The 55,929-nt window shown below is 72.2% G+C and carries 53 protein-coding genes (1 of these 53 running past the window's edge); 22 read left to right on the plus strand and 31 right to left on the minus strand.

What is annotated here, in order from left to right; genetic code table 11:
• Positions 1-80: 80 nt before the first annotated feature.
• The 4 genes from ACZ6I3_RS08670 to ACZ6I3_RS08685 form a co-directional block, all read right to left on the minus strand.
• A complete protein-coding gene (locus ACZ6I3_RS08670; RefSeq protein ID WP_469412908.1) occupies positions 81-1,589 on the minus strand; it encodes an aminobutyraldehyde dehydrogenase in 1,509 nt (502 codons plus the stop codon).
• Positions 1,590-1,591: 2 nt separating this feature from the next.
• Positions 1,592-2,494 (minus strand): 4-hydroxy-tetrahydrodipicolinate synthase, encoded by a 903-nt coding sequence (dapA, locus tag ACZ6I3_RS08675; RefSeq protein WP_469412910.1) that lies wholly within the window; start codon positions 2,492-2,494, stop codon positions 1,592-1,594.
• 12 nt (positions 2,495-2,506) lie between these two features.
• The gene (locus ACZ6I3_RS08680; RefSeq protein ID WP_469412912.1) at positions 2,507-3,886 is read right to left on the minus strand and encodes an NAD(P)/FAD-dependent oxidoreductase; all 1,380 of its coding nucleotides are present in this window, start codon (positions 3,884-3,886) and stop codon (positions 2,507-2,509) included.
• 83 nt (positions 3,887-3,969) lie between these two features.
• Entirely contained in the window at positions 3,970-5,340 is a 1,371-nt protein-coding gene (locus tag ACZ6I3_RS08685) for an MFS transporter (protein ID WP_469412914.1), read from the minus strand.
• Positions 5,341-5,614: 274 nt separating this feature from the next.
• On the opposite strand from ACZ6I3_RS08685, the gene ACZ6I3_RS08690 reads away from it, so the two are divergent.
• The gene (locus ACZ6I3_RS08690) at positions 5,615-7,399 is read left to right on the plus strand and encodes a helix-turn-helix domain-containing protein (RefSeq protein ID WP_469412916.1); all 1,785 of its coding nucleotides are present in this window, start codon (positions 5,615-5,617) and stop codon (positions 7,397-7,399) included.
• A gap of 52 nt (positions 7,400-7,451) precedes the next feature.
• On the opposite strand, the gene ACZ6I3_RS08695 is transcribed toward ACZ6I3_RS08690, so the two are convergent.
• Positions 7,452-8,147, minus strand: coding sequence for a GntR family transcriptional regulator (locus ACZ6I3_RS08695; protein WP_469412917.1), 696 nt, complete (start codon positions 8,145-8,147; stop codon positions 7,452-7,454).
• Between the two features lie 95 nt (positions 8,148-8,242).
• Between ACZ6I3_RS08695 and ACZ6I3_RS08700 the strand changes: the two genes are divergently transcribed.
• From ACZ6I3_RS08700 to ACZ6I3_RS08720, 5 genes are read left to right on the plus strand one after another with little or no spacing between them, the layout of a single operon-like run.
• The gene (locus tag ACZ6I3_RS08700; protein WP_469412919.1) at positions 8,243-9,547 is read left to right on the plus strand and encodes a serine hydroxymethyltransferase; all 1,305 of its coding nucleotides are present in this window, start codon (positions 8,243-8,245) and stop codon (positions 9,545-9,547) included.
• Entirely contained in the window at positions 9,544-10,764 is a 1,221-nt protein-coding gene (locus ACZ6I3_RS08705; protein WP_469412921.1) for a sarcosine oxidase subunit beta family protein, read from the plus strand. Before ACZ6I3_RS08700 ends, ACZ6I3_RS08705 begins: the two co-directional genes overlap by 4 nt.
• Positions 10,765-10,777: 13 nt before the next feature.
• Positions 10,778-11,059, plus strand: coding sequence for a sarcosine oxidase subunit delta (locus tag ACZ6I3_RS08710; protein ID WP_469412923.1), 282 nt, complete (start codon positions 10,778-10,780; stop codon positions 11,057-11,059).
• Complete coding sequence (locus tag ACZ6I3_RS08715; RefSeq protein ID WP_469412924.1) at positions 11,056-13,878, plus strand: sarcosine oxidase subunit alpha family protein; 2,823 nt, start codon at positions 11,056-11,058, stop codon at positions 13,876-13,878. Before ACZ6I3_RS08710 ends, ACZ6I3_RS08715 begins: the two co-directional genes overlap by 4 nt.
• Entirely contained in the window at positions 13,871-14,494 is a 624-nt protein-coding gene (locus ACZ6I3_RS08720; RefSeq protein WP_469412925.1) for a sarcosine oxidase subunit gamma, read from the plus strand. Before ACZ6I3_RS08715 ends, ACZ6I3_RS08720 begins: the two co-directional genes overlap by 8 nt.
• 177 nt (positions 14,495-14,671) lie before the next feature.
• Here the strand turns inward: ACZ6I3_RS08720 and ACZ6I3_RS08725 are convergent, their stop codons facing one another.
• Positions 14,672-15,298 carry a LysE family translocator gene (locus ACZ6I3_RS08725; RefSeq protein WP_469412927.1) on the minus strand — a complete coding sequence of 209 codons (627 nt, stop codon included), beginning with the start codon at positions 15,296-15,298 and terminating at the stop codon, positions 14,672-14,674.
• A 111-nt stretch (positions 15,299-15,409) separates the two neighbouring features.
• Here ACZ6I3_RS08725 and ACZ6I3_RS08730 point away from each other — a divergent pair, with 111 nt between their 5' ends.
• Positions 15,410-15,862 (plus strand): Lrp/AsnC family transcriptional regulator, encoded by a 453-nt coding sequence (locus ACZ6I3_RS08730; protein ID WP_184599130.1) that lies wholly within the window; start codon positions 15,410-15,412, stop codon positions 15,860-15,862.
• Positions 15,863-15,874: 12 nt separating this feature from the next.
• On the opposite strand, the gene ACZ6I3_RS08735 is transcribed toward ACZ6I3_RS08730, so the two are convergent.
• The 5 genes from ACZ6I3_RS08735 to ACZ6I3_RS08755 are packed head-to-tail and all read right to left on the minus strand — an operon-like array spanning position 15,875 to position 20,669.
• A complete protein-coding gene (locus ACZ6I3_RS08735) occupies positions 15,875-16,828 on the minus strand; it encodes a phosphotransferase (RefSeq protein WP_469412928.1) in 954 nt (317 codons plus the stop codon).
• Positions 16,829-16,880: 52 nt separating this feature from the next.
• Entirely contained in the window at positions 16,881-18,215 is a 1,335-nt protein-coding gene (locus ACZ6I3_RS08740; RefSeq protein WP_469412930.1) for a Gfo/Idh/MocA family protein, read from the minus strand.
• A gap of 44 nt (positions 18,216-18,259) precedes the next feature.
• Positions 18,260-18,811: a DUF624 domain-containing protein gene (locus ACZ6I3_RS08745; protein WP_469412932.1), complete on the minus strand. Its 552-nt coding sequence runs from the start codon at positions 18,809-18,811 to the stop codon at positions 18,260-18,262.
• A 14-nt stretch (positions 18,812-18,825) separates the two neighbouring features.
• Positions 18,826-19,707 (minus strand): carbohydrate ABC transporter permease, encoded by an 882-nt coding sequence (locus ACZ6I3_RS08750; RefSeq protein ID WP_469412934.1) that lies wholly within the window; start codon positions 19,705-19,707, stop codon positions 18,826-18,828.
• Positions 19,704-20,669, minus strand: coding sequence for a carbohydrate ABC transporter permease (locus ACZ6I3_RS08755; protein WP_469412935.1), 966 nt, complete (start codon positions 20,667-20,669; stop codon positions 19,704-19,706). Before ACZ6I3_RS08755 ends, ACZ6I3_RS08750 begins: the two co-directional genes overlap by 4 nt.
• 228 nt (positions 20,670-20,897) lie before the next feature.
• Here ACZ6I3_RS08755 and ACZ6I3_RS08760 point away from each other — a divergent pair, with 228 nt between their 5' ends.
• A complete protein-coding gene (locus tag ACZ6I3_RS08760) occupies positions 20,898-22,229 on the plus strand; it encodes an ABC transporter substrate-binding protein (protein ID WP_469412937.1) in 1,332 nt (443 codons plus the stop codon).
• Between the two features lie 18 nt (positions 22,230-22,247).
• Here ACZ6I3_RS08760 and ACZ6I3_RS08765 read toward each other — a convergent pair whose 3' ends face one another.
• The gene (locus tag ACZ6I3_RS08765) at positions 22,248-23,246 is read right to left on the minus strand and encodes a LacI family DNA-binding transcriptional regulator (RefSeq protein WP_469412939.1); all 999 of its coding nucleotides are present in this window, start codon (positions 23,244-23,246) and stop codon (positions 22,248-22,250) included.
• 228 nt (positions 23,247-23,474) lie between these two features.
• Here ACZ6I3_RS08765 and ACZ6I3_RS08770 point away from each other — a divergent pair, with 228 nt between their 5' ends.
• The 3 genes from ACZ6I3_RS08770 (at position 23,475) to ACZ6I3_RS08780 (ending at position 26,142) form a co-directional block, all read left to right on the plus strand.
• The gene (locus ACZ6I3_RS08770; RefSeq protein ID WP_391107904.1) at positions 23,475-24,311 is read left to right on the plus strand and encodes an alpha/beta fold hydrolase; all 837 of its coding nucleotides are present in this window, start codon (positions 23,475-23,477) and stop codon (positions 24,309-24,311) included.
• 127 nt (positions 24,312-24,438) lie between these two features.
• Complete coding sequence (locus ACZ6I3_RS08775) at positions 24,439-25,407, plus strand: AraC-like ligand-binding domain-containing protein (RefSeq protein WP_469412941.1); 969 nt, start codon at positions 24,439-24,441, stop codon at positions 25,405-25,407.
• A gap of 66 nt (positions 25,408-25,473) precedes the next feature.
• Positions 25,474-26,142: a DUF5701 family protein gene (locus tag ACZ6I3_RS08780; protein ID WP_469412943.1), complete on the plus strand. Its 669-nt coding sequence runs from the start codon at positions 25,474-25,476 to the stop codon at positions 26,140-26,142.
• 25 nt (positions 26,143-26,167) lie between these two features.
• Here ACZ6I3_RS08780 and ACZ6I3_RS08785 read toward each other — a convergent pair whose 3' ends face one another.
• From ACZ6I3_RS08785 to ACZ6I3_RS08830, 10 genes are all read right to left on the minus strand, one after another.
• On the minus strand, positions 26,168-28,510 hold the full coding sequence (locus ACZ6I3_RS08785; RefSeq protein WP_469412944.1) for a helix-turn-helix domain-containing protein: 2,343 nt from the start codon (positions 28,508-28,510) through the stop codon (positions 26,168-26,170).
• A gap of 40 nt (positions 28,511-28,550) precedes the next feature.
• Positions 28,551-29,213 carry a hydrolase gene (locus ACZ6I3_RS08790; protein WP_469412946.1) on the minus strand — a complete coding sequence of 221 codons (663 nt, stop codon included), beginning with the start codon at positions 29,211-29,213 and terminating at the stop codon, positions 28,551-28,553.
• 149 nt (positions 29,214-29,362) lie between these two features.
• Complete coding sequence (locus ACZ6I3_RS08795) at positions 29,363-29,893, minus strand: toxin-antitoxin system HicB family antitoxin (RefSeq protein ID WP_469412947.1); 531 nt, start codon at positions 29,891-29,893, stop codon at positions 29,363-29,365.
• 77 nt (positions 29,894-29,970) lie between these two features.
• A complete protein-coding gene (locus ACZ6I3_RS08800) occupies positions 29,971-31,173 on the minus strand; it encodes an acyl-CoA dehydrogenase family protein (protein WP_469412949.1) in 1,203 nt (400 codons plus the stop codon).
• A 1-nt stretch (position 31,174) separates the two neighbouring features.
• Positions 31,175-32,119, minus strand: a complete 945-nt coding sequence (locus ACZ6I3_RS08805) for a 3-hydroxyacyl-CoA dehydrogenase NAD-binding domain-containing protein (protein WP_469412950.1) — start codon at positions 32,117-32,119, stop codon at positions 31,175-31,177.
• Entirely contained in the window at positions 32,116-32,862 is a 747-nt protein-coding gene (locus tag ACZ6I3_RS08810) for an acetoacetate decarboxylase (protein ID WP_469412953.1), read from the minus strand. The genes ACZ6I3_RS08805 and ACZ6I3_RS08810 overlap by 4 nt, the downstream gene beginning before the upstream one ends.
• Before the next feature lie 6 nt (positions 32,863-32,868).
• Positions 32,869-33,645, minus strand: a complete 777-nt coding sequence (locus ACZ6I3_RS08815) for a crotonase/enoyl-CoA hydratase family protein (RefSeq protein WP_469412955.1) — start codon at positions 33,643-33,645, stop codon at positions 32,869-32,871.
• A gap of 19 nt (positions 33,646-33,664) precedes the next feature.
• A complete protein-coding gene (locus ACZ6I3_RS08820) occupies positions 33,665-34,834 on the minus strand; it encodes a CaiB/BaiF CoA transferase family protein (protein WP_469412957.1) in 1,170 nt (389 codons plus the stop codon).
• Between the two features lie 143 nt (positions 34,835-34,977).
• Positions 34,978-35,889: a LysR family transcriptional regulator gene (locus tag ACZ6I3_RS08825; RefSeq protein ID WP_469412959.1), complete on the minus strand. Its 912-nt coding sequence runs from the start codon at positions 35,887-35,889 to the stop codon at positions 34,978-34,980.
• 40 nt (positions 35,890-35,929) lie between these two features.
• On the minus strand, positions 35,930-36,607 hold the full coding sequence (locus tag ACZ6I3_RS08830; protein ID WP_469412961.1) for a CGNR zinc finger domain-containing protein: 678 nt from the start codon (positions 36,605-36,607) through the stop codon (positions 35,930-35,932).
• Positions 36,608-36,687: 80 nt separating this feature from the next.
• Between ACZ6I3_RS08830 and ACZ6I3_RS08835 the strand changes: the two genes are divergently transcribed.
• The 5 genes from ACZ6I3_RS08835 to ACZ6I3_RS08855 all read left to right on the plus strand — a co-directional run bounded on the left by ACZ6I3_RS08835 (position 36,688) and on the right by ACZ6I3_RS08855 (position 40,730).
• Positions 36,688-37,479, plus strand: coding sequence for an MBL fold metallo-hydrolase (locus ACZ6I3_RS08835; RefSeq protein ID WP_469412963.1), 792 nt, complete (start codon positions 36,688-36,690; stop codon positions 37,477-37,479).
• A 110-nt stretch (positions 37,480-37,589) separates the two neighbouring features.
• Positions 37,590-38,231: a DNA alkylation repair protein gene (locus tag ACZ6I3_RS08840; RefSeq protein ID WP_469413126.1), complete on the plus strand. Its 642-nt coding sequence runs from the start codon at positions 37,590-37,592 to the stop codon at positions 38,229-38,231.
• A gap of 405 nt (positions 38,232-38,636) precedes the next feature.
• Complete coding sequence (locus ACZ6I3_RS08845; protein WP_189724268.1) at positions 38,637-38,867, plus strand: hypothetical protein; 231 nt, start codon at positions 38,637-38,639, stop codon at positions 38,865-38,867.
• Complete coding sequence (locus ACZ6I3_RS08850; RefSeq protein WP_469412965.1) at positions 38,864-39,757, plus strand: XRE family transcriptional regulator; 894 nt, start codon at positions 38,864-38,866, stop codon at positions 39,755-39,757. The genes ACZ6I3_RS08845 and ACZ6I3_RS08850 overlap by 4 nt, the downstream gene beginning before the upstream one ends.
• Positions 39,758-39,767: 10 nt before the next feature.
• Positions 39,768-40,730 (plus strand): DUF6207 family protein, encoded by a 963-nt coding sequence (locus tag ACZ6I3_RS08855; RefSeq protein ID WP_469412966.1) that lies wholly within the window; start codon positions 39,768-39,770, stop codon positions 40,728-40,730.
• Here the strand turns inward: ACZ6I3_RS08855 and ACZ6I3_RS08860 are convergent.
• Complete coding sequence (locus tag ACZ6I3_RS08860; protein WP_469412968.1) at positions 40,714-41,400, minus strand: DUF4397 domain-containing protein; 687 nt, start codon at positions 41,398-41,400, stop codon at positions 40,714-40,716. The two genes, ACZ6I3_RS08855 and ACZ6I3_RS08860, sit on opposite strands and share 17 nt — an antisense overlap.
• Before the next feature lie 116 nt (positions 41,401-41,516).
• Positions 41,517-42,098, minus strand: a complete 582-nt coding sequence (locus ACZ6I3_RS08865; protein WP_469412969.1) for an RNA polymerase sigma factor — start codon at positions 42,096-42,098, stop codon at positions 41,517-41,519.
• Positions 42,099-42,211: 113 nt separating this feature from the next.
• On the opposite strand from ACZ6I3_RS08865, the gene ACZ6I3_RS08870 reads away from it, so the two are divergent.
• Positions 42,212-43,201 carry a MerR family transcriptional regulator gene (locus ACZ6I3_RS08870; RefSeq protein ID WP_469412971.1) on the plus strand — a complete coding sequence of 330 codons (990 nt, stop codon included), beginning with the start codon at positions 42,212-42,214 and terminating at the stop codon, positions 43,199-43,201.
• On the opposite strand, the gene ACZ6I3_RS08875 is transcribed toward ACZ6I3_RS08870, so the two are convergent.
• From ACZ6I3_RS08875 to ACZ6I3_RS08890, 4 genes are all read right to left on the minus strand, one after another.
• On the minus strand, positions 43,190-44,689 hold the full coding sequence (locus ACZ6I3_RS08875) for a cryptochrome/photolyase family protein (RefSeq protein WP_469412973.1): 1,500 nt from the start codon (positions 44,687-44,689) through the stop codon (positions 43,190-43,192). The genes ACZ6I3_RS08870 and ACZ6I3_RS08875 overlap by 12 nt on opposite strands.
• A gap of 15 nt (positions 44,690-44,704) precedes the next feature.
• Positions 44,705-46,078 (minus strand): cryptochrome/photolyase family protein, encoded by a 1,374-nt coding sequence (locus ACZ6I3_RS08880; protein WP_469412974.1) that lies wholly within the window; start codon positions 46,076-46,078, stop codon positions 44,705-44,707.
• Between the two features lie 48 nt (positions 46,079-46,126).
• Positions 46,127-47,698 (minus strand): SDR family oxidoreductase, encoded by a 1,572-nt coding sequence (locus ACZ6I3_RS08885; protein WP_469412975.1) that lies wholly within the window; start codon positions 47,696-47,698, stop codon positions 46,127-46,129.
• A gap of 168 nt (positions 47,699-47,866) precedes the next feature.
• Positions 47,867-48,760, minus strand: a complete 894-nt coding sequence (locus ACZ6I3_RS08890) for an SDR family oxidoreductase (protein ID WP_469412977.1) — start codon at positions 48,758-48,760, stop codon at positions 47,867-47,869.
• A 144-nt stretch (positions 48,761-48,904) separates the two neighbouring features.
• Here ACZ6I3_RS08890 and ACZ6I3_RS08895 point away from each other — a divergent pair, with 144 nt between their 5' ends.
• Entirely contained in the window at positions 48,905-49,531 is a 627-nt protein-coding gene (locus ACZ6I3_RS08895; RefSeq protein ID WP_469412978.1) for a glyoxalase, read from the plus strand.
• A 104-nt stretch (positions 49,532-49,635) separates the two neighbouring features.
• Entirely contained in the window at positions 49,636-50,637 is a 1,002-nt protein-coding gene (locus ACZ6I3_RS08900) for an NAD-dependent epimerase/dehydratase family protein (RefSeq protein WP_469412980.1), read from the plus strand.
• A 47-nt stretch (positions 50,638-50,684) separates the two neighbouring features.
• Here ACZ6I3_RS08900 and ACZ6I3_RS08905 read toward each other — a convergent pair whose 3' ends face one another.
• Both ACZ6I3_RS08905 and ACZ6I3_RS08910 read right to left on the minus strand, forming a co-directional pair.
• Positions 50,685-51,797: a sensor histidine kinase gene (locus tag ACZ6I3_RS08905; RefSeq protein ID WP_469412982.1), complete on the minus strand. Its 1,113-nt coding sequence runs from the start codon at positions 51,795-51,797 to the stop codon at positions 50,685-50,687.
• Positions 51,794-52,525, minus strand: a complete 732-nt coding sequence (locus tag ACZ6I3_RS08910; RefSeq protein ID WP_469412984.1) for a response regulator transcription factor — start codon at positions 52,523-52,525, stop codon at positions 51,794-51,796. Before ACZ6I3_RS08910 ends, ACZ6I3_RS08905 begins: the two co-directional genes overlap by 4 nt.
• Positions 52,526-52,647: 122 nt before the next feature.
• Here ACZ6I3_RS08910 and ACZ6I3_RS08915 point away from each other — a divergent pair, with 122 nt between their 5' ends.
• Genes ACZ6I3_RS08915 through ACZ6I3_RS08925 form a run of 3 tightly spaced genes read left to right on the plus strand, consistent with a single transcriptional unit; the run spans position 52,648 to position 54,724 of the window.
• Positions 52,648-53,352, plus strand: coding sequence for a glycosyltransferase family 2 protein (locus ACZ6I3_RS08915; protein WP_469412985.1), 705 nt, complete (start codon positions 52,648-52,650; stop codon positions 53,350-53,352).
• On the plus strand, positions 53,349-53,963 hold the full coding sequence (locus tag ACZ6I3_RS08920; protein WP_469412987.1) for a TIGR04282 family arsenosugar biosynthesis glycosyltransferase: 615 nt from the start codon (positions 53,349-53,351) through the stop codon (positions 53,961-53,963). Before ACZ6I3_RS08915 ends, ACZ6I3_RS08920 begins: the two co-directional genes overlap by 4 nt.
• On the plus strand, positions 53,960-54,724 hold the full coding sequence (locus ACZ6I3_RS08925) for a class I SAM-dependent methyltransferase (RefSeq protein ID WP_469412989.1): 765 nt from the start codon (positions 53,960-53,962) through the stop codon (positions 54,722-54,724). Before ACZ6I3_RS08920 ends, ACZ6I3_RS08925 begins: the two co-directional genes overlap by 4 nt.
• 316 nt (positions 54,725-55,040) lie before the next feature.
• On the opposite strand, the gene ACZ6I3_RS08930 is transcribed toward ACZ6I3_RS08925, so the two are convergent.
• Positions 55,041-55,929, minus strand: partial view of a molybdopterin-dependent oxidoreductase gene (locus ACZ6I3_RS08930; protein WP_469412990.1) — the 3' portion only. The gene runs 344 nt beyond the window's last position; 889 of the gene's 1,233 nt are visible here — the last part of the coding sequence; its start codon lies beyond the right edge, outside the window; the stop codon is at positions 55,041-55,043.

Genomic DNA, 55,929 nt, shown 5'->3' on the forward strand with positions numbered 1-55,929 from the left:
CTTTCTGTTCGTGTCTGACCCGTATTCGGAGGCGGGTACCCCGTCAGGCCGCCCGCTATCGCGGCTGCCGGTGGGGTGGATCAGCGCTCGTGGTTGTGCATGACGTGCTTGGTGCGCGCATAGTCGTCCAGGGCGTAGACCGACAGGTCCCGGCCGTAGCCGGAGCCCTTGAACCCGCCCCAGGGGACCTCGCTCGCGAGCACGAGGTGGGAGTTGACCCAGACGGTTCCGAAGTCGAGGCGCGCGGCGACGGCGTGAGCGCGGCGGGCGTTCTCGGTCCAGACGGAGGCCGACAGTCCCAGGGGCACGTCGTTGGCGCGCCGGACCGCTTCCTCCTCGTCGCTGAACGTCTCGACCGTGATGACCGGGCCGAAGATCTCCTCGCGGGCGGCTTCGGCCCCCTCGGGGACGTCGGCCAGCACGGTCGGCGCCACGAAAAAGCCCGGCCCGTCCAGTGCCCCGCCTCCGGCCGCCACGCGGACGCCTTCGGCCTTGGCACGCTCCAGGAAGCCGGTGACCCGGTCGAAGTGGGCCCTGGAGACCATGGGACCGACCTCGATGTCCTCACCGGCGCGCGGTTCGCCGACCGCCAGGGTCCGGACCTCGCCGACGAGCCGCTCGGTGAACTCCCCGGCGATCGATTCGTGGACGAGGACGCGGCACGCGGCCCCGCATTCCTGGCCCGAGTTCCAGAAGCCCGCGACGCGCAGCGCCGACGCGGCGGCGGCCGGGTCGGCGTCCGGGAAGATCACGACCGGGGCCTTGCCGCCGAGTTCGAGATGCACCCGCTTCAGGCTGCCGGCGGCGGCCCGGGCCACCGCACGGCCGCTGGCGACCGAGCCGGTCAGTGCGATCATGTCCACGTCCGGGTGCTCGGCGAGCCGGGCTCCGGCGACCGCGCCGTGGCCGTTCACGACGTTCAGCACACCGGGCGGCAGCAGATCGGCGACGAGTTCGGCGAACTTCAGGGTGGTCAGCGGGGTCTGCTCGGACGGCTTGATGACCAGGGTGTTGCCGGCCGCGAGAACGGGCGCGAGCTTCCAGGCCGCCATGAGCAGCGGGTAGTTCCACGGCGTGATCACGCCGACCACGCCGAGCGGTTCCCGCAGGATGACCGACAGATGGTGCTCGGCGTACTCCCCGGCCGCCATGGAGGTGCTCGCGCGCACGGCCCCGGCCATGAAGCGGAAGGTGTCGATCGTCATCCCGACGTCGTCCCTGGACACCGCGAGGGGCTTGCCGGTGTTCGCCGACTCCAGCCGGGCCAGCAGGTCGGTGTGCCCGGCCAGCCGGTCCGCGACGGCGTGCAGCACCTCGGAGCGCTCCTTGGGGACCAGCCGGGCCCAGCGCTCCTTGCCCGCCACCGCGGCGGCGACCGCGCGGTCGATGTCCTCGGCGGTTCCCTCGGGAACCCGGGCGATGACCTCCTCCGTGCTCGGGTCGATGACGTCGATGAGCCGCTCGGGCGAGCCGTCGGGGAACGCGCCGTCGACGAAGTGCCGGGCCGGAGGGAGGTCGGCCGAGGTGATCAGGGGCGGTGCGTCCGCTGCGCGCCGGACCCCGGCTCCTGTGCGGTGGATGGTGGTCATGGTCAGTTGCCCCCTTCGGACAGCCGCGGAAGTTCCTGGACGAGAGCGGAGATCCGCGCGGTCGTGGCCGCGTCGAGGCCGAGCAGCGGCTCCCGGGGAGCTCCGGCCGGGAAACCGGTGGCGTCCAGAGCGGCCTTGATCGCCGGGATGAACGGCGCGGACATGATCGCGTCCATCAGCGGGTAGATCCGGGCCCACTCCGCCCGTGCCCGGCCCAGGTCGCCGGCTCGCAACGCGCGGTGGACCGAGACGAGTTCGGCCGGCATCACGTTCGCGGTCCCGGCCATCACACCGGCGGCGCCCTCGGAGACGGCGGTCAGCAGCAGGCTGTCCCAGCCGACGAAGGTGGAGATGACGTCGCCGTGGCGGTGGATCAGCTGCCCGGCCTGGGCCATGTCGGCGCTGGTGTCCTTGATGTACCGGATGTTGTCGACCTCGCGGGCGAGCTGCCCGACGGTGTCCGGCGAGAGGTTGACCCCGGTGGCGCCCGGCAGGTTGTAGAGCATGACCGGAATATCCACGGCGTCGGCGACCGTGCGCAGATAGCGCAGCGTCTCCTCCGGCGTGAGCGGCTCGTAGTACGGGGCGACGACCATGAGGACGGAGGCGCCGGCGGACTGGGCGTGCCGGGACAGCGCGACCGCTTCCCTGGTGCTCAGCGCGCCGGTCTGGGCGATCACGGGCACGCGCCCGGCCGTCTGGTCGATGACGGTCTCCACCAGGTGGCGGCGTTCCGCCCCGCTCAGCGCGGCGAACTCGCCGGTCGATCCGCAGGCGACGACGCCGTCGACCCCGCCGTCGACACTGCGGTCGACCAGGCGGCGCAACGTCTTCTCGTCGATCTCCCCGTCCGGCGCGAACGGGGTGGCCAGGGCGGTCAGGACACCGCTCAGCTGTGACGACATGCTGGAAACTCCTCAGGTGAGGCTGGGGGCGGGACGGGGGGCGGACTGCCGGTCGGTGGCCAGCAGGCTCTGTGCCTCCTGCGCGGCGGACAGACCGGTCTGGATCGCGGTCTCGGTGTAGAGGGTGCCGAGGTAGTCACCGGCCAGGAGGACCCTGCCGGTGCGGCGGGTCAGGGTCTGCTGGAGCTTCCCGCGGCCGGGGAAGCAGTAGGGCGCTCCGGTGGGCCAGCGCTGCACCTCGGCCTCGACGACCCGGTCGGCGAAGCCGGGCAGGACCTGGTCCAGGTCGTCGAGATAGATCTGGCGGATCTTGTCGTCGTCGTGCTGGAGCAGATCGCGCGCCAGGCTGCCCGGCGAGAAGGTCATGATGCTGCTGCCGGGCCGACGGTCGCGCTCGTAACCGTGCACGACGTTCGACATGTTCAGCGCGACGTTGAAGGACCGCTTCGGCGTCGCGATGCCGTAGGCGTCGTCCCAGACCTGGCGTCCGGTCTCGTCGCTGAGGAACGCCGCGCTCACATAGGGGCCGTAGACGATCTGCGACAGCGCCTCGCGGACGTCGCGGTCGAGGTCGACCGCGACGCGGTGACTGACGGTCGCGGGCGTGGCCAGGACCACGCAGCGTGCCTCGACCTCCCGCTCGGCGCCGTCCTGCCGGTAACGGACCACGACCGAGCCGTTCTTCCGCACGATCTCGTCGACGGTCGCGTTCAGCCGCACCCGGCCGGCCAGGGACGCGGCGATGCGCTCGGTGAGGGTGGACGGGCCGCCGAGGATGCTCTGCGAGAGACCGCCGCCGATGTTCCACACCAGGCTGAAGTAGCCGACGCCGGCGCCGGCCGAGAGCTGGTCGATGTCGGCGGCGGACCGGGTCACCGTCGGTTTGAACAGGGCCTCGGCGTCCTCGGGCAGGTCGCCGATGAAGTCCTTGAAGGACCGGTCGTTCATGAAGTCGTAGACGCGCTGCTGGCGTTGGGCCGGGCTCTCGCCCCGCCGCCGCTGCACGACCCGGGCGTAGCGGGCCACCGACAGGGCGACCTTGGCGCCCGCCCTGACCATGCCGACGCGTGCCGACATGGGCATCGGGATGCGGAACGGGTAGCTCTCCACCCGGCCCTTGAGCAGCAGCTTGCCGTTCATCGACAGCCCGGCGAGCGAGCCGGGCACCGGGACCGCGTCGACGCCGGTGCTGTTCAGCAGCCAGGTCGTCGCCGAGTTCCCGCCGGCGTAGACGTGCCCGCCCCAGTTGAGCCAGTACGGTCCGCGGCGCTCGGAGCGGATACGGCCGCCGACCCTGCCCTCCGACTCCAGCAGGAGTGTGTCCCAGTGCCGCAGGCGCCAGCCGGCGGCCAGTCCGGCGATGCCGCCGCCCACGATCACTACGTCCTTCATCGGTGCCCTCCAGCACGGTCGCGGGGTGAGGATGCGGGGCCCGCCCGGGCCCTCACCGGCTGGCGAGGGCCCGGGGCGGACGGTCAGGCGTTGGCGGGACGGCCGACGGGCCTGTCGCTCCGCGGTGTGAGCGCGGCGGCCTCGTGCAGGGCCATGCCGCGGGTCTCGGGCGCCCAGAAGACCGAGACGACGGCGCCGAGGAGGCTGATGGCGGCGGCCGCGAGCATGGTGCCGCCGACGCCCCAGCCGGTCAGGGCCATGGGGACGAGGTAGGTGCCGACGGCGGCTCCGATACGGCTGACCGAGGAGGCCAGGCCCACGGCGGAGCCCCGCACCTCCGTCGGGAACAGCTCGTTCGGGTAGATCCACTGGAGGATCTGGGTGCCGCCGATGATGACCGCGTACAGGGCGAACAGCGTCATGATCACGCCCGACGGGGCGTCGGGGAAGATGCCGAGCAGCAGCAGGGCCAGACCCGACCAGACGAAACTGTGGATGACCAGGGGTCGCCGGCCCATACGGTTCACGCCGAGCAGGGCGATCACACAGCCGATGAGGAACATCACGGTGATCATGGCTTCGCCGATGTTGGCGAGCCCGCCTTCCAGCTGGAGCGCGTCGAGGATCTTCGGGCCGAAGGCGTAGATCGCGAAGAGCGGCACGATGGAACAGGTCCAGAAGACGGAGATGTAGAGCATCCGCCCGCCGTAGCCGGACCGCAGGATCGCCTTGATGTCGACGTTCTCGCGCTCCTCCGCCTCGTCCGGCAGATCGGCGATCGTGACGTCCGGTCCGTAGACCTGCTTCAGGACGGCCTCGGCCTCCTCGGTGCGGCCCTTGTTCGCCAGCCAGCGCGGGGACTCGGGCGTTCCGTGGCGCAGCAGCACGATGATCGTGGCGGGCAGCGTGGCGCTGGCCAGCATCCACCGCCAGCCGTCGTCGCCGGCCGACAGCAGGAGTTCGCCCACGATGTAGGCGGTGGCGGCGCCGACGAACCACATGACGACCAGACCGCCCAGCAGCGGGCCCCGGTAGCGGCGCGGGGTGAACTCGGCCAGCAGCGACGTGGCGATGGGGTAGTCCGCGCCGACCGCCATGCCGATCAGCAGCCGCAGGACGAACAGCCACACCGGGTCGGAGGCCCAGAACTGGGCGACGGAGCAGACGATGATGGCGATCAGGTCGATGGTGTAGAGCAACTGCCGGCCGAACCGGTCCGTCAGCCAGCCGCCCAGGAACGCGCCCAGGAAGATCCCGATCAGCGCGGACGCGCCGATCAGCCCCTGGGCGGAGTCGGACAGGTCCAGTTGAGGCGTTATCTGCGTCATGGCGACGCCGATGATGCTCAGGACGTAGCCGTCGAGGAACGGGCCTCCGGAGGAGTACAGCGCGAGTTTCTTGTGGAAGCGCGACAGGGGCGCGTCATCCAGTCGGTTTCCTGCGGTCGGGGTCATCACAGCCTCCGGGAGCGGTTCCCGGACGTGCCTGTGCGAGGCTGCGTCCAGGAGGCCAGGTCGGGGTTGATGTGCGGTTGCCGAGGGCACGAGCGCCGTCCGGCGAGCGTGGTGGCTCGGGTCGCGGCGAACTCGCGGTGTCGTGGGGACGCCGGCAGCGTGGCGGCCGGATGGCAACGAAGTATGTGAAGACCGTGGGCCGCCAACAACGCCCGCATCGATTCCCCGGTCGCGGGGGTGTGTCCGAGTCGGAAGTTCGGCTACGGTTCCCGCCATGCCTGGCCGCCCCCGCGACGCCGTGCTCCTCACCGAGGACGAACGGACCGCGCTGCTGACATGGACCCGCAGCCGCAGCTGCTCACAGGCCCGTGCCCTGCGCGCGCGGATCGTGCTGGCGTGCGAGCGGGAGCCCACCAACACCGCCGTGGCCGAACACCTCGGCATCTCCCGCGACATGGTCGGCAAGTGGCGCGCCCGGTTCCTCGCCGACCGGCTGGCCGGCCTGGACGAGCGGCCCCGCGCCGGGCGGCCTCCCACGGCCGCTGACGACACCCTGGCGCACGTCCTCGTCCGCACGCTCACCCCACCGCCGGCCGGCGCCCGGCCGTTCTGGTCGACGCGTTCCATGGCGGCCGAGACCGGCCTGAGCCAGAGCACGGTGAGCCGCGTCTGGCGGACCTACGGCGTCCGGCCCGGGGCACGCGTCACGGCCGGGCCGCGCCAGGCGTGGTCCCTGCCGGACCGGGCCGGGGAGATGGTCGGCCTGTTCGTCGCCCCGCCGGTGTGCGTGCTGGCCGTGCGGGCCGGACGCGGCTCCTCGATGACCGCAGGACACCGGTTGTTCGGCCAGGACGGGGAAGCAGCCCACGTCCTGGCCGTGGCCTGCGGCTTCGCCGCGCTGCGGGGCGACGGGGACGCGCCCGGCGCGGGCCACGCGGCCCTGCACGCCTTCCTGGAGCAGGTGCGGTCCGCGCCCGGTGCCGGGGCAGCCGTCCATCTGCTCGCACACGGCGTACCGGAGGAGACGTACGCACACCTAGACCCCCAGGACCCGTCCGCGTCCCCGCGCCCACGCTGGCACCGTGCGCCCACCCCGGCGGCCTGGACCGAGGAGACCCGGCGCCTCCTCGCGGGCGACGGGTGCACTTCCCGGGAGGCCGCGCCCGGTCCGCACCGGCTCCGCGACGCGCTGCTCACCTGGTCCACCACCTGGACCCGCGCGGCCGCCCCCTTCTCCCGGGTCGCCGCACCACGCCCGTCGTACGACACTCCGGCGATCCGCGGCCGCGACCGTGACTCGAACACCTCGAAGACGCGCGCGGATCTCCTCGAAGAGACCCGGCCCACACCTTCCGACGCCCCGCCCGGTGCCCCCATCACGACCGATCCCGTCGTCGGCCTGCTGAGGGAAGCGGTCCTGGCCGGTGACCACCGGCCCGGCGAACGCGTCCGGGAGACACCGCTCGCGGCACGCCTCGGCCTCTCCCGCCGAGTCGTCCGCGCGGGTCTGCGGGCCCTGGCCGAGGAGGGCATGCTCGATCCGCTCCCGGGTGGCGCGACCGTCGTCCCGGGCCTCACGGCGAAGGACGTCCTCGACCTCTACGCGCTGCGCGCCAGCCTCGGCGCGCTGCTCATCCGCCGCGTCGCCATGCTCGGCTCCGAGCACCTAGCCCTCGCCTCAGCCGCTCTGGAGGAGGTCCGCGCCGCCGCCCGGGACAAGGACCACATCCGGCTGCGGGAGGTCGACCTGCGGTTTCAGGACGCCCTGGCCCGTACGGCCGACCTCCCGCAGGCGGCCCGTACCTTCGAGCACCTCACGGCCCGGCTGCGGATGTTCGTCACGATGCTGGACATGGACTACAGCCAGGCGTTCGACACCATCACCGACGAGGACACCGCCGTCCACGACGCCCTGCGCGACGCCGACGGGAACGAGGCGGCCCGGCTGTGGCGGGTCAAGATCGAACGCTGTGTCCGCTACATGATCGCCCAGCTCCCCGAGGACGACATCGCCCCGCACCTGTGGGCCACGCTGGCGGGCCGGCCCCGCCTGGGCTGAAACCCCAGGAATCCCGGGGAGCCTCGGGGACCCGGGGCTCCCGACGCGCTGTTCAGATGGCCGCGCGGATCGCCTGCTCGAACCCTTCGACGTGACCGCGGGCGAGCTGTGCCGCCTTCTCCGGTTCACCCGCCACGATCGCCTCGATCAACGGCCCGTGCTCCTCGACGTGGCCGGCCATGTCGGACAGGCGGTCCAGGAACAGGCACCAGATGCGGGTGGCGAGGTTGTCGTGGCGGACGAGGGTGTCCTCCAGATAGGGATTGTGCGCGGCGGCGTAGACGGCGCGGTGGACCTGGAGGTCCAGGTGCATGAGCGCGGTGTCGTCGTGCCGGCCGGAGTCCGCGCTCTCCAGCTCCTGCCGCAGGGCCGTCAGGACCGCCCGGTCCGCGGCGGTGGCGCGGCGCGCGGCCTGGGCGGCGGCCAGCGGCTCCAGCTCCTGGCGCACCTCGGAGATATGGGCCAGGTCCGTGATGTTGACCTCGGTGGCGAAGGTGCCGCGCCGGGGGTAGGTCGTGATCAGCCGCTCGTACTGGAGCCGCTTGAGCGCCTCGCGCACCGGTGTCCGTCCGACACCGAGGGACTGTGCCAGCTGCTCCTCGTGGATCGGCGCGCCCGGGCGGATCTCGAGCATGACGAGCCGGTCGCGGATGGCACGGTAGGCCCGCTCGGCGAGCGACAGCTCCTCGCCCCCGGGCGCTCCGCCGCTCGGCTCTCCGCCTGCGGGCTCGGTCGCCAGCTGCTGCATGAATGCCCCCTTGACCTGTCCGGCGAGCTCCCATACCGTACCGCAGAGTCTGATATATCAGTCGCGCATCAGTCGGCTACCAGGATGGTGCACAGATGGCAACCAGCCCGTCGGCCAGCACACTCACCTCCCCCCTCGCCCTCCCGCTCGGCGAACTCGACCCGGAAGTCGCCGCCGCCGTGAACGCCGAGCTGCACCGCCAGCAGTCCACCCTCGAGATGATCGCCTCGGAGAACTTCGCCCCGGCCGCCGTCATGGAGGCGCAGGGCTCGGTCCTGACCAACAAGTACGCCGAGGGCTACCCGGGCCGCCGCTACTACGGCGGCTGCGCACACGTCGACGCCGTCGAGCGGCTGGCCATCGCCCGGGTGAAGGAGCTGTTCGGCGCCGAGCACGCCAACGTCCAGCCGCACTCCGGCGCCCAGGCCAACGCCGCCGCGATGTCCGCGCTGCTCCAGCCGGGCGACACGATCCTCGGACTCGACCTGGCGCACGGCGGTCACCTGACCCACGGCATGCGCCTCAACTACTCCGGCAAGCTGTACGACGTCGTGCCGTACCACGTGCGCGCGTCCGACCTGCGCGTCGACATGGACGAGGTCGAGCGACTCGCCCTCGCGCACCGGCCCCGGATGATCGTCGCCGGCTGGTCGGCCTACGCCCGGCGGCTGGACTTCGCCGCGTTCCGGCGGATCGCCGACCGGGTGAGCGCGTATCTGCTCGTCGACATGGCGCACTTCGCCGGGCTGGTGGCCGCGGGCCTCCACCCCAGCCCGGTGCCGTACGCCGACGTCGTCACGACCACCACGCACAAGACCCTCGGCGGCCCGCGCGGCGGCGTGATCCTCAGCCGCGCCGGCCTGGCCAAGAAGATCGACTCGGCGGTCTTCCCGGGCCAGCAGGGCGGCCCGCTGCAGCATGTCATCGCGGCGAAGGCGGTCGCCTTCAAGGCGGCGGCGGGGGAGGAGTTCAGGGAACGCCAGCAGCGCACCCTGCACGGCGCCCGCATCCTCGCCGGACGGCTGCTCGCCGACGACGTCGCCGAGGCCGGGATCACCGTGCTCACCGGAGGCACCGAGGTCCACCTGGTCCTCGTCGACCTGCGGAACTCCGCGCTCGACGGGAGGCAGGCCGAGGACCGGCTGCACCGCGTCGGCATCACCGTCAACCGCAACGCGGTGCCGTTCGACCCCCGCCCGCCGATGGTCTCGTCGGGGCTGCGGATCGGCACCCCGGCCCTGGCCACCCGCGGCTTCGGCGCCGCCGGGTTCCGGGAGGCCGCCGACATCATCGCCCAGGCCCTCAAGGGCGAACAGCCCGAGGACGCACTGCGCGACCGGGTCGGCGGGCTCGCCGCCGCCTTCCCCCTCTACCCTCACCTGAAGGGAGACGCGGCATGACCACCCAGCCGCTGCCGGAGCACCCGGACTTCCTCTGGCGCAACCCCGAGCCGCGCTCCTCCTACGACGTCGTCATCGTCGGCGCGGGCGGCCACGGCCTGGCCACCGCCTACTACCTCGCCAAGAACCACGGCATCACCAAGGTCGCCGTCCTGGAGAAGGGCTGGCTGGCCGGCGGCAACATGGCCCGCAACACCACGATCATCCGCTCCAACTACCTGTGGGACGAGAGCGCGGCGATCTACGAACACGCGCTGAAACTCTGGGAGCGGCTCCCCGATGAGCTGGACTACGACTTCCTGTTCAGCCAGCGAGGCGTCCTCAACCTCGCGCACACCCTCCAGGACGTCCGCGAGGGCGTGCGACGGGCCAACGCCAACCGCCTCAACGGAGTCGACGCCCAGTGGCTCGAACCGGACGAGGTCGCCAAGGTCTGCCCCATCCTCAACGTCTCGCCCCGCACCCGCTATCCGGTCCTCGGCGCCACCTTCCAGCCCCGGGCCGGCATCGCCAAGCACGACCACGTCGCCTGGGCGCTGGCCCGCCGCGCCGACGAACTGGGCGTGGACCTGATCCAGGGCTGCGAGGTCACCGGGTTCCTCAAGGACGGCGACCGCGTCGTGGGCGTCGAGACCAACCGCGGACGCATCCACGCCGGCCGGGTCGGACTCGCGGCGGCCGGGCACAGCAGTGTGCTGGCCGAGCGGGCGGGCGTACGGCTGCCGGTGCAGTCGCATCCGCTGCAGGCGCTGGTGTCCGAACTGCACGAGCCGGTGCACCCGACCGTGGTGATGTCGAACCACGTCCACGTCTACGTCTCCCAGGCCCACAAGGGCGAGCTGGTGATGGGCGCGGGCGTCGACTCCTACAACGGCTACGGGCAGCGCGGCTCCTTCCACGTCATCGAGCGGCAGATGGCCGCCGCCGTCGAGCTGTTCCCCGTCTTCGCCCGCGCGCACGTCCTGCGCACCTGGGGCGGGATCGTCGACGTCACCCCGGACGCGTCCCCGATCATCGGCCGGACCCCCGTCGAGAACCTCTACGTCAACTGTGGCTGGGGCACCGGCGGTTTCAAGGCCACCCCCGCCGCCGGCTGGACCTTCGCGCACACCCTCGCCACCGGCGAGCCGCACCCGCTGAACGCCCCCTTCGCCCTCGAACGCTTCACGACGGGCGCCCTGATCGACGAACACGGCGCGGCGGCCGTGGCCCACTGAGGAGGACACCACCGTGCTGCTCATCACCTGCCCCTGGTGCGGTCCGCGCGACGAGACCGAGTACCACTACGGCGGCCAGGCCCACGTCCCCCACCCCGAGAGCCCGGGCGAGCTCACCGACGAGCAGTGGGCCGCGTACGTCTTCTACCGGGACAACCCCAAGGGCCCCTTCGCCGAACGGTGGATGCACGCCGTCGGCTGCCGCCGCTGGTTCAACGTCCTGCGCGACACCGCCACCCACGAGGTGCTGACCTCGTACCGCCTCGACGAGCCCCGTCCCGGAGGGACCCGATGACCGACCAGCGCTTCCGGCTCCCGCGGGGCGGCCGTGTCGACCGCGGCACCGTGCTGCGGTTCACTGTCGACGGCCGGGAACTGACCGGCCACCCCGGCGACACCCTCGCCTCGGCCCTGCTGGCGAACGGCCTCGTCGAGGTCGCCCCGTCCCTCTACCGAGGACGCCCGCGCGGCATCGTCGCCGCGGGCGCCGAGGAACCCAACGCCCTGGTACAGCTCGACGGCCCCTGCTCGGAGGGCATGCTCCCGGCGACCACGGTGGAGCTGTACGACGGCCTGTCCGCCCGCACCCTGTCGGGAATGGGCCGGCTCGACCCGACCCCCGACCCCGCCGTCTACGACAAGAAGTACGTGCACACCGACGTCCTGATCGTCGGCGCCGGACCGGCCGGACTCGCGGCCGCCGCGGCCGCCGCCGGTTCCGGTGCGCGGGTGATCCTCGTCGACGACCGGCCCGAGCCCGGCGGTTCGCTGTTCTCCCGCACCGAGTGGGTCGCCGACGTCCGGGCGGCCCTCGACGCCGCCCCCGAGGTCGTCGTGCTGACCCGCACCACGGCCTTCGGCTCCTACGACGACAACTATGTGCTCGCTCTCCAGCGGCGCACCGACCACCTGGGAACGCTGGAAGGCGTCTCCAGGCAGCGGCTGTGGCACATCCGGGCCCGTCAGGTGGTCCTGGCGACCGGCGCGCACGAGCGACCCCTGGTCTTCGCCGGCAACGACCGGCCCGGGGTGATGCTCGCCGGTGCCGTACGGACGTACCTCAACCGCTATGCCGTGGCACCGGGTTCGCGGGCCGTGGTGAGCACGACCAACGACAGCGCCTACGACACGGTCGCCGAACTGCACGGCGCGGGCATCCCCGTCGCCGCCGTCGTGGACGCGCGCGCCGGGCTGTCCCCCCGGGCCGCCGAGGTCGCCGCGGCGACCGGGGCGCGGGTGCTGACGGGCAGTGCCGTGGTCGGGACCGAGGGGGACGGACGGATCACCGGTGTCACCGTCCGGGCCCTCGACGGGGGTGAACCGGAGTCCTTCGACTGCGACTTGCTCGCCGTGTCGGGCGGGTGGAGCCCGGTGGTGCATCTGCACAGCCAGCGGCAGGGGCGGCTGCGCTGGGACGAGGAGCTGGTGGCGTTCGTCCCCGAGGGCGCCGTACGGGATCAGCAGGTCGTGGGGGCGGCGCGGGGGTCGTACGGCCTCGACGGCTGCCTGGCCGAGGGAGCGCGGGCGGGTGCGCGGGCCGCGACGGAGGCCGGGTTCCCGGTGCGGGTGCCGCAGGCTCCGTCCGAGCCGGCGCGGTCCGAGGTGCGCGCCCTGTGGCTGGTGCCGGGTGACTCCTTGGTACCGGCTGACTCCTGGGACACCCACTTCGTCGACCTGCAACGCGATGTCACCGTCGCCGACGTCCTGCGCTCGACCGGGGCCGGGATGCGGGGCGTTGAGCACGTCAAGCGCTACACCTCGCTCGGTACGGCGGGCGACCAGGGCAAGACGTCCGGTGTCAACGCGATCGGGGTGATCGCCGAGATCCTCGGCGGTGCGCCGGGCGAGATCGGCACCACTGCCTACCGGGCGCCGTACACGCCGATCGCCTTCGCCGCGCTGGCCGGTCGGGAGCGCGGCGAGTTGTTCGACCCGGAGCGCACCACGTCCATCCACAGTTGGCATGTCGCGCACGGCGCGGAGTTCGAGGACGTCGGGCAGTGGAAGCGCCCCCGGTACTACCCGCAGCACGGTGAGGACATGGACACGGCCGTGGCCCGGGAGTGCCGGGCGGCCCGCGAGTCAGTGGCGTTCATGGATGCCTCCACCCTCGGCAAGATCGAGATCCGGGGCGCGGACGCGGGCGAGTTCCTCAACCGCGTCTACACCAACGCCTTCAAGAAGCTGAAGCCCGGCACGGCCCGCTACGGCGTGATGTGCAAGCCCGACGGCATGATCTTCGACGACGGCGTCACGCTCCGCCTCGACGACGACCGCTACTTCATGACCACCACGACCGGCGGTGCCGCCGGAGTCCTGGACTGGCTGGAGGAGTGGCTGCAGACCGAGTGGCCCGAACTCGACGTGCACTGCACCTCGGTGACCGAGCAGTGGGCGACGATCGCCGTCGTGGGCCCGCAGTCGCGCGAGATCGTCGCCCATCTCGCGCCCGACGTCGACCTGTCCAACGAGGCCTTCCCCTTCATGGCCTTCCGCGAGACGACCCTGGCCTCCGGCATCCCGGCCCGCATCTGCCGGATCTCCTTCTCCGGCGAACTCGCCTATGAGATCAACGTCTCCGCGTGGTACGGCCTCGCGGTGTGGGAGGAGGTGGACGCGATCGGCCGGCCGTACGACATCACCCCCTACGGCACCGAGACCATGCACGTCCTGCGCGCCGAGAAGGGGTACATCATCGTCGGCCAGGACACCGACGGCACCGTCACCCCGCAGGACGCGGGCATGTCCTGGGTGGTCTCCAAGCAGAAGGACTTCATCGGAAAACGGTCCTACTCCCGCGCCGACACCTCCCGCACCGACCGCAAGCAACTGGTCGGGCTGCTGCCGGCCGACCGCACGACCCGGCTGCCCGAGGGCACCCAACTGGTCGCGCCGGACGTCTCCTTGGAGACGGTGCCCGTGCCGATGCTCGGCCATGTCACCTCCAGCTACCACAGCCCGGCCCTCGGCCGCCCCTTCGCCCTGGCCCTCGTCGCCGACGGGCGGGCCAGGATCGGCGCGACCCTGCTCGCTCCGGTGGGCGAGGACCTGGTGCCCGTCGAGGTGGCCGACTGCGTCCTCTACGACCCCGAAGGGACCAAGCGAGATGGCTGAGCCGACGAACGACACAGGCCCGGTGGCCCTGCGCAGAAGTCCTCTCGCGCATCTGGAGGACCGGATGCGCGCCGCCGCCGTCACCGGAGCCCGGGGCGTCACCCTCGGGGAGCGGCCGTTCCTCACCATGGTGAACGTGCGCCTCGACCCCGCTTCCGGGACGGCCGGGCGCATCGAGAAGACCCTGGGGGTGCGACTCCCGCGCGAGTGCGGCCACACCACCGCGTCCGGCCCGCACACGGCCGTCTGGCTCGGCCCCGACGAGTGGCTCGTCATCTCCCGGGCCGAGGGGACCGCCCTGACCGCCGAGTTGCGGGAGGCGCTCGGGTCGGACCCGGGCTCGGTCGTGGACGTCTCCGCCAACCGCACCACGCTGGAGCTGCGCGGCCCGTCCGCTCGCCAAGTGCTGGAGAAGGGCTGCCCCCTGGACCTGCATCCCCGGGCCTTCGGACCGGGCCGGGCGGTGTCGACCACGGTGGGCCCGGTCCCGGTGCTGCTCCGGCAGCTAGACGACGCTCCCGCCTACCACCTGCTCCCGCGCTCCTCGTTCGCCGACCACCTGGGGCGCTGGCTCATCGACGCGATGAGCGAGTTCCGTGGCGCGGAGGTGCCCTGATGAGCACGTCACCCCATACCGAGCAGGTCCTGACCCTCGACTGCCCCGAGGCTCCCGGCATCGTCCACGCCGTCTCGAATGCAGGTCCTCTCGGACGGCCGTCGCGCCCGGCCGGCCGGCCGGGCCATGAACATCCAATCCTTCGAGGCTGGTGCCGGGTGCGGTGCGCGGGGTTCGTCAGCCGGCCAGGCGTTCCACGAGCAGGAGACCGCCGATGGCGATCATCATCGCACCGGAGACGCGGGTGACGGCCCGGGCGGCGGAGGGCCTGGTCCTGAGGACGGTGCGGGCGAGGACGCCGACGGCGAGATAGACGACCGCGCAGGCGGTCATGTGCAGTGTGCCGAGGAGGCCGGTCTGCCCGGCGACCGGCCAGCCGCCCGCCGGGTCGATGAACTGCGGGAACAGCGAGAAGTACAGCAGCAGGGCCTTGGGGTTGAGGCCCGAGATCCCGGCCCCCCTGAGCATGGTCCGCAGCCGGGAGGATCCGGAGGGGACCGCCTCCACCTCGGAGGTGGTGAGGACGGCCGGCTGCCGCAGCACGCCCCAGCCGAGCCACACCAGATAGCCGGCCCCCGCCAAGGTCAGCGCGGTCAGCAGCGTCCCCGAGCTCGCCACGATCACCACCAGCCCCGCGACCGCGAGCAGTGTGTACCCGGCGTATCCGGCCACCAGCCCGGCGACCGCCGGCACGACCGACCGGTCCCGAAGACCCGCCGAGATCGCGTAGGCCCAGTCCGCGCCAGGGGTGAATATCAGCAGCAGATCCACTGCCAGGAATGCCGCCAGCGTCGTCGTGTCCATGGATGGGCCCCTCTCACGTGCAGTGTTGCGAGAGGAAGGTTAGGTCGGATCTGCCCGAAAGTGTTCCCTTCTTTACTTCATGATCGCGCGATGTGGGGCAGAATCTTCTCCATGGATGCCCTGGACCGGAAAATTCTTACCGAGCTGCAGTTGGACGGCCGCCTCACGGTCACCGAGCTGGCCGCGCGCGTGAAGCTGAGCGTCTCCCCCTGCCACCGCCGCCTGCGCGATCTCGAACGCGAGGGCGCGATCCGGGGGTATCGCGCGGTCGTCGACCCGGTCGCCGTGGGCCTCAACTTCGAGGCCCTCGTCTTCGTCACCCTGCGCTGGGAGGACGCCGACACCGTCACCGCCTTCGAGGAGGGAGTGGCGGCCGTCCCGCACGTGCTCCAGGCCCAGCGCCTGTTCGGCGACCCCGACTACCTCCTGCGCGTCGCCACCACCGACCTCGCCGCCTTCCAGCAGCTCTACGACCAGCAGCTCGCCCGCCTCCCCGGCATCCAGCGGCTGACGTCCACCCTCGTCATGAAACACGTGGTCGACGACCGGCCCCTGCCGGAGTGAGCAGGGCCTCGGTCACTCAGCGCCCAGACCGCCCGCGAACGGCATCGTCCGCCACTGCTCGACCGCCGGCTTCAGCGCCTCCACGAGCAGGGGCAGCTGCGGGGCGAGGGCGAGGCAGGCCACCGCGCGGGACATGCCCACGGCGTTGACGACGCGCAGCACGCCCTCGTCCAGCCGCCGCAGACCCCGGCGCCCGGCGGCCGTGTTGTACGCGGCCTCGCACTCGGGGCCCAGCGCCGCCAGGTCCCACTCGACCGGGCCGAGCGTGGCCAGCTCGAAGTCGGAGTACAGCTCGCCGTCCGTCGCGGAGACGATGTTGGCGGCGGGGGAGTCCCCGTGGATCGGCTGGAACTCGATGCCGGGGAACGCCGCCTCGAATGCCGCGCGTGAGCTGACGACAGGCTCCAGGACCTCCCACTCGCGCCGCGCCCGGTCGAGGTCGGCCGGCTCCAGGAGGTCGGGCCGCCCTTCGAGCACGGCGAGCCCCTCGGAGACGAACCGCGGTTCCGCCGCCGACAGGAACGGCAGCTCGCCGGGGTACTCGCGCAGGGCGGCGTGCAGATCGGCGACCAGAGCGGAGTTGTGCGCGTAATCCGGCTCGACGCTCTGGTCCAGTTCGACGAACTGCCAGAACGTCATGGAGAAACCGTCGCGCCGCACGGGCTCGCGCGGCACGAGCGGACTCGGCGGAATCACCGGGCGGCCCTGCTCCGCGAGCCACGCCACGACATCGAGTTCCAGTCGCTGCCGCTCCGCCTGGTAGCCGGGGTCGGAGTACGACGGCAGGACGGTCGGTACCCGCACCACCACCGGCGACGGAGCGAGGTGCACCACGACGGAGAACACGTCGTAGATCACCGTCGCGTCCGACACCGTGAGCCCCAGGTCCCGACCCGCGGCGACGGCGGCGGCGAAGGCACGGGACTTGCGGGCCTCGATCTGCTCAGGCGTCAAGAATCCATCCATGCCGCCGATGGTGTCACGCCGGGGACGGACGGGCGGCGCGGTGCGTGTGCGATCAGCCAGAGGAGAGCAAGTCCCGTGTCCGCACCGGGAGTCCGGTCTCGAAGGAGCGGTTCGCGGCCAGGCCGGTGACCAGGGACTGGGCGCCGTCCGCCGCGTCCGCCGCGCGGTGCAGGGGGTCCGGGGCCCGGGTGCCGAACAGGTCCTCCAGCATGCGTACGTCACCGCCGCCGTGTCCGCCCTCGCCGCTCGCCACCTCGATCGCGCGTGGCTCCTCCCAGAAGGGGCGCAGCAGCAGCTCGGTACGTCCGGCGGTGTCCTCGGCCTCGGCACCGTGCAGGACCGGGTCGGAGCCGTTCACGCGCACCCGGGGGCGGGTCCACGTCGACTCCTCCACCAGCAGTTCCAGGCGCCCCCGGCTGCCGTTGAAGGCGACCCGGTAGCCCTCCCACGGGGAGTACGCGGTCAGGTGGTACGTCAGGCTCGCGCCGGTGGCGTACCGGACCAGCACCGCCATGTCGTCCTCGATCGTCACCCCGGGCCCGAACACGTTCTGGTCGCGGTGGTAGCCGTCCTCCGCCTCCGCGTCCAGATACAGCGCGCTGAGCACGGAGGAGTCGGAGAGGTGTACGGCGAACGGGTCCGCCTCGGCGGCCGGGGAACCATGAGCGCGGTCGTACTCCTGGGCGAGGTTGCGTCGCCGGCCCGCTTCGTCGCCGTAGAAGAACAGGCCGCCCTGTGCGAAGACCGTCTCGGGACGGGTGCCCAGCCACCAGTTGACCAGGTCGAAGTGGTGGGTGGACTTGTGCACCATCAGGCCGCCGGAGTTGGCCTTGTCGCGGTGCCAGCGGCGGAAGTAGTCGGCGCCGTGCCGCAGGTCGAGCAGCCACTCGAAGTGCACCGAGCCGACCTCGCCGATCTCGCCCGAGGAGATGACTTCCCGTACGGCCGAATGCGCCGGGTTGTAGCGGTAGTTGAAGGCGACCCGGACCTCGCGCCCGGTGCGCCGCTGCGCTTCCAGGATACGGCGGGCCTTCTCGGCGTCGGTGGTCATGGGCTTCTCGGTGACCACGTCGCAGCCCGCTTCCAGGGCCCGCACGATGTAGTGGTCGTGGGTGTGGTCCACCGTGCAGACCACGACCAGGTCGATCCGCTCGCGGCGCAGCATCTCCTCGAAGTCCTCGGCCGCGTAGGCCGGTACGGGAGGAAGGCCCGGGTGGGCGTCCGCGATCCAGGTGTTGTGGACCGCCATGCGGTGGGAGTTGACATCGCAGAAGCCGGCCAGTTCGAACCGGTCCGCGTAGGGACCGGCCAGCGCCTGGGTGAACAGCCGGGCGCGGGCACCCAGGCCGACCACGGCGGCTCGGCGGCGTGCGGTGTCGGACGACATGCAGGTCTCCTTCGGTTGAGGTGGAAAGGAACGTGCGGGGTGGCTCAGGGAGTCACGGGCCGCCAGGCGTCCGCCGCCGTCGCGGCGAAGGCCAGCGGGCCGAGGACGACGAACAGTACAACCGGAGTCAGGGCCAGCAGCACGACCGCGGCACCGACGGCCCCGGCGAGCAGGCCGGGCGCGAGCGGATGCCGCGGCACCGACCGGAACACGACGGCCAGGGTCGTACGCCAGCGCGTTCCCTCCCGCCAGGCCGCGGCGCAGCGCAGCGCCAGTGCCGCGAGGACCGCCGTGGCCACGGCGAAGGCGAGCCCGGGCCCGGAGCCGCGGGCCTCCAGAGCCAGTGTGTCCAGCCACAGCAGCGCCAGTACGGCGGTGGGCACGGCCCACACGGCGGGGCCCGAGGCCAGCACCGCACGCAACCGCTTCAGGAAGTGCCTGACCGTCACCCCCTCGCCGTCACCGGCCTGTTCGCGCAGCACCGCGCAGCCCGCGACCAGCGCCGGGAACGCGGTGACCACCGGCAGCGAGGCGAGCAGCAGCAGTACTCCGAGCAGCAGACAGTCGGCGAAGCGGGCGAACCACGTACGGGTCATGGCGGGTTGTCCTCTCAGCCCTTCAGGCCGGTGGTCTGCACGCCCTCCACCAGCAGCCGCTGGAAGGCGAGGAAGAACAACAGCACGGGAACCAGCGTGAGGACGGACATCGCGAACATCGGGCCGAACATGGCGCTGCCGTCCATGTCGACGAACATCCGAAGCCCGAGCTGGAGGGTGTAGGTCTCCGGCTCGACCAGGTAGATCACCTGGGAGAAGAAGTCGTTCCAGCTCCAGATGAAGGAGAAGATCGTCGTCGTGACGATCGCCGGCTTGAGCAGCGGCATGATCACATGCCAGAAGGTGCGGTACGGGCCGCAGCCGTCGATCGCCGCCGCCTGGTCGAGCTCGGCCGGCAGGGACCGGATGAACTGGACGACGAGGAAGACGAAGAACGCCTCCGTGGCGAGGAACTTCGGCAGGATCAGCGGCAGATACGTACCGACCATGCCGAGTTCCTGGAAGATCACGTACTGCGGGATCAGCATCAGGTGCGCCGGCAGCATCAGAGTGCCGATCATCAGCGCGAAGTACAGGCCCCGGCCGCGGAAGCGGAGCCGGGCGAAGGCGTAGGCGGCGAGCGAGCAGGACAGGACATTGCCGATCACCGTGCCGACGGAGACGAGCAGCGAGTTGCCGAACAGCCTCCACAGCGTCAGGCCGCTGACACCGTCGACCGCCTCGGTGTAGTTGCCCGGCGTGAACACCTTCGGAATCGGGCTCAGGTTGGAGATGACCTCCTCCCCGGACTTGAACGACGCGGTGAGCAGCCACAGCACCGGGTAGAGCAGGACGAGCCCGATCACCACGCAGACGGCGTGCCAGGCAGCGGTGCGCAGCGGAGCGCGCCCGGCCGGGGCTTGAGCGGGAGCGGGGGATGCCGCGGTCGTCGTCACGACGCGTCCTCCTGTGCGTAGAAGACCCACAGCCGGGCGCTGCGGAAGACGGCGTATGTGATCAGCGCGATGACCGCCAGCAGTACCCATGCCATCGCCGAGGCGTAGCCCATGTGGAAGCTCGCGAAGGCCTGTTGGTAGAGGTAGAGCGAGTACAGCAGCGTCGAGTCCGACGGGCCTCCGGTACCGCCGCTGATCACGAACGCCGGGGTGAAGGCCTGGAAGGAGTGGATGATCTCCAGCACCAGGTTGAAGAACAGCACCGGGGACAGCATCGGCAGCGTGATCGAGAAGAACGTCCGCATCCGGCCCGCGCCGTCCAGCGACGCCGACTCGTACAGCTCCTTCGGGATCTGCTTCAGCCCCGCCAGGAACACCACCATCGGCGCGCCGAACTGCCAGACCGTCAGCAGCACGAGCGGATACAGGGCGTAGTCAGGGTTGTCGGTGAAGCCGCCTACGTGCACGCCGAAGAACGCCAGCGAACGGTCGGTCGCACCGTCCGTGGCGAACAACGCCCGCCACACCAGGGCGACGCTGACGCTCGCGCCGAGCAGCGAGGGCGCGTAGAACGCCGCCCGGTACAGGCCCACCCCACGGCTCGCCCGGTTCAGCAGCAGCGCCACGGCGAGCGCGGCGGCGAGCTTCAACGGGGTACCGACCAGCGCGTACTTGAGGGTGACGCCGGCCGAGCTGAGGAACCGGTCGTCCTCCAGCATGTAGCGGTAGTTCGCCAGACCCACCCAGCGGGGCCGGGAGAACAAGTCGTAGTCGGTGAACGACAGATACAGCGAGATCACCATCGGACCCAGCGTCAGCACCAGGGTGCCGATCAGCCAGGGCGCCAGGAACACATGACCCGACAAGGCTTGTGAACGGCGGCGCCGACCCGGATGCCGCGTGGCGGGGAGGGCGCCGCTCGGCGGCGGCATGGGACGGGGCGGAGCGGTCGCCTGGCTCATCGGAGCCCTCCTGCACGGCGGGGCTGGACAACGGGTGGCAACGATTGCATGCGTTGTTTTCAGTCGGCAAGAGGTCGGGTGAACCTGTCTGCCTCCCTCCGCCGAGCCTTCACTCCGCAGGTCAAATTCGGTCGGCCCGATTGACGGAGTCCTCGCAGGGGGCGTAGCTTCCCGGCCAACCGGAAACAGAGTGGCAACGTTTGCACTCCAGCTGACCGAAGGGCCGCGATGTCTCCAGCACGCCGTTCCCCGTCCCCGCTCCCGACCACGGGGCTGTCGCGCCGACGTCTGCTGGTCTCGCTCGCGGCCCTGCCGGTGGCCTCGGCCGCCGCCGGCTGCGGCGCGCGCGATGTCTCCGCCGACGGCACGGTGACGCTCGACTTCCAGTGGTGGGGCTCCGAGGACCGCAACCTGGCCACCGAGAAGGCCGTGCGACTCTTCGAGCGGCGCCACCCGAAGATCAGGGTGGCCACCTCGTACGCCGGGTACGACGCCTACCTCCAGCGGCTCGCCACCCAGGTCGCGGCCGGCGGCGGCCCCGACGTCATGCAGATGGACGTCGCCTACCTGCGCACCTACGCGGACCGTGACGTCCTCGCGGACCTTGCCGAGCCGCGGTTCTCGGCGATCTCCCGCAGCCGCATCCCCCGTCTCTTCCAGCAGACCGGCCAGGTCGACGGGAAACTGGTCGGCATCCCGACGGGCGTCGCCACCACCGCCCTGTTCATCGACCCCGCGCTGTGGCGCAAGGCCGGTGTCGGTATCCCGAAGTCGGGCTGGACCTGGGACGACCTGCTGACCGACGTCGGCCCGAAGCTGAAGCGGGTCGTGCCCGGCCGTTCACCGCTGACCGACTTCGGCGGCTACGTCGAGTGCTTCCACGTCTGGCTGGTGCAGCGTGGCAAGTCGCTCTACACCGGCGACGGCTCCACCGGTTTCACCGAGGCCGATCTGCGCGGCTACTGGGAGCTCATGGAGCGTTTGCTGGACAAGGGGGTCTTCACGCCGCCGCCCGTCACCGCGTCCTCGCTCAGCGGCGGGGCCGGTGACCGGGCGCTCGTGCGGAAGCTGTCCACCGCCGAGTTCCAGATCACGTCCTCCGGCACGTCGTACTGGGAGACCTACGGCGAGGTCACCCCGATCCCCTTCCCCACGGTGTCGGCCTCGGCGCCGCCGGGGATGGCCGTCGCGGCCTCGTCCTCACTGTGCGTCCGGCGCACCTCCCCGCACCGCCGCGAGGCCGCCCTGCTGATCGACTTCCTGGTCAACGACCCCGGGGCCGCCGAGGTGCTCGGGGTGGTCCGCGGGCTGCCGCCCAACCAGCGCAACCTCGACCGGCTCGCACCGAAACTCACCGGCGGCGACCGGGTCATCGCCCGCTACGTCGACGACGTGCGGGGCGACCTCGCACCGCCCCTGCCCCCGGCCCCCTCCGGCGCGGACGAGGACAAGAACGAGTTCCGGCGCGTCTACCAGGACATCATCTTCGGCAAGTCCGAAGTACGGGCGGCGGCGAGCGAGATGTGGGACAAGTTCCACACGAGCGTGCCGCAGGGCTGAGCAGCGACGCGGCCCGGTTCAGCGTTTCGTCAGTGCCGCCGTCGAACCGCGGACGACGAGGTGGGTCGGCAGTACCCGCTGCATCGGCTGCTCGCCCTGCACCTCGGGTGTCCTGAGGGTGCGGAACAGCAGGTCCACGGCGGCTCGCGCGGCGTGTGCCTTGGGTACCGAGACCGTGGTCAGCGGGGGTGCGGCCATGCCGGACAGGGCGATGTCGTCGCAGCCCACCACGCTCATGTCGTCCGGGACCCGGACCCCGCGCGCGGTGAGGCGGCTGATCAGCCCGAAGGCGACGATGTCGTTGAACGCGACCACCGCGGTCGCCCCACTGGCCAGCACCACGTCCGCCGCACCCGTGATGCCCCCGTCGAAGTGCGGGGCCACGCTGCCCACCCGCACGAGATCGATCGTGCCGCCCTGTGCCATCGCCTCGACCCCGGCCGCCCGCTCCCGCGCCTCCCACGTGCTGCGGGGGCCGCCCACGTAGGCGATCCGGCGGTGGCCGAGCGCGTGCAGATGCGTCAGGGCATCCGTCATCCCCTCGACCAGGTCGGCCGTGACACTCGGGAAGCCGGGCTCCCGGCGATGCAGCAGCACCACCGGCTTGGCGGTGAGCCGGCCCAGCGATCCCAGCTCCTCGTCGCTCAGCTGGGACGCGGTCAGCACGATGCCGTCCACCTGCGGCGCGAGCGTGCGGATGGCGTCCATCTCGAGGCCCTCGTCGCGCTCGGCGTCACTCACGATCAGCGAGTGACCGAGCCCCCGGGCCCGGGCCTGTGCGCCTTTGCAGGCCTCCGCGTAGAACGGGTTCAGCAGATCCGGCACGATCAGGCCCACCGCCCCGGTACGCCCGGTGATCAGCCCCCGGGCCGCGCGGTTCGGCTGGTAGCCGAGACGGTCGGCCGCCGCCTGCACCCGGTCCCGGGTGGCCGCGCTCACGGTCCCGTCCGGCGCCAGCGCCCGGGACACGGTGGAGGGGGAGACGCCTGCCGCCTGTGCGACCTCTCGAATTGTCACCTGCACGCCCCGAGATTTTCACTCCGTGCCATTCCCGTCAATGAGAAGGGCGGACCAGGCCCGTTTCCTGCGGAGTCATGACGGCAAACCTTTCCGCTCCTGTTGCAGACTGACGGGAGTGCGCGCCCGGTCAAGGAGTCGTGCGCTGCACGGCAACCGCCCGCCCGGCCACCGGCCTAGCGTGGCCGCATCCCTTCCACCCGCCCTCCCGAAACGAGGAAGCAGCGCATGCCGTACATCACCGTGGGCCAGGAGAACTCCACCGCCATCGACCTGTACTACGAGGACCACGGATCCGGGCAGCCGGTCGTCCTCATCCACGGCTTCCCGCTCGACGGGCACTCCTGGGAGCGGCAGAGCGCCGTACTGCTCGACGCCGGTTACCGCGTGATCACGTACGACCGGCGCGGCTTCGGGCAGTCCTCCCAGCCGACGACCGGCTACGACTACGACACCTTCGCGGCCGACCTGAACACCGTGATGGAGACCCTCGACCTGCGCGACGCCGTCCTCGTCGGCTTCTCGATGGGCACCGGCGAGGTCGCCCGGTACGTGTCGGCCCACGGCTCCGGCCGGGTCGCCAAGGTCGCCTTCCTCGCGTCGCTGGAGCCCTGCCTGCTCAAGTCGGACGACAACCCGGGCGGGGTCGCCCCGAAGGAGTTCTTCGACGAGATCGTCGCGGCCGTGAAGGCGGACCGGTACGCGTACTACACGAACTTCTACAACGACTTCTACAACCTCGACGAGAACCTCGGCACCAGGATCAGCGAGGAGGCTGTCCGCAACAGCTGGAACGTCGCCGCGGGCGGCGGCTTCTTCGCGGCGTCCGCCGCGCCCTCCACCTGGTACACCGACTTCCGGGCCGACATCCCGGCGATCGACGTGCCCGCCCTGATCCTGCACGGCACCGGCGACCGCATCCTGCCGGTGGACGGGACGGCGCGGCAGTTCCACAAGGCCCTCCCGGCCGCGGACTACGTGGAGATCGAGGGCGCCCCGCACGGTCTGCTCTGGACCCACGCGGAGGAGGTCAACGCGGCACTGCTCGCATTCCTGCAGAAGTGACCGAGCAGGAGTGATCGAATTCTTCCTCCGATTCTTCCTGGACGGCCCTCGGCCGGGGTGGTGACATCGTCAGGGACGGCAGCGGAACCGAGCTGCCGTCCCTTGACCGTGCCCGGAGGGGAATCAGGTGGCCGTCGTCCTTTGCACCGCGTCACTGTCGGCGGCCGACCGCGGGGAGCGCTGGCACCACGCCGTGTCACACACCTTCATCCCGCTCGATGTGCGCCTCCTCGAGAAGGACCCGTCACCCGGAAGGATCGTCAGCAACGAGCTGGGCTCCTTACGGATCGCGCACGTCCAGGCGGGCCCGCAGGTCGTGACGCGCAGCAGACGGCTGATCGCCAGGGACGGCAAGGAGTTCCTCATCCTCACCCTTCAGCAGCGAGGCAGCTCCATCAAAGAGCAGGACGGGAGGGAGGCCCGGATAGGCCCGGGTGACTTCTCCCTCTCGGACTCCTCCCGGCTGTTCCGCAAGAAGGTGCAGGACAGCTTCTCCTTCACCTCCTTCCACTTCCCTCGCGAGGATCTCCGCGTGCGGGACGACGATCTGCGGGCGATGACCGCCACGGCCTTCTCCGGCCGGGAGGGCGGTGCCGCGCTGGTGGCGACCTACTTCGCTCAGCTGGCCCGCGAAGCGGCCGGGTTCGACGCCGTCGCGGGCCGTCAGTTCGCCGCCACCGCGCTCGACCTGCTGGCGCTGCTGATCAACGAGCGCCGCGGCCGCTTCACCCCCCAGGCTCCGGAGACCGCCGCGGCCACCCTCGTGCGCGTCCAGGACCACATCCTGCGCCACCTCTCCGACCCCGGCCTGTCCCCGCCGGGGATCGCCGCCGCGCACTTCATGTCGGTCCGCTACCTGCACAAGCTGTTCCAGCTGGAGGGCGTCACGGTGGGGGAGTGGATCCGGACCCAGCGCCTCGAACGGTGCCGCAAGGACCTACTGCGGTCCCCGGCCCTGGGACACGGGGTCGCGACCGTCGCCCGGCGCTGGGGGTTCGTGAGCCCCAGCCACTTCAGCCGTGCCTTCCGGGCGGCCTACGGTGTGACGCCCCGCGAGTGGCAGCGAAGCGGCCTGTCCGGCCGATCCCCTGCCTGACCCCGGGAACGTACCGGCGGTTCGCCGCGTTGCCTCACTGTTCACGCCGCCGACCCAGGGAGCATCGTGCCCGAGACCACGCCAGGAACCACCGCCGTTCCGCCCGTACTCCCGGCCCTGAGCGCACAGGCAGAGCGACTGATCGAGTCGGGGGTCCACGAGATCGCCGGGCTGCCGGCCGCCGAGATCCGAACGTACGCCGCCGACGCCGAGGCCTCGCTGGGCAGCGAGGGCGCCCTGCTCGCCGTGCACCCGGACCGGGCCCCCGCCTCCGCTCTCGCGCCGCTGCTCCGCCGCGCGGGCAAGCCGGGCTTCGTCGTCGTCGACATGCCCGACGCCGACGAGTTCACCCCCACCGGCGTCGAGCTGCCCGACGCCCCGCTCTACGTCCTCACCGGCCTCGACCGCGGTGACCACATGAGCAACTGGAGCCCGGACGAGGCACTGCCCGCCCTCACCAAGGAGGACCGCACCCCGCTGCTGCTCACCGAGGGCATCCACTGGGTGCTCCAGCAACCGGCGGCCCTGGAGCGCAACCTGTGCTTCATGACCATCGGCTCCCGGCTGCGCAAGCCGAACGGCACGTTCGACGCCCGCACCCCGGCGATCTGGATCAGCAACGGCACCGGCCGCGACGGCCGCGAGCGCCGCGACGCCCCGAAGGTCGGCTGGTGCTGGTGGAACAACCGCCACACCTGGCTGGGCTTCGGCTCCGCCACGGGCCGCAAGCCCTAGCCTCCGGGCGGCGGCGACCCGGCCCTCACTGCACGAGCGGGCCGGCCGGTGCCGGCCGGCCCGTGGCCAGGGCGGCGAGACCCGCCTGGGCCTCGTCCCGTACGTCGGCGGGGACGCGGTCGACGAGGGCGAGCACGGCGCGGTACTCGGCGGCGGCCTCGGCCCTCTCGCCCAGGTGGGCGAGGGCCTGGCCCAGGTGGAGATGGACCTTGCCCGCCTGCTTGTGCCAGCCACGGGCGTCGAACTGCCCCCGTATGGAGCGCAGCGCGTCGGCCGCCTCCTGCCAGCGCCCCTGGCCGAGATGGACGAACGACACCGAGTAGACGGCGGACAGCAGGGTGAACTCCCGTACGTTGGGCGGGATCCGGTCCTGATGACGGGGATCCGCGAGGGTGTCCAGGATGCCCTGGTAGGTCTCGACCGCCGCCCGGGCCCGGCCCGCCCCGCGCAGCACCCTGATCACCCCGCAGGACACCTGCAGATACCCGGTGACGTCGTCCGCCTCGGTGAACAGCTCCAAGGCGCGGTGGTAGTGGTCGGCGGCGGGCGGCATGTCGCCGACGACGTCCCGCAGCCAGCCGAGATAGGCGTGGGCCCAGGCCTGCTGGAGGACGTTCCCGGCCGCTCCCGCCAGCCGCAGCGCGGCCGTGGCCGACTCCACCGCCTCGTCGTGCCGGCGGGCGCAGGCCCAGTACGCCCAGGCGAGGTAGTTGCGGTGGGTCGCCTCCAGACCGGCGTCGTCCAGTGCCGCCCCGGCCGTCGCGGCACGCTCGTAGACCTCGATCCAGTGGCCCCAGGACACCCAGTGGTCGGAGAACCAGTGCATGGCCTCCGCCACCTCGACGACCCGCGTGTGCTCACCCCGTGCCGCGGCCTCGCGGAACGCGGCCAGCCAGGTGTCGCCCTCCGCCTTGATCCAGCGCGCCGCCCGCTCACGGTCGTCTAGGGCGACCAGCCGGCCGGGGTCCGGCGCCGGCATGCCGTAGTCCGGCTCGTACCAGCGGCCCGCGAGGACGGCGGTCTCCAGCAGCCAGTGCCGCAGGCGGGACCGCGCGGCGAGCGACCTCTCCTCCCCGTCCTCCGATCGGTGACGGGAGGCCGCGTACAGCCGCAGCAGGTCGTGCAGGCGGTAGCGGTCCTGACGGGACGTCATCAGCAGCCCCGCCTCCAGCAGTTCCTCCAGGAGGTCCTCGGCGTCGGGCAGCGGGACATCCGCGAGCACCGCGGCCGGTGCCACGCTGAAGTCCCCTCCGGGTACGAGCGACAGCAGCCGGAACATCCGGGCGGCCTCGGGGGCGAGACGGGAGTAGGAGAGCGCGAAGGCGGAGTTGATCCGCAGGTCGCCCGCGCTGAGCGCGTCCAGCCTGTGGTCCTCGTCGGCGAGCCGGTCGGCGAGGCGCCGCAGGCTCCAGTTGGTGCGCGTGGCGGCCCAGTTGGCGGCCACCCTCAGGGCCAGCGGCAGATGACCGCACAGTTCGGTCACGACGTCCGCAGCGTCCGGCTCGGCGGCCACGCGCCCGGTGCCGACGACGGCCCGCAGCAGGGCGGCGGACTCCTGCCTGCTCAGTCCGCCGAGCTCGACGCGCCGTACCCCCTCCAGACCCGCGAGGGCCCGTCGGCTCGTCACCACCACGAGCAGCCGCCCCTCGCGCGGCAGCAGCGGCCTGACCTGGGCCTCGCCGCCCGCGTTGTCCAGGACCAGGACCGCGCGGAGCCCGGCGGTGATCTCCTGGTAGCGGGCGAGTCGCTCCTCGGCGCCGAGCCGGGCCAGCTCGGCGTCCCCCACGCCCCACGAGGCCAGCAGCCCGGACACGGCCTGCCCCGCGGAGAGGGGCTGCTCGTCCAGGCCCCGCATGTCCACCATGAACGCCCCGTCGGGGCAGGACGACGCCAGCTCCTCGGCCAGCCGGACCGCCAGCGTCGTCTTGCCGCTTCCGGGCGGGCCGCACACCACGGCCGCCGGCGGCACGAGCGGTCCCGGGCCACGAGCCGACCCGCTGTCGGTGGCCTCCTGCGCGAGGGCGCGCAGCACCGACAGTTCCGCCTGCCGCCCGACGAAGTCGCGAACCCCCCTCGGCAGCATGTGCGGCGAGGCCTTGACGGACCCGGCGGCCCGCGCGCCGGGACGGGCGGCGCGGGCGGCGCCCAGGAGTTCCGAATGCGCCGCCTCGTCCAGCTCCAGGCCCTGGGCGAGCGCGGTGACGGTGCCACGGTGCGGACGGCGGCTCTTGCCCCGCTCCATGTCACCGATGGCGCGCCCCGACACCCCGGAGGCCTCGGCCAGCTCCTCGATCGTCAGCCGCCTGCTCTGCCGTAACGCGCGCAGCAGCCGTCCGAACGGCGCCGCGGTCCCCACCCCGGTGTCCACCGCGCGATGATACGTGCGGCGGCCACCGGCTGGGCGGGCATCAGCCTGCGGCGTGGGTGCCGATGACGGCCTGCGCGTAGACGATGCCGAGGCCGTAGGCGCCGCCGTACTCCTTCACCACGTCCGTCACCGCGCCGTACGTCTCGGTGCGGGCCCAGTCGCGCTGCAGTTCCAGGAGCACCTGCACCCAGGTGACCGGGACGGCACCGGCCTGGACCATGCGCTGGACCGCGTGGTCGTGGGCCTGCGGGCTGACGCCGCCGGACGCGTCGGTGACGACGTAGACCTCGTAGCCCTGGGCGAGCGCGGAGAGCGCGGGCAGGACGACGCACACCTCGGTCCACAGACCCGCGATGACGAGCTTGCGCCGCCCGGTGGCCTTGACCGCCTCCACGAAGTCCCGGTCCTCCCAGGCGTTCATGGAGGTGCGGTCGACGGGCTTCCGCTCGGGGAAGACCTCCGCCAGCTGCGGCAGGAGCGGGCCGGAGAAGGACTCGGCGGCCACGGTGCTCAGCACCACCGGCACGTCGAAGGTCCGGGCGGCTCTGGCCAGACCGACGGTGGCGTTGATGATGGCGGTGCGGTCGCCGCTGCCGGTGCCGAAGAACATCTGCGGCTGGTGGTCCACGAACAGCACCGCGCAGTTGTCCGGGGTGAGCAGATCGGGGCTGGGGGTGGCGGTGACATCGGCGATGCTGACCATGGTTGCTGTCCTCCGGGGAGCGTGACTCCGGCTCGGATCTCGGCCGGTTCGCCCAACACGCTAGGCACGCCGGATCAGCGCCGGAGGGGTTCGGGGCCGCCCGTGCACGGAGGGGACAGCAGGGGTGCGCCCGGGGGCAACTTCCGGCGTCAGCGCACCCAGCCGGTGTAGCGGTTGCCGCTGCTCCGGGTCGGCTCGGTGGAGCGGGCCCGGACGTCGCCGCTCTCCACGGCCGCGTTCACGGCGCGCACCAGCCAGGCGTTGACCGACAGGCCCTCGCGTGCGGCGGCCTCCTCGGCGCGGCCCTTGAGGTGGGCGGGCAGGCGCAGGTTGATCCGCGCGGTGGTGCCGTCATCGGCGTCGGCGGGCACCGGGGCCGGCGCCGGGGCCCTCGGCGGCTCGGGACGCGTGTCCGGCTCCTCGAAACCGGCGCCCATCGGCGGCGGTGTCACGACGAAGGCGGGGTCGAGCCCGCGCAGCCGCACGTCGACCGAGCCGGGGGCGAGTTCGCGGGTGATCTCGTCCATGGCGGCGGACAGCACGTTCAGCAGTGTCAGGCGGGTCGCCGACTCCAGCGGAGCGGTCAGCCGCTCGGCCAGCTCGCGGGCGTCCTCCCCACCGGCTTCGGCAGCCACCGCGAGTTCCCGGCGGAGTGAGTCGACGTAGGGCGTGAGGTCCATGGCGGCATGATGGCATCAAGGTGGCGCCATGAGAAAACCCCAGGTCGAAGTACCTGGGGTTCATCGTTCTCACGGCCTCACACGAAGGCGCTCTGGCCGGTGATCGACTTGCCGACGATCAGGGTGTTCATCTCGCGGGTGCCCTCGAAGGAGTAGATGGCCTCGGCGTCGGCGAAGAACCGGGCGATGTCATGCTCCAGGAGGATCCCGTTGCCGCCGAAGATCTCCCGGCTCCAGGCCACGACCTCCCGCATCCGGGAGGTGACGAACGCCTTGGCCAGCGCGGAGTGTTCGTCACGGAAGATCCCGGCGTCCTGCAGCCGGGCGAGCTGCACCAGCATGCCCCAGGACGCCGTGATGTTGCCCAGGCTCTTCACCAGCAGGTCCTGCACCAGCTGGAAGCCGCCGATCGGGCGGCCGAACTGGCGGCGCTCCCGGGCGTAGTCCAGGGCGAGTTCGTAGGCGCCGACCATCACGCCCAGCGCCTGCCAGGCGACGCCGCCGCGGGTGGCGCGCAGGATCTCGGCGACGTCCCGGAAGGAGTTGATGTTCTGAAGGCGGTTCGCCTCCGGCACCCGTACGTCGGTCAGGGTGATCTCGGCGTTCTCCACGATCCGGAAGGCGATCTTGCCCTCGATCTTCACCGGCTCGAAGCCGGGCATGCCCTTCTCGACGACGAAGCCCTTGACGTGGTTGTCGTCGACGTCCCGGGCCCAGACCACGACGTAGTCGGCGAAGGTCGCGTTGCCGATCCACTTCTTGGCGCCGTTCAGGACCCAGCTGTCGCCCTCACGCCGGGCGGTGGTGCGCATGCCGCCCGCGACATCGGAGCCGCCGAGCGGCTCGGTCATGGCGAACGCGCCGATCTTGTCCATCGCGGCCATCTCCGGGAGCCAGCGGTCGCGCTGCTCCTGGTCGCCGCCCGAGTGGATCGAGTACATCGCCAGGCCGTTGTGGACGCCGAAGAACGTCGACACGGAGGCGTCGGTGCGGGTCATCTCCAGGGCGAGCATGCCGCTGAGGAGGTTGCTGACGGCGGGGCGGTGTTCGCCGTAGCCCTCGTAGGGCAGTCCGGCGAGGCCGCTGTCGCGGAACAGGGAGATGAGCTCGGTGGGGAACTCGCCCCTGGCCCAGTTCTCGTTCACCAGCGGCTTGACCTCGTCCCGCATGAGGGCGCGGGCCTTGAGGAGGATCTTGCGCTCCTCGTCCGGCAGCAGCGCCTCGTAGGTGTAGAAGTCGGCGGTCAGCTGGTCCTCGAGGGGTTCCATGGGGGTGGTCATCTCAGTTCTCCTCCTTGTCGGCGCTGTCCAGGGCTGACAGCACCGCGAGTTGCCTGCGGTCGCGCGTCTCGGTGAGTTCCGGGTACGTGGAGGAGCCGTAGGCCTTTTCCACGGCTTCGATGAGCCGTTCCTGTTCTTCCTTGTTCTGCGAAGGCGTGCCGAGCTCCATCTGCCGCATCGACGTGCCGATGTGCTCGACGAGGTGCCGGTAGCCGCCGGGGCCGCCGCCCAGGTGCGAGCCGAGGAACGGCCCGACCGTGGCCCAGCGCAGGCCCAGCGAGTTCGTCATCACCTTGTCGAGGTCCTCGGGGGTCACCACGCCCTGCTCGACGAGGTACACCGCCTCGCGGCTGAGCGCGTTCTGCAGCCGGTTCCCGACGAAACCGGGGATCTCCTTGCGCTCGACGACCGGGGTGCGGCCGACCGAGGTGTAGAAGTCCACCGCGTCCTGCACGGCGTCCTCGCCGGTGCGCTCCCCGGGCACGACCTCGACGAGCGGGACCAGGTGCGGAGGGTTGAAGGGGTGGCCGATCAGGACCCGGGCGGCGGCCTCGTCCGGCAGCTCACGCGTGAACGCGCTGGACGGGATCGCCGACGAGGAGCTGAGCAGCAGCGCGTGGTCGGGTGCCTCGCGGACCAGCGTGGCGAAGAGGTCCTGCTTGAACTCGACCCGCTCGGGGCCGTTCTCCTGGACGACGTCCGCGTCCTGGACCGCCTCGGCGACATCGGCCGCGATATGCACCCGGTCGGCGAGGCCCGTCACGTCCAGGCCGCGGGCGGCCAGCTGCGGGGCGTTGTGGTCCAAGGCCTCGGCCACGGCCTCGGCGAGGTCCGGCCGCGGGTCGGTCACCTTGACGGTCAGGCCGTGCGCGGCGAACAGCGTCGCCCAGGACAGTCCGATGGTCCCGGCGCCGATCACGGCGGCCGTGCGGAAGGCGCGGGTCATGACAGGGCTCCCTTCAGGTAGTCGTGGACCGGCTCGACGCCGGCGAGCGTCAGGTCGGTGAGGATGTGGCTGGCGGAGACGACCTCCAGGACCGGCAGGTCGGCCAGCGGGGCCAGCACGTGCTCGAAGAGCTGCAGCCGGGCGGGACCGGTCCAGGCCTCCTTGACGGTGAGGTCGGTGATGCGGGTGCGGACGAGTTCCTGCACACGCGGCAGACCGTCGTAGCCGGGAATGGTCTTGAGCATGTAGGTCGGCACGGTGATCTGCGCCGCCGCCTCGGCCCGGTCCAGCTCGTGGTGCTTGTAGCCCATGGTCGCGGTGGCGACCCGCAGGCTGCCGTGGTCGAGGGTGCCGACGAGCGCGCCGGTGTCGACGCGGAGCGCCGGGGAGCCCATGACCTTGGGGTAGGCGGAGACCTCGCGTCCGGAGGCCGTCGCCGGGAAGTTGTCGAGGTACATCGCGTGCAGGTACTCGCCCCGCTCGCCCTCGAAGCTGACGGGGATCGCCTGGCCGGCCTCGGTGTAGGGGCCGTAGCCGCTGACGTCGCCCATCTTCATGACCTCGAACCGGACCAGTGGCTCATCGATCCGCAGCGGCTCCGGGACGACCGCCCGCAGCGCCCCGGGGTCGGTGCGGTAGACGATGTTGAGGTACTCCCGGTCGGTGAACCGCGGGACGGTCGGCGCGAACGCCGGGCTGGTGAGCGGGGTGGTGACGTGCTGTCGTACGTCCTCGGCCTGCATGGCGCCTCACCGTCCCGTCCACTGCGCGGGGCGGCGCTCGGCGAAGGCCGTCATGCCCTCGCGGACGTCGGCGGAGGTCATCAGGGTCTTCATCTGCTCACGCTGGAAGGCGAAGGCCTCGGCGTCGGGCGCCCCGTCGGCGGCGCGGACGACGCGCTTGACGGTGGCGAGCGCCAGCGGGGCGTTCTCGGCGAGCCGCTCGGCCAGCCGGAGCGCCTCGGCGACGGCCTGCCCGTTGGCGGTGACCCGGTTGGCCAGGCCCAGTTCGCCGGCGCGGCGGCCGTCCACGGGCTCGCCGGTCAGTAGCAGTTCCATGGCGAGGTGGTGCGGGATGCGCTTGGGCAGCCGGATCACGCCGCCGCCCGCCGCGATCAGCCCGCGCTTGACCTCGGGCAGACCGAACCGGGCGTCCTCGGACGCGACGATCAGGTCGCAGGCCAGGGCCAGTTCGAAGCCGCCGCCCATGGCGAAGCCCTCCACGGCGGCGATCAGCGGCTTGGTGGGCTCCGACTCGGTCAGTCCGCCGAACCCGCGGCCCTCGATCTCGGGCGACTCGCCGCGCAGCGCCGCCTTGAGGTCCATACCGGCGCTGAAGGTGCCGCCCTCACCGGTCAGGACACCGGCCCGCAGCGCCGGGTCGGCCTCCAACTCGTCCAGCGCACCGGCCAGTCCGGTGGCCACCGCCGCGTTCACGGCGTTGCGGGCCTCGGGCCGGTCGAGGGTGATCAGCAGGGCGGAGCCGATGCGTTCGGTGCGCACGACGGGAGAAGTAGGGGTGCTCATGACTGTCCTCCTGTGGTGATCAGCGGGTGGTGGCGTCGAGTTCGGCGAAGACGTCCTCGGTGTCCTGGCCCGCGACCGGCGCGAGGCGGCGGATCGAGCCGGGGGTGGCGGAGAAGCGCAGCGGGATGCCGATGGTGCGGACCGTGCCCTCGGTCGGGTGCTCGGCGGTGTCGAGCAGGTGGCCGTCACGGACGTAGGGGTCGTCGTGGGCGCGGTCGAGTTCCAGCACCGGGGCCATCGGGATGCTGTGCTTGGCGCACACCTCGGCCCACTCCTCGGTGGTCAGCGCCGGGGCGCAGGCCGCCAGCAGTTCGGCCAGGTCCTCGTGGTCGGCGCTGTCGATGGCGTCGCCGTTCACACGCGGGTCCTCGGCGAGGTCGGGGCGTCCGGCGGCGGTGAAGAAGTCCCGGTAGTTGGGCGGGTTGTACGGCATGACACAGGCCAGACCGTCCTTGGTGCGTACTGCCTTGTGGCCCTTCAGCATCGACAGCGCGAAGCCGGTGGGGCCGGTCTCGGGCACGTGGGTGTGCCCTGCGAGGTGCTCGACCAGGTTGAACGCGAGCAGGGTGTCGGTCATCGGGATCTCGATGAGCTGGCCCTGGCCGGTGTTGTTCCGGTGCAGCAGGGCGGCCAGCACGCTGTAGGCGATGGTCAGCGAGGAGACCTTGTCACCGATGATGGTCGGCAGGTAGACGGGCTCGCCGAGTGCCCGGTCGGCGATGTCGACCAGGCCGGAGGCGGCCTGCACGGTCTCGTCGTACGCGGCGTTGCCGGCCCGGTCCGAGTCGCTGCGGAAGCCCTGGGCGTGCGCGTAGACGAGGCCGGGGTTACGGGCGGCGATGTCGTCGTGGGAGAGGCCGAGGCGGTGCAGGGCGCCGGGGCGCATGTTGGTGATCAGCACGTCCGCGGTGTCGATCAGCCGCAGTGCGCGCTCGCGGTCGGTGTCGTCCTTGAGGTTGAGGGCGACGCTGCGCTTGTTGCGGTTGACGTTGAGGTTCAGCGGGGTCATGCCCGGAGTGGTCTTGTAGTGACCCACGCGGACGGTGTCGGCCGGCGACTCGATCTTGATCACGTCGGCGCCGAGGTCGCCGAGGATCTGGGCGGCGTACGGGCCCATCACCACGGTCGAGAGGTCGATCACGCGCACGCCGTCCAGAGGACCGGCGGTGGTGTCCGTGATTTCCGTCATCGTTACCTTCACTCCTAGCTTCGCCGCATGTGTGTATCTGGAAACTAAGTTAGCAAGGGCTGGTCCGGAACGGAATGACCAAATAACGAAAGGCGGTATGACCGCAGTGGTCATACCGCCTTTTTTGGGGGGTTCTCAAGAATTCATGCGTGCAGCGGCTCGGCGAATACCTCGCGAGCCGCTGCGACGACTTCTTCCAGGTCGCCGCCGTCTGCTCGGTCCTTGCGCCAGAAAAGGCCGGTCTCCAGCATCGGGTGGAAATCGGAGAAGGGAATCACCGTCACATTGTCCAGACGGTAATTCTGTACGGGGCTTCTGGAATCCAGCATGGAAACGGAGAATGCCAGTCCGCTGGCCACGATCTCGGAAACTCCGTCGAAAGTGACACTGCTCAGTTCGATCCGCTTCTTGATGCCGAGATCGGACAGTTGCTGGTCGAGCCCGCGGAAATACGCGTTGGTCACGGCCGTGGGGGAGCCCGCGTAGGCGAGTTCGGCCAGCTCCGCCAGCGCGACCGACTCCCGCCCCGGGAACCGGTCCCTGGGCACGACCGCGCCGAGCCGCTCCGACATCACCGGCAGCTGTTCCAGGGCGGGGTCGCCGCCGACCGGGAGCCGGGCCAGCGTCAGCGCGAGCCGGCCGTCGCACACCGCGTCGACCAGTCGGTCGGTGCCGCCAGGCCAGCGTTTGATCTCGAACCGCTCGCCGACCCGCTCGGCGAGGGCGTCCATCCGTTCGCGCAGGTCCGGATGGATGCCGCTGGGAACGCCGAGCAGCAACGTGGTCCGCTGCGGCCGGGCCGTCTCGTCCAGCCGCCACCGGATGGAATCGACCTGCTCCAGAACGCCGCGCGCGATCGGCAGCAGCGCCGTGCCGGCCGGAGTGAGCCGCACCCGATGCGTGTCGCGGTCGAACAGCCGGTGCCCGAGTTCGCTCTCGAGATCCTTGACCCGCCGGCTCAGCGGGGACGCCGCCATGTGCAGTTTGCGGGCCGCGGTGGAGAAGTTCAGTTCTTGGGCGACGGCGACGAAATAACGCAGGTGTAGGAGCTCCACCCGGCCCACCCTAGCGACCGCGTATCCGGATGACGGGGCCTCACCCGCCCTCCGGGTGCGTCCCGGGCGCGGAATCCTCGGCCCCGGACCCGCCCCCGCCCCCGGCCCGGGTCCGGCGTGCGTAGGCGCGGGCCGCGCGTGCGCGGTCGCCGCAGCGTGTCGAGCACCAGTGGCGGCGGCCGTGCCGCAGCAGGTAGCGGCCGCAGGGCGGTGAGCCGCAGGCGGTGAGCCGCTCGGCGTCGGGCCCGGTGAGCAGGTCGGCGGCGTCGGCGGCGAGGGTCGCGAGGGCGTGGTCGACGATCTCGGTGGTGGGGTGCGGGGGAGTGCGGTAGGGGCCGTTCTCCTCGTCCCACTGGAGCAGTGCGGCGGTGGGCACCTTGGTCATGGCGTCATTGACGGCGGAGAGGGCGGCGGGCAGGGCCGGTGAGGCCTCGACGCGGGAGGCGAGCAACGACCTGATCTGTTCGCGCAGCGACCGCAGTTGTGCCGTGCACATCTCCCGGAGGCCCGCTTCCACGGGGGCGAGGCCCTGGTCCGCCAGCCACTGGTTCGCCTGCTCCGGTGTGCCGAGGAAGTCGGTGAACCTGCCGCCGGGCGACGCGATGACGCTGTTGGCGAAGGCGAGGGCCGCGTACTGCTCCTCGCCGGGCGCGGGGGGCACGGCGGGTTCGACGAATCCGGCGGGCTCGGCGGCGGCGTTCACATCCATGGCTCTCATGGTACGGCTATCCCCTATCCGTGAGAAGCGTGCTACCGTCTCTCACGGATAAACCGATCTCATCCGTGAGGTGTTTCCCTGTGACTCCTTCAGTGACGACCCGTGAGCAGTTCCCCGTCCGCGTCTTCGGCGGCCCGACCGCTCTCTTCGAGTACGGCGGCCTGCGGTTCCTGACCGACCCCACCTTCGACGCCCCCGGCGACTACCCGGAGTCGGACGGCCCGGTCCTGACCAAGACCGCCCCCGCCTCCGGCAGCCCCGCCGAACTCGGCCCCGTCGACGTGGTTCTGCTGTCCCACGACGAGCACGCCGACAACCTCGACCGGGCCGGCCGGGCCCTGCTCGCCGACATACCGCTGACCCTCACCACCCCCGGTGGCGGCAAGCGCCTCGGCGGCACGGCCAGGGGGCTGGCCGACTGGGAGCCGGTCGAGTTGGACCGCCCTGGCGGCGGCACGGTCACCGTGACCGGCGTTCCCGCCATCCACGGCCCCGGTGCGCGCGAGGAGACCGAGGCGATCACCGGACAGGTCGTCGGATTCGTCCTGACCGGAGACGGACTGCCCACCGTGTACGTCAGCGGTGACAACGCCTCCCTCGACGCGGTCAGGGAGACCGCCGAGCGCCTCGGGCCGGTGGACACCGCCGTCCTCTTCGCGGGCGCGCCCCGCTTCGCCGGCCTCTTCGACGGCGGCGCCCTCGTGCTGGACAGCGCCCAGGCCGCCGAAGCCACCCGGATCCTCGGTGCCCGCCGCGTCGTCCCCGTCCACTACGACAGCTGGACCCACTTCACCGAGGGCCGCGACGCACTCCAGGCCGCCTTTACCGCCGCGGGGCTGGCCGACCGCCTGGACTGGGGACACCCGGGCTGATCCCGGGCATCGCCGCAGCCGGGTTCCGTCGTACCGTGAATGCCGAACGTGAGGGACAGGAGGCCGAGGTGGCCGAGACGACGCAGCCCGGGACGACGGTCGCCGAGGTGATGGCCGAGCTGGCCGCCCTCGAGGACCCCAAGGCGCGCGAGGTGAACGAGCGGCACGGCGACGACCACGGTGTGAACCTCGGCAAGCTGCGCGCGCTCGCGAAGCGGCTGAAGACACAGCAGGAACTCGCGGGCCGGCTCTGGGAGACGGAAGACACCGCGGCGAGACTGCTGGCGCTCCTGATCTGCCGCCCCAAGGCATTCGAGCGTGATCAACTGGACGTCATGCTGCGCGAGGCGCGCACACCCAAGGTGCACGACTGGCTCGTGAACTACGTGGTGAAGAAGAGCCCGCACTCCGAAGAGCTGCGCTCGGCCTGGTCCGCCGATCCGGATCCCGTGGTCGCGAGCGCCGGCTGGGCGCTGACCACCGATCGTGTGGCGAAGAAGCCCGAGGGCCTCGACCTCGCGGGGCTGCTCGACGTCATCGAGGCGGACATGAAGGACGCCCCGGACCGCTTGCAGTGGGCGATGAACCACTGCCTGGCCCAGATCGGGATCGAGCACCCCGAGCACCGCACCCGTGCCATCGGCATCGGCGAGCGCCTGGAAGTGCTCAAGGACTATCCGACGTCCCCCGGCTGCACGTCCCCGTTCGCGCCCGTCTGGATCGCCGAGATGGTGCGCCGACAGCACGGCTAGCGAGTAGGCGCTCCCGCCCAGCACGGGGCCTGGGCGGGAGCGGTGCGGCCCCTTCCGGTCGTTCTTCAGCACGAAGGGGCCGCTCGTCCTTCCAGACTGGAAGGTCCGACGCCCGGGGAGGCGTCCGCGTTCCATGGTGCGCCTTGCCCCCGGTGTCGCGACGAGAAGTACGTTTCCGCCTTCAAAAGCGTTCAATCCGCCATGTTTTGCGCGTGCGGGTGACCGACATGGTCCAGTGAGGCGCGCTGTGGGCACCGGGGTGCCCGGCGGCATTGTTCCGTAACTCCATGATCACGTTGAGTGTCCGGCGGTCGACGCACCATGCTGACGTCCAACTCCTCCGCAGCGCCTCAGCACCGCCGGGGAAGAGCCTTCCAGACGCCTCGAGTTGAGAGACAAGGTGCGATGTCCAGTAAGCAGGTGTTGACCGTCGTCGTGATGGTGGCGGTCTTCGCGTGGAGCACGGTGATGACCGTGCTGGGGCACCTCGCGGCCGTGGCCGCGCTGCTGCCGTCGCTCGGACTGCTCGTCCAGCAGATCGTCGCCGCCCTCCACGCCACGCAGTCCCCGCGCCACACCCCGGTGGACGCCGCCCCGACGGCCATAGCGGCCGGACCCGAGGAGTCGGTGCGATGACCCCGTTCCCCGCGTACGAGCAGCCCGACGGCGAGCCGCCGAGCAGGCGCGGCCGCAAACCGGAGTCGATCGGCGAGCAGGTGGGCCCCTCCCACCGGGCCTGGCTGGAGCCGGTGCGCAACAGGCTCTTCGCCACCGGGCTCACACTCGACGACCTCGTCGGCCGCTCCGGCTACTCCAAGGCCCGCATCAGCGAACTGCTGCGCGGCAAGGGCTACTACCCCGGCTGGGAGATCACCTACAGCGTGGTCCGGGCCCTGGACATCCCCGTCTGGCCGCTGCGCCGGCTGTGGACGGCGGCGGCACGCGAGGCGGCCAAGGACCCCACGTGGATCGAGAGCCGCATACACGCCGTCCAGCCGCTGCCGCCGGAACGGCCCCCGCTCGCGCACCAGGGCTTCACCGAGGCCATGCGCCACCCCTACACCGCCTACGCCCGCGCCTTCCTGCAGAGCGACCGGCGCGCCCACTGGGTCGTCTCGGAGGCCAGCGACATCCTCTGGCTGGGCTGGGACGACGCCGTCGCCGGCCCCAACGTCCCCCGCCACGCCTGGCGGCTGCTGCGCTCCCGCGTCCTGTTACGCGCGCACCTTCACCCGGCCGGACATCCCGACCTGCGCCCGGCGGCGTTCCAGACCGTCGACCAGAGCCGGATCGACGACCTCACCGCCCGGTTCGCCCGCATCGGCCGGCTCGCCGACTTCTTCGACGCCGTCGCCCGGCTGCCCCAGAACCAGCTCGACGTCACCGTCCTGCGCTACCTGTGCGGCATCCACCCCGACGCGATCCCCGACGTCGTCGGTCTGTCCACGGCCATCACCCAGTCCATCGACCACCACGCCCGAGGCGCCCTGGAAGGCACCTACCACCGCCATGACAACCGGGAGTGAGCACCCCGCCATGACCGCCATCGACGATCTCCTCTCCCGCTCGCTCCTGCTGCACGATCCCCAGGTGCCGTCGGACACCGTCCCGTACGAGGACACCGCCTACCCGGCCTTCGCTCCGGACGGCACCCCGCTGTGGGACGTCGGCGGCGGCGACTTGGCCGACGACAACGCCGCCCGGAGCCTGCGGGCCCTGTGCGAGGCGGTCGTCGTCCACTCCACGCCCGGCCAGCTCGCCGACTTCGTCACCGAACAGCTGCCCTCCCCGCGCGGCGCCTGGATCCTGGGCTGCGTCCTGCAACTCGCCGACGAGCGGGACGGCGCGCGCTTCTGGTGGCAGTACGCCGCCGGGGCCGGCGAACCCGCCGCCTCCTACTGCCTCCACCTGCATCACCTCGCGCTCGGCGACAGGCAGGCGGCCGCCCTGTGGCACAAGCAGGCCGGCGACGACGCACCGGCCGACAGCGGCCTCGGCGTCGACACCAGCATCCCCACGGTCCTGCGCATCCTCAGTCGCCTGGCCCCCACCGCCCCCCGCGACCACACCGAGACCTTCACCGCGGTCAAGTCCTACGTCACCCACGCCGTCGCCGCCGGCTACGCCCGCAACCCCGGCTACGAAATCCCGCTCCCCGGCCCTCACTTCGCCGAACAACTCGAGATCATCCTGGCCGCCACGTCAGCGGTCTCCCGGTCCGTACGACAGGCCCAGCCGCCGGCCACCGGCCTGCCCAACCGCACCAGGCCGCGATCCGACGCCGCGGATCGCTCCGGCGAGTCCGTGCACGAGCCGGAACGGGTCCTGGTGGAGACCGCCGCACGCGACGAGTCCGCCTCCAGCTTCTTCCGGGAAGCCCTCGCGGCCTGCTGGGAAACGGCCGTCGCGGACCGCACGGCCAGGGGAGCGGACCGTCGCGATGTGCGGCTGCGCTACCTCCTGGACCGCCGGCCCACCGAACCTACTTCGTGGCGCTGAGCGTCTGCGTCGCCAGTGCCAGGTTCTTGTCCTCGGCGCTGCCCCAGGCGTAGACGACATTGGCCGTCCCGTCCTTGAGGGGCAGGTCGGCCGGGCCGATAGCCACGGTGTCCGTGCCGGCGAGCACGACATCGGCCTTCACGGTCCCTGCCTCGACCTCGGTGGTGTCCTCCTTGGGGTTCTCCAGGCCGGTGAAGAGCGGCTGCCCGTTCGCGCGGACGTCGACGGCCGGCGCCGCGGCGACATGACGCACCGTGAGGCGGGCCTTGCCGTCGTCGACCTGCGAGACATCGTTGGTGTAAGCGGTCAGCTGGGGTTCGCCGGCGGCGGTGAGGTGGGCGGCGATCGTGGCGTTACCGCCCTCGGGCACCTCGATCTCCTTCTCGAGGGCGGGTGTGCCGTCCGGGTTCTGGCCCGCTTCGAAGATCTGTATGTCGTAGGTCCCGGCTTTGAGGGCCTGCGGGTCGGTCACCGTGCCGGGCTTGAAGTCGCCGATCAGCTCGTCACCGTTGGCGTACACATCGACGGTCATCCCGGGGATGCCGTGGAAGACAGACACCATGGCCTCGTTCTGTGAGGCGGCGCCCGCCATGGCGGGCGCGGTGGCGCCCAGCGCCAGGGCACAGGCGGCGGCCGATGCGGCGACAGCGAGAGAGGTCCGGGAAGTCATGGGGTCATCCCTTCGAATGCGCCTCCGCACGTTGCGGGGTCTCGATGTCGTTTCGTGAAGGGCGACCGCCGCGGATGCGCGGGCGGCACCTTTCGTCGGCCGGTTCGGCGACGCGCCTAGACGCTCGTCCAGCGGACCTGGCCCGGTTCGATCGCCCTGCGCAGCCGCTGCAGGCCGCGGCGGGCGTGACTCTTCACCGTGCCGAGGGGCATTCCGGTCCGTTCCGCGATCTGCGCCTGGGTCAGGTCCTCGTAGAAGGCCAGGCACAGCACATGCCGCTGGTGCCACGGCAGACAGGACAACTCGTGCACCAGCAGGACCCGGTCCAGGACGTCCTCCGCCGCCGACTCGTCCCGTCCGAGCGTGTCGTCCGTGTGGGCGAGCGAGTCGGCGAGAGCCAGCCGTCTGGTCCGGGCGGCCAGCGCGTCGACGATCTTGCGCCGGGTGATGCCCACGAGCCAGGCGCCCAGCGGGCCCCGCTCCGGGCGGAAGCCGGCCTGACCGCGCCAGGCGCCGAGGAACACCTGCTGCGTGACGTCGTCGGCCTCGTGCGTGTCGCCGAGCGACCGGGTGGCCATGGTGTGGACCAGGGGCGCCCAGCGCCGGTAGACCGCGGCGAAGGCGTCCTCGTCGGCGGCACGGAATCCAAGGGCCAGCTCGTCCTCGTACCTGGTTTCTTCTCGGGTGTCGGTGATCATGGCCTGGTTCCTCCTGCCATGCGCGAGGTGCGACCATCCGCACGCGTCCCAGTGTTGTGACGCACAAACGACGCAGGCAACATGCGTCGTTTGTGCGTCGTACAGTGGGGCCCGTGAGCAGAGGTGACGGCGATGGCCGGCACGACGAGGAACCGGGGCACGGCGGGCTCACCACCGGAGAAGTGGCGAGGCGCCTCGGGGTGGCGCCCACCACGGTCCGTTCCTGGGACCGCCGCTACGGCATCGGGCCCGACGCGCACACCGGCGGCCGGCACCGCCGCTGGACCGCCGCGGACGTGGCCCGTCTGGAGCGGATGTGCGCCCTGACGGCGACCGGGCTGCCCCCCGCCGAGGCCGCGCGCACGGCACTCGGCGATACGCCGCCGGACGCGGTCCCGCGCACCCGGGCCCCCCTCCCGCCACCGCCGCGCCGCAGCCGGGCCGGGAGCGGCATGCGGCTCGGCGACGTGCGTCAGGAGTCCCGGGGGATAGCCCGTGCCGCCCTGCGTCTCGACGCCGCCGCTCTGGACGAACTGCTGCTGGCGGCGATCGCCGACCACGGGCTGGTCACCGCCTGGACCGAGGTGATCATGCCCACGCTGCAGGCGACCGGACGCAAGTGGGAGAGCTCGGGCGAGAAGTACGTGGAGGTGGAGCACTTCCTGTCCTGGCACGTCTCCGGGGCGCTGCGCCGCAGCGCCCCGCCCGTGGTCGCCGACGGCCCCGGCATCACCACGGTGCTCGCCTGCGTCCCGGGGGAGAACCACACCCTGCCGCTGGAGGTGCTGGCCGCCGCACTGGCCGAACGCGGTCTGCCGGTGCGCATGTTCGGTGCCGCGCTGCCCGTCGAGTCCGTCGTCGCTGCGGTGCGCAGGACCGGACCGGCCGCGGTGGGCCTGTGGGCACAGTCCCGCACCACGGCCAGCCGGCCGCTGGCTCAGCACGTGGCGGCGATGGAATGGGGGGTGCGCGGTGCCCGCAGGAAGCCGGTCGTCCTGACCCTGGGGCCGGGCTGGGCCGGTCAGACCCTTGCCGGGCTGCCCCATCCCCCCGGCCTGGCCGAGGCCCTGGCGGTGCTGGAGTCGGTCGTGTCAGGGCGGTGAGTCACCGCGGGCCCGCTCCTGGCGCCGCACGTCGGCGAGGTCGGCGAGCCGGTCCAGGCCGCGCACCGCCCGTGCCATGCGGTGGTTGCGCTCCAGCCCGGAGCGGTGCCGGTCGAGGAAGGCCCAGTACCCCGCGGTGTAGGGGCACGCCTGTGCGCCGGTCCGGTCCCCGGGCCGGTAGACGCACGAGCCGCACAGATCGCTCATCCGGTTCACATAGGCACCGCCGGACGTGTACGGCTTGGTGGTCATACGGCCGCCGTCGGCGTACTGGGACATGCCGACGACATTGGGCACCATCACCCAGTCGTAGCCGTCGACGAAACAGCGGTGGAACCAGTCGGTGACCGCGGCCGGATCCCAGCCCCGCTGGAGCGCGTAGCTGCCGAGGATCATCAGCCGGGGGATGTGGTGGGTCCATCCCGTGTCGCGCACCTGGGACAGCACCGTGCGCAGACAGCGCGCCGCCACGTCGTCCGCGTCCAGGTCGTTCCACCAGTCCGGCAACGGGGCGGTGTGGCGGAGCACGTTGGAGTTCCGGTAGTCCTCACCGAAGTGCCAGTACAGCTGCCACACGTACTCGCGCCAGCCGGCGATCTGCCGGACGAAGCCCTCGACGCTGTTCAGCGGTGCTTGTCCCTCGCGCCACGCCGCTTCGGCCCGCTCGACGCACTCGGCGGGATCGAGCAGCCCCAGATTGAGCGAGGACGACAGCAGGCTGTGGCTCATGACGGGATCGGCGGCGAGCATGGCGTCCTCGTACGGCCCGAACGCGGTGAGCCTGCGCTCGACGAAGCGCCGCAGGGCCGCCCGGGCCTCGGCGCGGGTCGCGGGGAACAGCCGTGGCCCGTCCCGCCCGACGAAGCGCACGTCGCCGTCCTTCTCCCAGCGGTCGAGGTCGTGGCGGACCCGCTCGTCGATGTCGTCCTCGCGCGGCCGGTAGGGCCGGTCGACCGGCAGGGCGGCCGCGCCACGGGGCGGCGGCTCCCGGTTGTCGTGATCGAGGTTCCACCGGCCGCCCGCGGGCCGTTCGCCGTCCATCAGCAGGTCGTGTCCCCGCCGGACCCAGCGGTAGAAGTCCTCCTGACGCAAGCTCCTGCCGCCCTGACCGTCGGCCCAGGCGGCGAAGTCGTCCATGGGCACCAGGAATCCGCGCGCCGGGCCCGTCGTGACCCGCGGCAGCGAGCGCACCAGCCGCAGCGCGGCGTACGAGGTCGGGTGGTGCACGGTCAGGGCCCGGCCGCGCGCCGCCCGGTCGAGCCCTTCCCGGTAGGTGTCAGCGCGCACATAGGTGACGCGGTCGCCGAGTTCGGCCGCCCGGTGACGCATGGCGGACAGGACCAGGTGCGCCTTGGCACGGTGGAAGCGCCGGCGCCGGAACACCGACCGGGCCTCGATCATCAGCAGCGGCGTGTCGCGGGTGAGGCCGCTGTCCTGCGACGGCCGCAGGAAATGCGGACCCAGCTGATCACCGAAGAGCCAGTGCATGCGGCGCTCCCGCCGTCAGTCCCGGCCGCGCGCGTGCTTGAACCGTGCCAGGCCCTCACCGAGATCGATCAGCGGCTGCGGGTAGTCCACCCGCGCCCGTTCCTCTTCGGGCAGCCGCCAGGGCTCATGGATGCGGGCATCGGGCACCTCCGACAGTTCCGGCACCCAGCGCCGTACGTACCCTCCCGCCGGGTCGAAGCGCTTGCCCTGGACGACCGGGTTGAGGACGCGGTGGGGACGGGTGTCGGTGCCGGTCCCGGCGACCCACTGCCAGTTGAGCTGGTTGTTGACGACGTCGCCGTCCACCAGCAGGTCCAGGAAGTGCCGGGCGCCGATCCGCCAGTCCACGTACAGGGTCTTGGCCAGGAAACTCGCCGTCAGCAGCCGCGCCCGGTTGTGCATCCAGCCCTCGTGGCGCAGCTGGCGCATGGCCGCGTCGACGACCGGGTAGCCGGTGCGGCCCTCCCGCCACGCGGCGATGTCCTCGGCGGCCTCGTCCTCGCTCCGCCACTGGTCGTGCCGGGTCCGGTAGTCCTCCCGTGAGGCGTCCGGGCGCGCCGCCAGCACCTGGTGGTGGAAGTCCCGCCAGCACAGCTGCCGTACGTACGCCTCCGCCCCCGGCCCGCCGCGCTCGCGGGCCCGCTGGACCATTTCCACCGGCGACAGGGCACCGAAGTGCAGATAGGGCGAGAGCCTGGAGGTCGCGTCGCCCGCCAGATCGTCGTGCCCGTCCTCGTACGCGGAGAGGCCGCTGCGTACCCAGCGGGAGAACCGGTCGCGCCCAGCCGCCTCGCCGCCGGTGGGCAGGCCCGGCGAGATGCCGGACACCTCGTCCCGGGAGGGCAGTGGCTCGCCCCGCACGGCGCCAGGGACGCGCACGACGCGCGGCGCCGGACAGATGTCCCTCGGCCGCTCCTGCGACCAGCGGCGGAAGTAGGGGGTGAACACGGCGAAGTGGTCGTTGCCCGCGGGCGTCACGGCGCCGGGTGCGACGGCCGTGATCACGCCGTCGTGCACGTGCAGCGCCACGCCCTGTCCGCGCAGCGCGTCCCGCAACTGCTCCTCCCGCCCATGGGCGTAGCCGGTGACGCCCGCCGCGATGTGCACCTCCGTCGCCTCGCACTCGGCGGCCACCGCGCAGACCTCCTGGACGACCGGGCCCTTGCGTACGACGAGCCGGCCGCCGCGCCGGCGCAGCGAGGCGTCGAGGTCGGTCAGGCAGTCGGCCAGGAAGGCGCTGCGGTTGGGCACGTCGAAGCCCGCCGCGTGGACACCGGGGTCGCGGACGAAGAGCGGCACCACCTCGTCCGCCCACGCCAGTGCGGCGCGCAGCGGCGGATGGTCGTGCACCCGCAGATCCGAGGTGAACAAGACGACCGCGACGGTCATGGCGACTCTCCTGAGGGTGCCGTGCGATGGGGATCGCGAGGTGGATCTCTACTGCCTGACTCTTCGGTCGCGGCGCGTGATCCGGATGCGGCCGGGACGCGGGCCGGCCCGGCGCGCGCTCATGCCCTTGGCGGCGGCCTGGGTGATGTTGCGGGCCATGCCTCCGAAGACGACGGCGTGAAACGGGGAGAGGGACCACCAGTAGGCATGCCCCAGCAGACCCCGGGGATGGAAGAGGGCGCGCTGCCGGTAGCGCGTGCGGCCCGCGTCGTCCGTCTCCGCGTACATCTCCAGCCACGCGAGACCGGGCAGGCGCATCTCCGCGCGCAGTCGCAGCAGCCGGCCCGGCTCGATCTCCTCGACCCGCCAGAAGTCCAGGGAGTCGCCGGCCCGCAGGCGCTCGGCGTCACGTCGCCCGCGCCGCAGACCGACACCGCCGACGAAACGGTCCAGCCAGCCCCGGACCGTCCAGGCGAGCGGGAAGGAGTACCAGCCGTTGTCGCCGCCGATGCCCTCGATCACCCTCCACAGCGACTCCCGGGACGCGTCCACCGAGAGGTGCCGCTCGTCGTCGTAGAGGCTGCCGCCCGCCCAGTCCGGGTCGGTGGGCAGGGGATCGCTGGGCGCTCCGGGCACGGCGGCGGACGACCAGCGGGTGACGACCTGCGCCTCCCGCACCTTGCGCAGTGCCAGTGCCAGCGCCGCGTCGAAGGGCAGCGGCCGGCCCGGCAGGTCGGGCACGTACCGGGCGATGTCGTGCTCGCGGCACACGACCTCGTGGCGCAGCGACTCCGTCAGCGGCCGGGCGAGCGCGGCGGGCACCGGGGTGACCAGACCGACCCAGTGGCTGGACAGCCTCGGGGTGAGCACCGGCACCGGAACGATGAGCCTGCGCCGCAGCCCGGCCACCTTGGCGTACTGGTCCATCATCTCCCGGTACGTGAGGACGTCCGGCCCACCGATGTCGAACGCGCGGTCGACGTCATCCGGCATCGCGGCCGAACCGACGAGGTACCGCAGCACGTCCCGTACACCGATCGGCTGCGTCCGGGTGTGCACCCAACTGGGCGTGACCATGACCGGCAGCCGCTCGGTCAGATAGCGCAGCATCTCGAAGGAGGCCGATCCCGAACCGATGACGACCGCCGCCCGCAACACGGTGGCCGGGACCGGCGCGTCGAGGAAGACGCGTCCCACCTCGGCCCTGGACCGCAGATGCGGGGAGAGGGAGTCTTCCGGAACGTCCCGGGGTGTGAGCCCGCCGAGGTAGACGATCCGCCGCACACCGGCGGCCCGCGCCTGCTCGGCGAAGACCCGGGCCGCCCTGCGGTCGGTGTCCTCGAAGCCCGGACCGGTCCCCAGGGCGTGCACCAGGTAGTACGCGACGTCGACACCTCGCATCGCGGCGGCTACCGAATCGGCGTCCGTGACATCGCCCCGGACCGTCTCGGCGTGCCCCGCCCAGGGGTGATCGCGAAGCTTGCCGGGTGAGCGGGCCAGACACCGGACCCGGTGGCCGGCCTGGAGCAGTTCCGGCACCAGACGCCCGCCGACGTATCCGGACGCTCCGGTCACCAGACAGTGCAGCCGCTGTGCGTCCCGTTGTCCGCCTGTGTCCACGATCGGCTCCTCCACGTGTGCGCTCCGGCGTTGTGGCCCGGCTCCCTCGATCATGGCCGCGACAGCGGGTCCGCGCCTGTCGCGGCGGGCGAGGGGCCGCGTTCGCTCTCACACGACCACTTCGGACGCGTAGCGGCCGACGGATGCACGACACCGCCGAGCGGGCGTTCAACCGGGCGGGGTGTCGACGCCGGCCGCCTGGTCGGCACGGCCTCCGGCACCGAGCAGCCCCGTGGCCGTGAACGGCTCGTGGGCGGCGAGACGCGGCAGTTCACGGCGCGACAGCCGCGTGACGACCGGCGGCATCGCCGCCCGCACCAGCTGGGTGTACCGCAGCCAACGGGGCATGTAGACCGAGGGCCGGCGGCGTTCGGCCGCCGTGACCAGCCGGCCGGCGACATACGAGACGGGATACACCTTGCGCGCCGGCCGCGGCATGTGGCCGCGCAACTCCCGCAGCACCGCGTGCGCGTCGGCGTCGCGGACCATGTCCGTGTCCGTCCAGTTGATGTACGCGATTCCCACGCCCACACCCTGATGGGCGACCTCCGCCTGCAGCGCGTGGGCGAACGACTCGACGCCGGCCTTCGACGCGCAGTAGGCGCTCATCATCGGCGCGGCCCCGATGGACGCGAGCGACGCGACCTGGAGGAAGTAGCCCCGCGTGTCCAGGAGATCCGCCAGGAACGTCCGCGCGGTGACGGCACTGCCCACGAGGTTCACCTCGACGACCCGGCGCCAGACGTCGAGATCGGCCTCGGCGAACGGTCCGCCCTCGGCGACTCCCGCATTGGCGATCACCACCGAGGGCGGCCCGAACCGCGTACGGATCTCGTCGGCGACGCGAGCCATCCTGCGCTCGTCGGTGACATCGGCCTCCCAGCACTCGGACACGCCGTGAAGGCTGTCCCGCACCCGGGCCAGCGTCCGCTCCTCACGGCCGAGCAGCGCCACCCGCGCGCCCCGGCGGCACAGCTGTCGGGCCATCGCCTCCCCGAGGCCGCGCGCCGCACCGGTCACGACGGCGGTCCGACCGTGCAGGGGGCTGTGAGCGACCGGCATGGCACGCTCCTCTCCGCGGCGGCGCTGGCCCGGCCCACGTTAGGCGCGGACCGGGCCGTCGGCACGCCGGGCATCCCGGCCCCGTCGCCGTTCCGGTCAGGATTCGAGAAGCGTGGGTTCCGAAGCCGCTCTAGCGTCGACGTCATGACCTCCATCGCATCCGTCACCCTCGAGGTGTCCGACCCCACCGCCGCCGAACGCTTCCTCACCACCGCCTTCGGCCTGGGCGGGCAGGTACGCCTGCGGGCCTCGGAGGCACCGACCTCCGGCTTCCGCGGATTCACGCTGTCGCTCGTGGTGTCCCAGCCGGCCGACGTGGACGCCCTCGTCGACGCCGCCGCGGACGCCGGTGCCGCGACCCTGAAGCCCGCCGCCAAGTCGCTCTGGGGTTACGGGGGCGTCGTCCGGGCCCCGGACGGGACGATCTGGCAGGTGGCCTCGTCGGCCAAGAAGAACACCGGCCCGGCCACCCGGCGGATCGACGAGATCGTGCTCCTGCTCGGCGTCGAGGATGTGAAGGCCAGCAAGCAGTTCTACGTCGATCACGGCCTCGCCGTGGGGAAGAGCTTCGGCAGCAAGTACGTCGAGTTCGCCACCGGGCCGGGTCCGGTCAAGCTGGCCCTGTACAAGCGCCGGGGCCTCGCCAAGCTCGTCGGCATCTCACCCGACGGCACCGGATCACACCGGCTCACGGTCGACAGCGACGCCGGGACCTTCACCGACCCGGACGGCTTCGCCTGGGCGACGGCGCCGGAGAACGCGTCGCTGTGAACGCCGTGTTGTCCCGGTTCGGCGCACGGCGCGCGACCTTACGGAGTCATGACGTACCGGCGCGGTCCCGTGGCGCCGCACCGGTGCGGGCCTAGCGTGGCCGTATGCGCGTACTGGTCACCGGCGGTGCCGGGTTCATCGGGTCCCATGTCGTCACCGCTCTGCGGGAGCGTGGGCACGAGCCGGTCGTGTTCGACATGCGGGAGGAACCGGGCGCCGACGTGCGGGACCCGGCGGCCGTCCGCCGCGCCCTGGCCGGTGTGGACGCCGTGTGTCACCAGGCCGCGATGGTCGGGCTCGGGGACGGGGTCGCCGACGCGGCGGCGTACGTCTCGCACAACGATCTCGGGACGGCCGTGCTGCTCTCCGCCATGGCGGAGGCAGGCGTACGGCGTCTGGTGCTGGCCGGATCGATGGTGGTCTACGGGGAGGGGCGGTACGAGTGCCCCCGGCACGGGGGCGTACGGCCCGGGCCGCGTGCCGTCGCCGACCTCGACGCGGGCCGGTTCGAACCGCCGTGTCCGCTCTGCGGGGCTGATCTCGTCCCCGGGCTGGTCGGCGAGGACGCTCCGGCCGATCCCCGGAACGTGTACGCGACGACCAAGCTGACCCAGGAGCATCTCGCCGCCGCGTGGGCCCGTTGCACGGGCGGGTCGGCGGTGTCGCTGCGCTACCACAACGTGTACGGGCCCGGCATGCCCCGCGACACCCCGTACGCCGGTGTCGCCTCCTTCTTCCGCTCGGCGCTCGCCCGGGGCGAGGCACCGCGCGTGTTCGAGGACGGGCGGCAGCGGCGGGACTTCGTGCACGTCCGCGACGTGGCGGAGGCGGGCGCGGTGGCGCTGGAGGCCGAGGCGCCCCGGGGCGCGCTGACGGCGTACAACACCGGCAGCGGCGACCCGCACACCGTCGGCGAGATGGCGCGGGCGCTGGCCGCCGCGTACGGCGGGCCCGAGCCGGTCGTCACCGGCGAGTACCGTCTCGGGGACGTACGGCACATCACCGCGGACTCGTCGCGGCTGCGGGACGGGCTGGGGTGGAAGCCGGAGGTCGGCTTCGAGGAGGGCATGGCGGAGTTCGCGCGGGCCCGGCTGCGAAACGCGTAGCGGCCCTGCGGACTCGGCCGGTGAAAGACCGGTGGTGCTGCCCGTGTTCAGGAAGCGGCGGCGGGCAGCACCACCTCGAAACGGCAGCCGCCGGGGACGTTCCGAACGGTGGCCCGGCCCTGGTGAGCCTCCACGATTCCCCGGACGATGGCGAGGCCGAGGCCCGCGCCCGCCGGGGGTGTCCGGGCGTGCGTGCCGCGCCAGCCGGTGTCGAAGACGCGCGGCAGATCCTCCTCGGGGATACCGCCGCAGGCGTCCGTCACCGACAGCACGACGCCCTCGGCGGTACGTTCGGCGGAGATGGCGACCGTGCCGTCGGACGGGGTCCGGCGGATCGCGTTGACCAGCAGGTTGCCCAGCACCCGGCTCATCTCCTTGCCGTCCACCTCCACCGGTACCGGCTCGACACGGCCGCCCACCAGCCGCACTCCGTACTCCCGAGCCAGCGGATCGGCTCCCGCCAGCGCGTCGCCGACCAGGTCGTACAGGGAGATCCGGGTGAGGGCCAGGGGCAGGGTGCCGGCGTGGATGCGGGAGAGTTCGAAGAGGTCGCCGACCATGTCGTTGAGGCGTTCGACCTCCGTGCGCATCTGCTTCAGATAGCGGTCGGGGTCGGCGGCGACGCCGTCCTCCAGGGCCTCCGACATGGCGCGCAGACCGGCCAGCGGGGTGCGCAGGTCGTGCGAGATCCAGGCGACGAGTTCGCGCCGGGAGGTCTCGAGTGCGCGCTCCCGATCCCGGGACTCGGCGAGGCGGGCGCTGGTGGCGGCCAACTCGCGGCTCAGGACGTCCAGTTCCGCGGTCGTCGGTCCGTCGGGAGCGGCGAACTTCCCGCCGTCGCCGAAGGAGCGTGCGGCCACGGCGAGTTCGCGGCTGCGGGCCACGACCCAGCGGCCCAGCAACAGCGCGGTGGCGAGGGACACGACGGCCGCCATGGCGACGACGGTCGTGACGACGGTCAGGTCGTGGGCCGACAGGAACATCGCCCAGGCGACGGCGAGGGTGCCCGCGAGCATCGCGACGACACCGACCGCCGCGACCACGGCCAGCGAGGCGGTGAGCGAGCGGCGCCGGATCAGGCGCAGCGCGCCCGCTCCGGCCAGGCCGGTGGCCGCGGCACCGGCGAAGGCGTACAGGGCGATGAGGAGGGTGTCGTTCACGACCCGGCCTCCTCTCCGGCGGGGTCGAAGCGGTAGCCCACGCCCCACACGGTCTGGATCAGCCGGGGCCGGGCCGGGTCGTCCTCGACCTTGCCCCGCAGACGGCGGATGTGGACCGTGACCGTCGACAGATCGCCGAAGTCCCACCCCCACACCTCCCGCATCAGGTCCTCACGGCCGAAGGCCCGCCCCGGGTGGCGCAGGAAGAAGGAGAGCAGGTCGAACTCTCGGAGGGTGAGGGCGAGTTCGGTGCCGTTCCGGGTGGCCCGGCGGGCCGCCGGGTCGACGGTCAGACCGGCCGCGCCCAGCCGGTGCCCGGGGGCGGCGGGTCTGCTGCGGCGCAGTACCGACTCCACGCGCAGGACCAGCTCGCGAGGGCTGAAGGGCTTGGTGACGTAGTCGTCGGCGCCGACCTCCAGGCCGAGGATGCGGTCGTCCTCGTCGCCGCGCGCGGTGAGCATGATGACCGGCACCGGCCCCTGCGCCCGCATCCGCCGGCACACCTCCAGGCCGTCCATCCCGGGCAGCATCAGGTCGAGGACGACCAGGTCCGGCCAGTGCGCGGCGGCACGCGTGAGGGCCGTCGGGCCGTCGTCCGCGCGGTCGACGGCGTAACCGGCGCGGTCCAGATACCCGGCGACGACCTCGGCGACGGTCGGATCGTCGTCGACGACCAGGATCCGCGGGGGCCCGTCGGGGGTCTCCTCGTGCTGATGGGGCTGCTGCATGCCTCCAGCCTGGCACCGGGCCGCCGACGATGCGGTGCCCGGAGGCCTCCGGGCCGCCGACGTCCGCGTTTCGTAAGGAGCGGCAGTCCGTTATGACCGATTCGCGTTCGTAGGGTGAAACCGTGACGACGACTCCTTCCGACGTCGACGTGGTGCTGCCCTGCCTGAACGAGGCCCAGGCCCTGCCCTGGGTACTCGAACGGATCCCGCCGGGCTGGCGCGCACTCGTCGTCGACAACGGTTCCACCGATGACTCCGCCCAGGTCGCGCGCGCGTTGGGCGCGACCGTCGTGAGCGAGCCGCGCCGGGGCTTCGGCGCGGCCTGCCACGCCGGGCTGACCGCCGCCACCGCCGACGTGGTGTGCTTCTGCGACTGCGACGCCTCCCTCGACCCGTCGCTCCTCGTCCCCTTCGTGCGCGAAGTACGCGAGGGCGAGGCCGACCTCGTGCTCGGCAGGCGGCGCCCGCGGGGCCGGGGCGCGTGGCCCGCGCACGCCCGGGCCGGCAACCTCGCGCTCGCGCGGATGCTGCGCAGCCGCACCGGGCTGCGGCTGCGCGACCTCGGCCCCCTGCGCGCCGCCCGCCGCGAGCCGTTGCTCGCCCTCGGCCTCACCGACCGGCGCAGCGGCTATCCGCTCCAGATGGTGGTCCGCGCGGCCGACGCGGGCTGGCGGATCGCCGAGCACGACGTGCCGTATCTGCCGCGCACCGGGGCCTCGAAGGTGACGGGCACATGGCGCGGCACCTGGCATGCCGTACGGGACATGAGCCGCGTCCTGGCCGAAGCGCCGGGCGAGGCCCCGGCCGTCGGAAGGGAGGCACGGTGACCACACTCCTCGTCATCGCCAAGGAGCCGCGCCCCGGTCGGGTCAAGACGCGGCTCACCCCGCCGTTCACGCCCCGGGAGGCCGCGTCCCTCGCCGAGGCGTCCCTCGCCGACACCCTGGACGCGGTCGTGGCGACCCCGGCCGACCGCAGGCTCCTCGTCCTCGACGGGCAGCCCGGCCCCTGGCTGCCGGCCGGCCTCGAGGTCGTGGGGCAGTGCGCCGGCGGACTGGACGAGCGGCTGGCGGACGCCTTCGCGCGGTGTACCGGACCTGCCCTGCTCATCGGGATGGACACCCCCCAGGTGACGCCCGAGCTGCTCACCGTCGACTTCGGCGAGGGCGACGCCTGGTTCGGCCCGGCGGAGGACGGCGGTTTCTGGGCACTGGGCCTGGCGGAGCCCGACCCCGCCCTGCTGCGCGGCGTCCCGATGTCCACACCGGTGACCGGCGCCGTCCAACGCGAGCGGCTCGTCCTGGCCGGGCTGCGGGTACGTGACCTGCCCCGGCTGCGGGACGTGGACACCGCCGCCGACGCCGAGGCGGTCGCCGCGCTCGCCCCGCACGGCCGGTTCGCGGCGCGGCTGGCCCGGTACGCGGCCGTCCCCCGATGAGCACCGCGCCTGCCACCGCCCTCGCCTGGGCGACCGCCGACCCCTACGCCGCTGCCCTGCGCGCCGGTCGCGGGCCCCTGTTCCTGCGCCGCTCCGACGGCTGGCTGCTGCCGCTGGAGGTGGAACGCTGGTGTGCCCGGGCCGACGCCGTCGACCGGGACGTGCTGGACCGGTGCGAGGGGACCGTGCTGGACGTGGGGTGCGGGCCCGGGCGGCTGGTCGCGGAGCTCGCCGCCCGGGGCCGGGCCGTCCTCGGCATCGACGTCAGCGAGGCCGCCGTGGACCGGACGGCTCGACTCGGCGGTCAGGCGCTGCGGCGTTCGGTGTACGAGCCGCTGCCCGGCGAGGGCCGCTGGGACACCGTCCTGCTCATGGACGGCAACATCGGCATCGGCGGCGACCCACGTGCCCTGCTGGACCGGGTGGCCGAACTCCTGTGCCCCGGCGGCCTGCTGATCGCCGAGACCGCCCCGGCGGACATCGACGAACGAGCCCAGGTACGGGTCGTCGACCTCACGGACCCACACGGTGCCGACGACCCCTTCCCCTGGGCCCGGCTCGGCACGCCCGCCCTGCTCCGGTACGCCCGGGGCTGGACGAGGGCCGGTCAGTGGACGGCCGGCGGACGGCGTTTCAGCGCCCTGCGCTCTCGCAGCAGGCGTGTCCCCAGCAGCAGTGCCGAGCCGCCGAAGAGGACGGCGGTGATCAGCAGCCAGCGGGCGGGGAACACGTCCGCCGGCAGGCCGGTGGCGGATCGGTAGCGCCGCTCCACCATCCCGCTGATCAGCGGGAACCACACAAGAAGGAGCAGCGCGGAGAACGCCGCCGGTACGCGCACGTACATCGTCCACTCCCGGCGGCGGACCGCACCGAGCCCTCGTACGACCGCCCGGTCCAGGGCCGCGTACAACGGCAGCAGCACGAGGTCGTGCAGCAGGGCCGCGCCCACGAACCACAGCGCCACGCCGAGCCAGTCGTCCGCGAGCAGCCGCACCCCCGCGTAGGTGGCGAGCGCGAACGAGCAGGCGAGCAGGAGAAGCTGGAGGGGGCTTCCGAGCGGGATCCGCGGCTGTCGCATCACAGCTCTCCGAACGTCATCCGGGCCACCCACTTGGTGTTGAGCACACCGGGCGCCGCGGGCACGATGATCCGCGCCGGGTAGCCGTGGTCGGGGGACAGGTCCTCGCCGTTGACGTACAGGGCGAGCAGGGAGCGCGCGTCGGCCACCTGGTTGGCACGCAGCGCGGCCTTGCGGAAGGCGCCGCGTGCCTGAAGGGACTCGACGAACACGTCCGGCGGGTCGCCGTCGTACCCGACGAGCGCCGCGAGGTCGCGCAGCCGCACCCCGCGCCACCACTGGTCCGATGTCGACCAGCCCTCCACACAGGCGATGGGCAACGCCGAACTGTGCAGAGCGAGTCCGGCGAGCTGGGCACGGCTGAGGCGGACGGTGCCCGTCCGCCCCGTCACGACGAGCCGCCACGCGTCCTCGCCCGTCCCGGCCGGGTCGATCCCGGCGTACGCCGCCGTCTTGTTGATCTGGAACCCGTTCGGGCCGCTGCCGGGTTCGCCGCCGCCGTGGGGTGCGAGGAGGGCGGTGCGCCGCAGCGGACCATCGACGTTCTGCCCGGCCGTCGTCGCGAACAGCAGCAGCGAGCCGCCCCCGACGAACCACAGGGCACCCCGCCGGGAGACGGTCGGCTCGGCGGGACGCGGAGTGACGAGGTCGTTCCGCTCTTCTCGAAGGTGCCGCAGATTGCGCAGAGCCGTGGGCATCTTCAGCAGGGCGTGGGCGACGAAGGCGGCGAAGAACACCCATGCTCCGTAGAAGTGCAGCGGGTAGAACGAACCGGGGAAGACGTAGTCGAGCTGTACGTTGAGCACACCGGTCACGAACTCGAACAGCGCGCCGCCCACCAGGAGCAGCAGCGAGATCCGCTCCAGGGCGTGCGCGAGCGAGCGGGCC

The organism is Streptomyces sp. NPDC041940 (assembly GCF_055589465.1).

Bases quoted from the DNA above. Each gene is read 5' to 3' on its own strand.
- ACZ6I3_RS08670 (WP_469412908.1), bottom strand. From the start codon at position 1,589: ATGACCACCATCCACCGCACAGGAGCCGGGGTCCGGCGCGCAGCGGAC.
- dapA (WP_469412910.1), bottom strand. From the start codon at position 2,494: ATGTCGTCACAGCTGAGCGGTGTCCTGACCGCCCTGGCCACCCCGTTC.
- ACZ6I3_RS08680 (WP_469412912.1), bottom strand. From the start codon at position 3,886: ATGAAGGACGTAGTGATCGTGGGCGGCGGCATCGCCGGACTGGCCGCC.
- ACZ6I3_RS08685 (WP_469412914.1), bottom strand. From the start codon at position 5,340: ATGACCCCGACCGCAGGAAACCGACTGGATGACGCGCCCCTGTCGCGC.
- ACZ6I3_RS08690 (WP_469412916.1), top strand. From the start codon at position 5,615: ATGCCTGGCCGCCCCCGCGACGCCGTGCTCCTCACCGAGGACGAACGG.
- ACZ6I3_RS08695 (WP_469412917.1), bottom strand. From the start codon at position 8,147: ATGCAGCAGCTGGCGACCGAGCCCGCAGGCGGAGAGCCGAGCGGCGGA.
- ACZ6I3_RS08700 (WP_469412919.1), top strand. From the start codon at position 8,243: ATGGCAACCAGCCCGTCGGCCAGCACACTCACCTCCCCCCTCGCCCTC.
- ACZ6I3_RS08705 (WP_469412921.1), top strand. From the start codon at position 9,544: ATGACCACCCAGCCGCTGCCGGAGCACCCGGACTTCCTCTGGCGCAAC.
- ACZ6I3_RS08715 (WP_469412924.1), top strand. From the start codon at position 11,056: ATGACCGACCAGCGCTTCCGGCTCCCGCGGGGCGGCCGTGTCGACCGC.
- ACZ6I3_RS08720 (WP_469412925.1), top strand. From the start codon at position 13,871: ATGGCTGAGCCGACGAACGACACAGGCCCGGTGGCCCTGCGCAGAAGT.
- ACZ6I3_RS08725 (WP_469412927.1), bottom strand. From the start codon at position 15,298: ATGGACACGACGACGCTGGCGGCATTCCTGGCAGTGGATCTGCTGCTG.
- ACZ6I3_RS08730 (WP_184599130.1), top strand. From the start codon at position 15,410: ATGGATGCCCTGGACCGGAAAATTCTTACCGAGCTGCAGTTGGACGGC.
- ACZ6I3_RS08735 (WP_469412928.1), bottom strand. From the start codon at position 16,828: ATGGATGGATTCTTGACGCCTGAGCAGATCGAGGCCCGCAAGTCCCGT.
- ACZ6I3_RS08740 (WP_469412930.1), bottom strand. From the start codon at position 18,215: ATGTCGTCCGACACCGCACGCCGCCGAGCCGCCGTGGTCGGCCTGGGT.
- ACZ6I3_RS08745 (WP_469412932.1), bottom strand. From the start codon at position 18,811: ATGACCCGTACGTGGTTCGCCCGCTTCGCCGACTGTCTGCTGCTCGGA.
- ACZ6I3_RS08755 (WP_469412935.1), bottom strand. From the start codon at position 20,669: ATGAGCCAGGCGACCGCTCCGCCCCGTCCCATGCCGCCGCCGAGCGGC.
- ACZ6I3_RS08760 (WP_469412937.1), top strand. From the start codon at position 20,898: ATGTCTCCAGCACGCCGTTCCCCGTCCCCGCTCCCGACCACGGGGCTG.
- ACZ6I3_RS08770 (WP_391107904.1), top strand. From the start codon at position 23,475: ATGCCGTACATCACCGTGGGCCAGGAGAACTCCACCGCCATCGACCTG.
- ACZ6I3_RS08790 (WP_469412946.1), bottom strand. From the start codon at position 29,213: ATGGTCAGCATCGCCGATGTCACCGCCACCCCCAGCCCCGATCTGCTC.
- ACZ6I3_RS08795 (WP_469412947.1), bottom strand. From the start codon at position 29,893: ATGGACCTCACGCCCTACGTCGACTCACTCCGCCGGGAACTCGCGGTG.
- ACZ6I3_RS08800 (WP_469412949.1), bottom strand. From the start codon at position 31,173: ATGACCACCCCCATGGAACCCCTCGAGGACCAGCTGACCGCCGACTTC.
- ACZ6I3_RS08805 (WP_469412950.1), bottom strand. From the start codon at position 32,119: ATGACCCGCGCCTTCCGCACGGCCGCCGTGATCGGCGCCGGGACCATC.
- ACZ6I3_RS08810 (WP_469412953.1), bottom strand. From the start codon at position 32,862: ATGCAGGCCGAGGACGTACGACAGCACGTCACCACCCCGCTCACCAGC.
- ACZ6I3_RS08815 (WP_469412955.1), bottom strand. From the start codon at position 33,645: ATGAGCACCCCTACTTCTCCCGTCGTGCGCACCGAACGCATCGGCTCC.
- ACZ6I3_RS08820 (WP_469412957.1), bottom strand. From the start codon at position 34,834: ATGACGGAAATCACGGACACCACCGCCGGTCCTCTGGACGGCGTGCGC.
- ACZ6I3_RS08830 (WP_469412961.1), bottom strand. From the start codon at position 36,607: ATGAGAGCCATGGATGTGAACGCCGCCGCCGAGCCCGCCGGATTCGTC.
- ACZ6I3_RS08840 (WP_469413126.1), top strand. From the start codon at position 37,590: ATGGCCGAGCTGGCCGCCCTCGAGGACCCCAAGGCGCGCGAGGTGAAC.
- ACZ6I3_RS08845 (WP_189724268.1), top strand. From the start codon at position 38,637: ATGTCCAGTAAGCAGGTGTTGACCGTCGTCGTGATGGTGGCGGTCTTC.
- ACZ6I3_RS08850 (WP_469412965.1), top strand. From the start codon at position 38,864: ATGACCCCGTTCCCCGCGTACGAGCAGCCCGACGGCGAGCCGCCGAGC.
- ACZ6I3_RS08855 (WP_469412966.1), top strand. From the start codon at position 39,768: ATGACCGCCATCGACGATCTCCTCTCCCGCTCGCTCCTGCTGCACGAT.
- ACZ6I3_RS08860 (WP_469412968.1), bottom strand. From the start codon at position 41,400: ATGACTTCCCGGACCTCTCTCGCTGTCGCCGCATCGGCCGCCGCCTGT.
- ACZ6I3_RS08865 (WP_469412969.1), bottom strand. From the start codon at position 42,098: ATGATCACCGACACCCGAGAAGAAACCAGGTACGAGGACGAGCTGGCC.
- ACZ6I3_RS08875 (WP_469412973.1), bottom strand. From the start codon at position 44,689: ATGCACTGGCTCTTCGGTGATCAGCTGGGTCCGCATTTCCTGCGGCCG.
- ACZ6I3_RS08880 (WP_469412974.1), bottom strand. From the start codon at position 46,078: ATGACCGTCGCGGTCGTCTTGTTCACCTCGGATCTGCGGGTGCACGAC.
- ACZ6I3_RS08890 (WP_469412977.1), bottom strand. From the start codon at position 48,760: ATGCCGGTCGCTCACAGCCCCCTGCACGGTCGGACCGCCGTCGTGACC.
- ACZ6I3_RS08895 (WP_469412978.1), top strand. From the start codon at position 48,905: ATGACCTCCATCGCATCCGTCACCCTCGAGGTGTCCGACCCCACCGCC.
- ACZ6I3_RS08900 (WP_469412980.1), top strand. From the start codon at position 49,636: ATGCGCGTACTGGTCACCGGCGGTGCCGGGTTCATCGGGTCCCATGTC.
- ACZ6I3_RS08910 (WP_469412984.1), bottom strand. From the start codon at position 52,525: ATGCAGCAGCCCCATCAGCACGAGGAGACCCCCGACGGGCCCCCGCGG.
- ACZ6I3_RS08925 (WP_469412989.1), top strand. From the start codon at position 53,960: ATGAGCACCGCGCCTGCCACCGCCCTCGCCTGGGCGACCGCCGACCCC.